Source organism: Staphylococcus sp. SA22 (assembly GCF_054165785.1).
Genome location: NZ_JBSZQY010000005.1, coordinates 115,343 through 167,440, shown reverse-complemented (window position 1 = coordinate 167,440; position 52,098 = coordinate 115,343). Strand labels below are relative to the sequence as shown.

General features: G+C 32.2%; 52 protein-coding genes, 3 pseudogenes and 1 riboswitch (1 of these 56 running past the window's edge). Of the genes and pseudogenes, 31 read left to right on the top strand and 24 right to left on the bottom strand.

What is annotated here, in order from left to right; genetic code table 11:
• The 7 genes and pseudogenes from ACXQH5_RS06720 to ACXQH5_RS06690 form a co-directional block, all read left to right on the top strand.
• Positions 1 to 169 (top strand): annotated as a pseudogene (locus tag ACXQH5_RS06720) (IS5/IS1182 family transposase); the annotation flags it as partial.
• 283 nt (positions 170 to 452) lie between these two features.
• A complete protein-coding gene (locus ACXQH5_RS06715) occupies positions 453 to 530 on the top strand; it encodes a putative holin-like toxin (protein WP_099112139.1) in 78 nt (25 codons plus the stop codon).
• A 538-nt stretch (positions 531 to 1,068) separates the two neighbouring features.
• A pseudogene (locus ACXQH5_RS06710) lies at positions 1,069 to 1,167 on the top strand (hypothetical protein); the annotation flags it as partial.
• Entirely contained in the window at positions 1,159 to 1,446 is a 288-nt protein-coding gene (locus tag ACXQH5_RS06705; protein ID WP_000478237.1) for a lactococcin 972 family bacteriocin, read from the top strand. The pseudogene ACXQH5_RS06710 and the gene ACXQH5_RS06705, both read left to right, overlap by 9 nt.
• A 43-nt stretch (positions 1,447 to 1,489) precedes the next feature.
• Positions 1,490 to 3,454, top strand: a complete 1,965-nt coding sequence (locus ACXQH5_RS06700) for a bacteriocin-associated integral membrane family protein (protein ID WP_000870825.1) — start codon at positions 1,490 to 1,492, stop codon at positions 3,452 to 3,454.
• 2 nt (positions 3,455 to 3,456) lie between these two features.
• Positions 3,457 to 3,777 (top strand): YxeA family protein, encoded by a 321-nt coding sequence (locus tag ACXQH5_RS06695; RefSeq protein ID WP_000668628.1) that lies wholly within the window; start codon positions 3,457 to 3,459, stop codon positions 3,775 to 3,777.
• Positions 3,774 to 4,415, top strand: coding sequence for an ABC transporter ATP-binding protein (locus tag ACXQH5_RS06690; protein ID WP_000571180.1), 642 nt, complete (start codon positions 3,774 to 3,776; stop codon positions 4,413 to 4,415). Before ACXQH5_RS06695 ends, ACXQH5_RS06690 begins: the two co-directional genes overlap by 4 nt.
• 87 nt (positions 4,416 to 4,502) lie before the next feature.
• Here ACXQH5_RS06690 and ACXQH5_RS06685 read toward each other — a convergent pair whose 3' ends face one another.
• The gene (locus tag ACXQH5_RS06685; RefSeq protein WP_001795266.1) at positions 4,503 to 4,793 is read right to left on the bottom strand and encodes a hypothetical protein; all 291 of its coding nucleotides are present in this window, start codon (positions 4,791 to 4,793) and stop codon (positions 4,503 to 4,505) included.
• An 89-nt stretch (positions 4,794 to 4,882) separates the two neighbouring features.
• On the opposite strand from ACXQH5_RS06685, the gene ACXQH5_RS06680 reads away from it, so the two are divergent.
• On the top strand, positions 4,883 to 5,071 hold the full coding sequence (locus ACXQH5_RS06680; RefSeq protein WP_323670550.1) for a poly(glycerol-phosphate) alpha-glucosyltransferase: 189 nt from the start codon (positions 4,883 to 4,885) through the stop codon (positions 5,069 to 5,071).
• An 88-nt stretch (positions 5,072 to 5,159) separates the two neighbouring features.
• Here the strand turns inward: ACXQH5_RS06680 and ACXQH5_RS06675 are convergent, their stop codons facing one another.
• A complete protein-coding gene (locus tag ACXQH5_RS06675) occupies positions 5,160 to 5,516 on the bottom strand; it encodes a DoxX family protein (protein WP_000766009.1) in 357 nt (118 codons plus the stop codon).
• Between the two features lie 487 nt (positions 5,517 to 6,003).
• On the opposite strand from ACXQH5_RS06675, the gene ACXQH5_RS06670 reads away from it, so the two are divergent.
• A complete protein-coding gene (locus tag ACXQH5_RS06670; RefSeq protein WP_001081331.1) occupies positions 6,004 to 6,963 on the top strand; it encodes an ABC transporter substrate-binding protein in 960 nt (319 codons plus the stop codon).
• A 45-nt stretch (positions 6,964 to 7,008) separates the two neighbouring features.
• On the opposite strand, the gene ACXQH5_RS06665 is transcribed toward ACXQH5_RS06670, so the two are convergent.
• The gene (locus ACXQH5_RS06665; RefSeq protein WP_020978112.1) at positions 7,009 to 7,140 is read right to left on the bottom strand and encodes an SAR1012 family small protein; all 132 of its coding nucleotides are present in this window, start codon (positions 7,138 to 7,140) and stop codon (positions 7,009 to 7,011) included.
• A 63-nt stretch (positions 7,141 to 7,203) separates the two neighbouring features.
• Positions 7,204 to 7,419 carry a TM2 domain-containing protein gene (locus tag ACXQH5_RS06660; RefSeq protein ID WP_000867357.1) on the bottom strand — a complete coding sequence of 72 codons (216 nt, stop codon included), beginning with the start codon at positions 7,417 to 7,419 and terminating at the stop codon, positions 7,204 to 7,206.
• Positions 7,420 to 7,583: 164 nt separating this feature from the next.
• Here ACXQH5_RS06660 and ACXQH5_RS06655 point away from each other — a divergent pair, with 164 nt between their 5' ends.
• Positions 7,584 to 8,135 (top strand): GNAT family N-acetyltransferase, encoded by a 552-nt coding sequence (locus tag ACXQH5_RS06655; protein ID WP_000620942.1) that lies wholly within the window; start codon positions 7,584 to 7,586, stop codon positions 8,133 to 8,135.
• Positions 8,136 to 8,185: 50 nt separating this feature from the next.
• Here the strand turns inward: ACXQH5_RS06655 and ACXQH5_RS06650 are convergent, their stop codons facing one another.
• Entirely contained in the window at positions 8,186 to 9,124 is a 939-nt protein-coding gene (locus ACXQH5_RS06650) for a 1,4-dihydroxy-2-naphthoate polyprenyltransferase (protein ID WP_000070968.1), read from the bottom strand.
• 150 nt (positions 9,125 to 9,274) lie between these two features.
• On the opposite strand from ACXQH5_RS06650, the gene ACXQH5_RS06645 reads away from it, so the two are divergent.
• From ACXQH5_RS06645 to menB, 5 genes are read left to right on the top strand one after another with little or no spacing between them, the layout of a single operon-like run.
• On the top strand, positions 9,275 to 9,352 hold the full coding sequence (locus ACXQH5_RS06645; protein ID WP_072357920.1) for a hypothetical protein: 78 nt from the start codon (positions 9,275 to 9,277) through the stop codon (positions 9,350 to 9,352).
• A complete protein-coding gene (locus tag ACXQH5_RS06640; protein ID WP_223200555.1) occupies positions 9,333 to 10,667 on the top strand; it encodes an isochorismate synthase in 1,335 nt (444 codons plus the stop codon). The genes ACXQH5_RS06645 and ACXQH5_RS06640 overlap by 20 nt, the downstream gene beginning before the upstream one ends.
• Positions 10,654 to 12,327, top strand: coding sequence for a 2-succinyl-5-enolpyruvyl-6-hydroxy-3-cyclohexene-1-carboxylic-acid synthase (gene menD / locus ACXQH5_RS06635; RefSeq protein ID WP_000526687.1), 1,674 nt, complete (start codon positions 10,654 to 10,656; stop codon positions 12,325 to 12,327). The genes ACXQH5_RS06640 and menD overlap by 14 nt, the downstream gene beginning before the upstream one ends.
• Positions 12,314 to 13,117, top strand: a complete 804-nt coding sequence (gene menH, locus ACXQH5_RS06630; RefSeq protein ID WP_000150220.1) for a 2-succinyl-6-hydroxy-2,4-cyclohexadiene-1-carboxylate synthase — start codon at positions 12,314 to 12,316, stop codon at positions 13,115 to 13,117. Before menD ends, menH begins: the two co-directional genes overlap by 14 nt.
• Positions 13,110 to 13,931: a 1,4-dihydroxy-2-naphthoyl-CoA synthase gene (gene menB / locus ACXQH5_RS06625; protein WP_000184947.1), complete on the top strand. Its 822-nt coding sequence runs from the start codon at positions 13,110 to 13,112 to the stop codon at positions 13,929 to 13,931. The genes menH and menB overlap by 8 nt, the downstream gene beginning before the upstream one ends.
• 238 nt (positions 13,932 to 14,169) lie before the next feature.
• On the opposite strand, the gene sspC is transcribed toward menB, so the two are convergent.
• The 5 genes from sspC to ACXQH5_RS06600 all read right to left on the bottom strand — a co-directional run bounded on the left by sspC (position 14,170) and on the right by ACXQH5_RS06600 (position 19,734).
• Positions 14,170 to 14,499 (bottom strand): staphostatin B, encoded by a 330-nt coding sequence (gene sspC, locus ACXQH5_RS06620; RefSeq protein ID WP_000284457.1) that lies wholly within the window; start codon positions 14,497 to 14,499, stop codon positions 14,170 to 14,172.
• A 37-nt stretch (positions 14,500 to 14,536) separates the two neighbouring features.
• Positions 14,537 to 15,718: a cysteine protease staphopain B gene (gene sspB, locus ACXQH5_RS06615; RefSeq protein ID WP_001088784.1), complete on the bottom strand. Its 1,182-nt coding sequence runs from the start codon at positions 15,716 to 15,718 to the stop codon at positions 14,537 to 14,539.
• 81 nt (positions 15,719 to 15,799) lie between these two features.
• Entirely contained in the window at positions 15,800 to 16,846 is a 1,047-nt protein-coding gene (sspA, locus tag ACXQH5_RS06610; protein ID WP_000676555.1) for a Glu-specific serine endopeptidase SspA, read from the bottom strand.
• A 527-nt stretch (positions 16,847 to 17,373) separates the two neighbouring features.
• Positions 17,374 to 18,528: an aminotransferase class I/II-fold pyridoxal phosphate-dependent enzyme gene (locus ACXQH5_RS06605; protein WP_000777567.1), complete on the bottom strand. Its 1,155-nt coding sequence runs from the start codon at positions 18,526 to 18,528 to the stop codon at positions 17,374 to 17,376.
• Between the two features lie 195 nt (positions 18,529 to 18,723).
• A complete protein-coding gene (locus ACXQH5_RS06600; RefSeq protein ID WP_000202434.1) occupies positions 18,724 to 19,734 on the bottom strand; it encodes an acyltransferase family protein in 1,011 nt (336 codons plus the stop codon).
• A gap of 152 nt (positions 19,735 to 19,886) precedes the next feature.
• Between ACXQH5_RS06600 and ACXQH5_RS06595 the strand changes: the two genes are divergently transcribed.
• Positions 19,887 to 20,306 carry a MarR family transcriptional regulator gene (locus ACXQH5_RS06595; RefSeq protein WP_000278015.1) on the top strand — a complete coding sequence of 140 codons (420 nt, stop codon included), beginning with the start codon at positions 19,887 to 19,889 and terminating at the stop codon, positions 20,304 to 20,306.
• Positions 20,307 to 20,332: 26 nt separating this feature from the next.
• Positions 20,333 to 20,443, top strand: coding sequence for a hypothetical protein (locus tag ACXQH5_RS06590; RefSeq protein ID WP_001788579.1), 111 nt, complete (start codon positions 20,333 to 20,335; stop codon positions 20,441 to 20,443).
• Positions 20,444 to 20,513: 70 nt separating this feature from the next.
• Here the strand turns inward: ACXQH5_RS06590 and atl are convergent, their stop codons facing one another.
• The 4 genes from atl to ACXQH5_RS06570 all read right to left on the bottom strand — a co-directional run bounded on the left by atl (position 20,514) and on the right by ACXQH5_RS06570 (position 26,839).
• Entirely contained in the window at positions 20,514 to 24,278 is a 3,765-nt protein-coding gene (gene atl, locus ACXQH5_RS06585; RefSeq protein WP_001074527.1) for a bifunctional autolysin, read from the bottom strand.
• Positions 24,279 to 24,505: 227 nt separating this feature from the next.
• The gene (locus ACXQH5_RS06580) at positions 24,506 to 24,940 is read right to left on the bottom strand and encodes a GNAT family N-acetyltransferase (RefSeq protein WP_000491980.1); all 435 of its coding nucleotides are present in this window, start codon (positions 24,938 to 24,940) and stop codon (positions 24,506 to 24,508) included.
• A 154-nt stretch (positions 24,941 to 25,094) separates the two neighbouring features.
• Positions 25,095 to 25,565, bottom strand: a complete 471-nt coding sequence (locus tag ACXQH5_RS06575; RefSeq protein WP_000088437.1) for an osmotic stress response protein — start codon at positions 25,563 to 25,565, stop codon at positions 25,095 to 25,097.
• Positions 25,566 to 25,612: 47 nt separating this feature from the next.
• Positions 25,613 to 26,839, bottom strand: a complete 1,227-nt coding sequence (locus tag ACXQH5_RS06570; protein WP_001031982.1) for a polyisoprenyl-teichoic acid--peptidoglycan teichoic acid transferase — start codon at positions 26,837 to 26,839, stop codon at positions 25,613 to 25,615.
• Between the two features lie 448 nt (positions 26,840 to 27,287).
• Here ACXQH5_RS06570 and fmtA point away from each other — a divergent pair, with 448 nt between their 5' ends.
• On the top strand, positions 27,288 to 28,481 hold the full coding sequence (gene fmtA / locus ACXQH5_RS06565; RefSeq protein WP_000671262.1) for a teichoic acid D-Ala esterase FmtA: 1,194 nt from the start codon (positions 27,288 to 27,290) through the stop codon (positions 28,479 to 28,481).
• A 536-nt stretch (positions 28,482 to 29,017) separates the two neighbouring features.
• On the opposite strand, the gene qoxD is transcribed toward fmtA, so the two are convergent.
• Genes qoxD through qoxA form a run of 4 tightly spaced genes read right to left on the bottom strand, consistent with a single transcriptional unit; the run spans position 29,018 to position 32,988 of the window.
• Positions 29,018 to 29,296, bottom strand: coding sequence for a cytochrome aa3 quinol oxidase subunit IV (qoxD, locus tag ACXQH5_RS06560; RefSeq protein ID WP_001797236.1), 279 nt, complete (start codon positions 29,294 to 29,296; stop codon positions 29,018 to 29,020).
• An 8-nt stretch (positions 29,297 to 29,304) separates the two neighbouring features.
• Complete coding sequence (qoxC, locus tag ACXQH5_RS06555) at positions 29,305 to 29,910, bottom strand: cytochrome aa3 quinol oxidase subunit III (protein ID WP_000017736.1); 606 nt, start codon at positions 29,908 to 29,910, stop codon at positions 29,305 to 29,307.
• The gene (gene qoxB, locus ACXQH5_RS06550) at positions 29,900 to 31,888 is read right to left on the bottom strand and encodes a cytochrome aa3 quinol oxidase subunit I (protein WP_001010762.1); all 1,989 of its coding nucleotides are present in this window, start codon (positions 31,886 to 31,888) and stop codon (positions 29,900 to 29,902) included. Before qoxB ends, qoxC begins: the two co-directional genes overlap by 11 nt.
• A complete protein-coding gene (gene qoxA / locus ACXQH5_RS06545) occupies positions 31,888 to 32,988 on the bottom strand; it encodes a cytochrome aa3 quinol oxidase subunit II (protein ID WP_000032836.1) in 1,101 nt (366 codons plus the stop codon). Before qoxA ends, qoxB begins: the two co-directional genes overlap by 1 nt.
• A 304-nt stretch (positions 32,989 to 33,292) precedes the next feature.
• Between qoxA and ACXQH5_RS06540 the strand changes: the two are divergent.
• Positions 33,293 to 33,413, top strand: a pseudogene (locus ACXQH5_RS06540) (hypothetical protein).
• Between the two features lie 147 nt (positions 33,414 to 33,560).
• On the opposite strand, the gene ACXQH5_RS06535 reads toward ACXQH5_RS06540, so the two are convergent.
• Positions 33,561 to 33,878, bottom strand: coding sequence for a DUF5011 domain-containing protein (locus ACXQH5_RS06535; RefSeq protein ID WP_001037831.1), 318 nt, complete (start codon positions 33,876 to 33,878; stop codon positions 33,561 to 33,563).
• 721 nt (positions 33,879 to 34,599) lie between these two features.
• Complete coding sequence (gene folD / locus ACXQH5_RS06530) at positions 34,600 to 35,460, bottom strand: bifunctional methylenetetrahydrofolate dehydrogenase/methenyltetrahydrofolate cyclohydrolase FolD (RefSeq protein ID WP_000225832.1); 861 nt, start codon at positions 35,458 to 35,460, stop codon at positions 34,600 to 34,602.
• Between the two features lie 200 nt (positions 35,461 to 35,660).
• On the opposite strand from folD, the gene purE reads away from it, so the two are divergent.
• From purE to purD, 11 genes are read left to right on the top strand one after another with little or no spacing between them, the layout of a single operon-like run.
• Positions 35,661 to 36,143, top strand: a complete 483-nt coding sequence (purE, locus tag ACXQH5_RS06525) for a 5-(carboxyamino)imidazole ribonucleotide mutase (protein ID WP_000861570.1) — start codon at positions 35,661 to 35,663, stop codon at positions 36,141 to 36,143.
• Positions 36,130 to 37,254 (top strand): 5-(carboxyamino)imidazole ribonucleotide synthase, encoded by a 1,125-nt coding sequence (purK, locus tag ACXQH5_RS06520; RefSeq protein WP_001010401.1) that lies wholly within the window; start codon positions 36,130 to 36,132, stop codon positions 37,252 to 37,254. The genes purE and purK overlap by 14 nt, the downstream gene beginning before the upstream one ends.
• Positions 37,255 to 37,257: 3 nt before the next feature.
• Positions 37,258 to 37,962 (top strand): phosphoribosylaminoimidazolesuccinocarboxamide synthase, encoded by a 705-nt coding sequence (purC, locus tag ACXQH5_RS06515; RefSeq protein WP_000174047.1) that lies wholly within the window; start codon positions 37,258 to 37,260, stop codon positions 37,960 to 37,962.
• Entirely contained in the window at positions 37,962 to 38,225 is a 264-nt protein-coding gene (gene purS, locus ACXQH5_RS06510; RefSeq protein ID WP_000848350.1) for a phosphoribosylformylglycinamidine synthase subunit PurS, read from the top strand. Before purC ends, purS begins: the two co-directional genes overlap by 1 nt.
• Before the next feature lies 1 nt (position 38,226).
• Positions 38,227 to 38,898, top strand: coding sequence for a phosphoribosylformylglycinamidine synthase I (gene purQ, locus ACXQH5_RS06505; protein WP_000666799.1), 672 nt, complete (start codon positions 38,227 to 38,229; stop codon positions 38,896 to 38,898).
• On the top strand, positions 38,891 to 41,080 hold the full coding sequence (purL, locus tag ACXQH5_RS06500) for a phosphoribosylformylglycinamidine synthase subunit PurL (protein WP_000032747.1): 2,190 nt from the start codon (positions 38,891 to 38,893) through the stop codon (positions 41,078 to 41,080). Before purQ ends, purL begins: the two co-directional genes overlap by 8 nt.
• A complete protein-coding gene (gene purF / locus ACXQH5_RS06495) occupies positions 41,059 to 42,543 on the top strand; it encodes an amidophosphoribosyltransferase (RefSeq protein WP_000483727.1) in 1,485 nt (494 codons plus the stop codon). Before purL ends, purF begins: the two co-directional genes overlap by 22 nt.
• Entirely contained in the window at positions 42,536 to 43,564 is a 1,029-nt protein-coding gene (gene purM, locus ACXQH5_RS06490; protein ID WP_000030810.1) for a phosphoribosylformylglycinamidine cyclo-ligase, read from the top strand. The genes purF and purM overlap by 8 nt, the downstream gene beginning before the upstream one ends.
• 2 nt (positions 43,565 to 43,566) lie before the next feature.
• On the top strand, positions 43,567 to 44,133 hold the full coding sequence (purN, locus tag ACXQH5_RS06485; RefSeq protein ID WP_000238670.1) for a phosphoribosylglycinamide formyltransferase: 567 nt from the start codon (positions 43,567 to 43,569) through the stop codon (positions 44,131 to 44,133).
• Positions 44,134 to 44,147: 14 nt separating this feature from the next.
• Positions 44,148 to 45,626 carry a bifunctional phosphoribosylaminoimidazolecarboxamide formyltransferase/IMP cyclohydrolase gene (gene purH, locus ACXQH5_RS06480; RefSeq protein ID WP_000709285.1) on the top strand — a complete coding sequence of 493 codons (1,479 nt, stop codon included), beginning with the start codon at positions 44,148 to 44,150 and terminating at the stop codon, positions 45,624 to 45,626.
• Between the two features lie 21 nt (positions 45,627 to 45,647).
• Positions 45,648 to 46,895, top strand: a complete 1,248-nt coding sequence (gene purD / locus ACXQH5_RS06475) for a phosphoribosylamine--glycine ligase (RefSeq protein ID WP_001101926.1) — start codon at positions 45,648 to 45,650, stop codon at positions 46,893 to 46,895.
• 265 nt (positions 46,896 to 47,160) lie between these two features.
• Here purD and ACXQH5_RS06470 read toward each other — a convergent pair whose 3' ends face one another.
• The 4 genes from ACXQH5_RS06470 to graF form a co-directional block, all read right to left on the bottom strand.
• On the bottom strand, positions 47,161 to 47,967 hold the full coding sequence (locus ACXQH5_RS06470; protein WP_000273256.1) for an energy-coupling factor transporter transmembrane component T family protein: 807 nt from the start codon (positions 47,965 to 47,967) through the stop codon (positions 47,161 to 47,163).
• Positions 47,960 to 49,360, bottom strand: a complete 1,401-nt coding sequence (locus tag ACXQH5_RS06465; RefSeq protein WP_000921971.1) for an ABC transporter ATP-binding protein — start codon at positions 49,358 to 49,360, stop codon at positions 47,960 to 47,962. The genes ACXQH5_RS06470 and ACXQH5_RS06465 overlap by 8 nt, the downstream gene beginning before the upstream one ends.
• Positions 49,361 to 49,374: 14 nt before the next feature.
• On the bottom strand, positions 49,375 to 49,950 hold the full coding sequence (locus ACXQH5_RS06460) for an ECF transporter S component (protein ID WP_000033477.1): 576 nt from the start codon (positions 49,948 to 49,950) through the stop codon (positions 49,375 to 49,377).
• Between the two features lie 76 nt (positions 49,951 to 50,026).
• A riboswitch (TPP riboswitch) is annotated at positions 50,027 to 50,127 on the bottom strand.
• A gap of 406 nt (positions 50,128 to 50,533) precedes the next feature.
• Positions 50,534 to 50,668, bottom strand: a complete 135-nt coding sequence (gene graF, locus ACXQH5_RS06455) for a glycopeptide resistance-associated protein GraF (RefSeq protein ID WP_000064214.1) — start codon at positions 50,666 to 50,668, stop codon at positions 50,534 to 50,536.
• A 151-nt stretch (positions 50,669 to 50,819) separates the two neighbouring features.
• On the opposite strand from graF, the gene auxA reads away from it, so the two are divergent.
• On the top strand, positions 50,820 to 52,098 hold the 5' portion of the coding sequence (gene auxA, locus ACXQH5_RS06450; protein WP_458066887.1) for a lipoteichoic acid stability factor AuxA. The gene runs 17 nt beyond the window's last position; the window shows 1,279 of its 1,296 coding nt (coding positions 1-1,279); the start codon lies at positions 50,820 to 50,822; its stop codon lies beyond the right edge, outside the window.

Here is a 52,098-nt window from a genome sequence, read left to right as displayed (position 1 = left end):
AATGTCAGTTCGAGGAATAAATAAAGTTAAACGAGAGCTAGGTTTTGTATTAATGGCACTTAATATAAGGAAAATAGCAGCTCGACGAGCTGTATATTATCAAATACATTTAAAAAAAGCTGATTTCTATCAAATAATTAATAGAAATCAGCTTTTTTACATTGCCTAAGAACTTAATGTCCCAGCCTCTTTTTGCTTTAGAATAGCAATACGAAGATTCGAGGCATGCTTTATTATAGTGTATACATTTTAACGGCAAGCAGTTATCATTGAGGTTATATTTTAGTCAGTTTTTTATTACTAAATATTTTATAAAAATGGTATAATATTTTGTGGGCAAGTTGAATTGATGGTGGCTATCTGAGTAAAGGGGGGATGGTGCCTATGGCATTACTTAACACTTTTGAAAGGAAAAGCCTATTGTGATATCTATTGCAAACGCATTACATTTAATGTTAAGTTTCGGTATGTTTATCGTCACTTTCATTGGTATAGTAGTCGCAATAATAAATTTAAGCAATAAAAAATAACCATCATTTCAAAACTTTGACATAGAATGATGGTTAAAGAAAATCTCATTTAGTCACCGTCTTTTTAACGGGCTCATTAGGCGACATGTTCCTCCATGTCGTCTTTTTATATTTTTATAGTAACATATCTTTTATTTAATTGTCTATTTTTATTAGATGTGTAACAAAATTTTGAAGTATTTTCCTTATATTGCTTGCTAAACATGTCAGATTTGAAAGGAAAATCATACTATAGTAGAAATCACTTATGATTCTATGGCAGTACTTATACATAAGTGATTTCTATTGAATATGTAATGAAGTTCATATATTAATATAACTTTCATTGGTATAGTATTCGCAATGATTAATTTAAACAATATAAAACAACCATCATTTCAAAACTTTGACAAAGAATAATGGTTAAAGCAAATCTCATTTAGTCACCGTCTTTTTAACGGGTTCAATAGGCGACATGTTCCTGCATATCGTCTATTTATGCACTGCGCAATTTAATAATAATACAATTATACTTTGATGTCCATTTAACATAAAGTAGTTGAAATTTGCAGCAAATAAATTAATCTTGACTATTTTCAGAAAATTCTGTATAAATAACAAAAAAGAGATATGGATTAAATATGAAGAGGTGTTTTTAGAGAAGAACAAAATTTATGGCGCTATATTATATTTATCTTTAGCACTTGGATTATCAACAGCAGCTTTTGCATCTACAGAATACGCAGAAGGAGGCACTTGGAGTCACGGTGTCGGCAGTAAGTATGTTTGGTCTTATTATTATCATGGTCATAAAGGACATGGTGCAACAGCTAGTGGAAAATACAGATCATTTAGTGGTTATACAAGAGCTGGTGTAAAAGCATCAACTACTAAACATAATTGGTGGGTCAATAGAGCATATTATAACATTTATTAAATACTAAATAATCATACAAAATAAACAACGCAAGAGGTACAACATGAAATGGTTCAAATTAATACTTGATGTTACAATCTTCATTCTGATTGCTATATTGTTATTTGTTTATACATATAAAGAAAACCAAGAAATATTGACTGATACTAAATACCCTATAGCGGTAACTGACTGGAATAAAAAATATAGTAAAAATGAGATTTATAAACGTATAGATCAGTTCGCTAAAAAAGAGAACGTAGCAATCTATAAATCAACTTCAAATTATACAAACAAAAATGTAGATAAAGATATATATGTATTTAATAAATCAAAAGCAACAACTATCACTCCTTTTAATGCTAAATATAACATTCATTATTTAAGTGATGACGAATTATTAAAAAAAGATATCAAAGGGAGTTATTTTGTAAAAGACAAAAATTTTGACGTGTCTAAATTCATAAATTTTTTAAAAGAATATGGTGTTACTGCTGAATCATTCAAAATAGATCATATGATGATTGCCGTTGGTGTCATTAAACAAATGAATATAGTAGTTCCGTTATCCTCACTTTTAATCGTTTATTTTATTTATTATATTTTCGAAAAGAACATTAATTTCAAAGCGTATGCGATTAAGTATTTAAATGGTTTTACATTAAGAAAAATAATTTTTGAAAATTTTTCAAAGAAATGCACGTATTGGGTAACGTTAATCATAACTCAAATTCTTTTAACTACAAGTGTACTTTGGATATTAAATTACACGGGTAATTTAGATTTATTCATATTAAGATTAGTTCTGCTTTCATGTCTTTTTATTTTAACGATTAGTGTTATTAATTTATGGACTTTCTTAATGTTACTAAATTTAAATATTGCCAATATGATTAAAGGTAAGCAGCACTTTAAAACGATTCGTTTTATTAATACAGTTTGTAAAAGTATTCTCTTAGTACTAATAGCTAGTGTAATGATAGAAAATACTAGTGTTATTAAAGATTTGAATAAAATAAAGGAAACTGAGAAGTATTGGAATGTATTAGATGATTATTACACGATTGAATTTGCACCTTATCATGAAACGAAACAAAGTTTGATTGATAATATGCTGCGATCAGAACAATTAGTAAAGGCTAGTGAAGCAGAAAATAATGCGATTTTATTCAAACCAAAGGGTGACTCCGTTGACAATGACAACTTTTCGCCTGATGAGGGGAATGTAATATTAGTAAATAATCAGTTCTGGTCGATTTATCACAAGCAGTTTCAACCTGATATTCCGATAAAAAATCAAAAAAATAATGTCGAAGTAATTATTCCACAAAAGTTTCATGCAATGCGTAATGAAATCAATCAAGCATATCATTCATGGTTTGAATTTGTACAAAATAAAAATAATAAAGAGAATAAGTTATCTATACAGTTTATCAACAAAAATGATTATCGAATTTTTTCATTTGATGCACGAGATAGTCGCCATTTGTCATTTATAGAGGCGCCAATCATTGTGAATGTTCAGGCATCAGATTTATCGAATGATTTTTATTATGCCATGATCAGTCAAGGCGGGTATTTATTCAAAAATTATGACGCGCTAGTAAAAAGTATTGAAAAGTATCATCTTGATGGGGAAATCAGTGGAATAACCAATTATAAAGATAGCGTGATGGAAATGTATCATGAAAACAATTTGAAATTAACAGTACTCAACTTTTCACAAATCATTATCGCAATCATTTTAATAATTATTATTTTATTTGATGTGAAATATTATTTTGAACAACATCGAAAATTACTCGTAATCAAAAAGCTATATGGTTATTCAACATTAAGAGCCAATTACCGATACTTATTAATAAATAATATAGTTGTTGTTTTTATTGGAATATTGACGAATGTAATTTTACATTCTCACTATATAATGATGATATTTGCAACGATCCTTGTCGTTCAAATATTATTGCAGATTTGCAGCCTATACTATCATGGCCGACGTTTTAATGAAGTTATCAAGGAGTTTTAACTATGAAATTTATCATTGCAATATTATTAGGATTAATCGTATCCATTACTATTGCTTTTACAATCATACATCATCCTATACTAGATCGTTTTAATCCTTTCTTAAAAACGGAGTATAGTTATGCCAAAGTGCCAAAAGGTACGCAACAATATGTTAATATTACGGCTTATAGTGAAAGAGGGGAAAAGCTTGATTATAAATTAACATTTAATGGATTTTCACCTAGTAGAACGTATGTCGAAATAAAGCATAAAGGGCAATATGTTATATCCATCACATATGTTGAAAAAGAGGATACACCAAAAGAGGTAAGACAAGAATGATAGAATTAAAAGATTTAACCATACAAAAAGGTAATACACATATTTTGAAGAAACTTAATTTGAAATTTCAATGTGGAAAATCATATGCACTTATTGGTAAAAGTGGATGCGGTAAATCTACACTATTAAATACTATTGCTGGACTTGAAAAAACAGGGAAACAATATGTCTATTTTAATGGTCAATTAGAACAATTTAAATCTAATTTTTACAGAGATAAATTAGGCTATTTATTTCAAAATTATGGATTAATCGATAATCTGACAGTAAATGAAAATTTAGATATTGGATTAGCATATAAAAAAATAAGTAAGAAAGAAAAAGAACAATTAAAGATACGTTATATAGAACAGTTTGGTCTGTCAAACAGTTTAAAAAGAAAAGTTCATACGCTAAGTGGAGGTGAACAACAACATGTCGCTTTAATTAGAATGATGTTAAAAGATCCGATTGTTATGTTAGCTGATGAACCAACGGGTGCGTTAGATCCTAAAACAGGACAGATGATTATTCAATCATTATTTGATTTGGTCAATGAAAATAAAGTGCTAATTTTAGCAACACATGATATGGCTATTGCAAATCAATGTGATGAAATAATAGATTTAGAACAGTATAGAAAAGTAGCATCTATGTAATATCCAAAAGATAAAATTAAAAGCCAATCAATTGGGAATGTTAAGTTCAACACTCCGTTTGATTGGCTTTTATAATGCGTTGCTATGTTATGAAAGTAATAACGGCAAACTGAAAAAAAGCAATATAATAATATTTAATACGATTAGTAATAAATGTAATTGATTTTTCGTTTTAATATAGCAAAAAACAATGACTAAAGATAACAACAATATCATGATTGCACCTGGGAAGAACCATAATGCTGAAGCTGTGTACCAAATCATTGGTAACGCCATAATAATAAAAGATATAAGACAAGAAAGGATACCAATAATATTATAAGTTCTAGTCAAAATTACACCTCCAATTTTCATTTTAAAATGACATGCGTAAAACAATCATTTTAAATACATCATACAATAAAATTAAATTGTATGATAGATGAATTTGAAATTAAATTGAATTGGCTTGATTAAAAGGTGATTTTATAGAGGATAATAAAAATGGTTATTTAATAGAAAACCATAATATTAACGACATGGCTGATAAAATACTTCAGCTTATTAATAATGATGTATTAGCAGCGGAGTTTGGTTCGAAAGCAAGAGAAAACATTATAGAAAAATATTCAACGGAATCAATATTAGAAAAATGGTTAAATCTTTTCAATAGCTAAATGAAAAAATCCTAGGTATTCATGAGTACCTAGGATTTTTACGCATGATATATACAAAAAAAGAGAGGATAGTCCTCTCAAATAATAGTTAATAAAATTGTAGCCATTTCTTCCAGCTATAACTACTAATACAAGCTAAGTTCATTACGATATGTATGATTTCAAATTCATAACCACTTACATATCCTCTTGTAAGTTTAAGTGTGAAGATTGAGCCTAACATAACACAAATATAAAAAACATTAACATAAGGCGTTAAAAAGCCGATAATAAGTGCTAAACCTCCAACAACTTCACCAATTGACATCAATACTGCGATGGTAGGTGGTAAACCTAAAGAGCCTAAGAAGTGAATTGTTCCATCTAAATCAACAAATTTCAAAGTACCATGCACTAAGAATGATGTTGCTAACATCCATCTAATTAAAAGCATACCTAATTTCATCATGTCACCTCCAACATTCGTATTTTTAAAACATAGTCCAAATTATATTTGTAAACATGTGGAAAGTAAAGATTTTTTATAAGATTAATTATTAAATATTTATTAAATATTCTATTGTATTGAACAATTGTTGTAGAAAGATGTTTAAGTCATCAGTTACTTTTTGCATTTATAAATAAAGATTAGTACAGCATAGTGCAAAGATTATAGGGAAATGAATTAACTATTGCATCACTATTTATGAATCGTAATCACTATTATGAAATTGCAAGAGTAGTATGGACAATTAGAATGATGGTTTGAGATAAATGAGTGTTATTGACCAGTGCGTCATCTTCAAAATTGGAGGCCATTTGCTGTTTATAATAAGAAGATTTGATAATCAACTATGATAAGAAAAAATAATAATTCCCTAAATATATCATAAACAAATTAAATGATAAAATAATAATATAGTTTTCTACTAAAGTTGTTTGGAGGTAAATGTGTGAATAGGAATATCGTTAAATTAGTTGTGTTTATGCTAATCTTCGTTGTAGCAGTAGCGGGTTGTGGTCAAAAAGATACTGAAGAGAAAACTGAAATGACGACAATAAAAGATGAATTAGGAACTGAAAAAATTAAGAAAAATCCTAAACGTGTTGTTGTATTAGAATATAGTTTTGCTGATTATTTAGCAGCATTAGATATGAAACCTGTTGGTATTGCAGATGATGGCAGCAGTAAAAATATAACAAAGTCAGTAAGAGATAAGGTTGGGGCATATGAATCGGTTGGATCTAGACCGCAACCGAATATGGAAGTGATAAGTAAATTAAAACCGGATTTGATCATAGCAGATGTTAGCAGACATAAGAAAATCAAATCAGAATTAAGCAAAATTGCTCCGACAATCATGTTAGTTAGCGGTACGGGAGATTATAATGCAAATATTGATGCATTTAAAACAGTCGCTAAAGCAGTAGGCAAAGAGAAAGAAGGCGAGAAACGTCTGGAAAAGCATGATAAAATATTAGCGGAGATTAGAAAGAAAATTGAACAGAGTACGTTAAAAACTGCATTTGCATTCGGTATCTCAAGAGCAGGTATGTTTATTAATAATGAAGATACATTTATGGGACAATTCTTAATTAAAATGGGTATTCAACCTGAAGTCACAAAAGACAAAACTACGCATGTTGGTGAACGCAAGGGTGGTCCTTATATTTATTTAAATAATGAAGAACTTGCCAATATCAATCCAAAAGTTATGATTTTAGCCACTGACGGAAAAACGGACAAAAATAGAACGAAATTCATTGATCCTGCAGTTTGGAAATCATTAAAAGCTGTGAAAGATAACAAAGTTTATGACGTTGACCGAAATAAGTGGTTGAAATCAAGGGGTATTATCGCAAGTGAAAGTATGGCAGAAGATTTAGAAAAAATTGCAGAAAAAGCAAAATAAAAATACAGCGCCACTCGTAAATCATATAAGAGTGGCGCTGTATTTTTAATTATGTTTATTATCTGTCGGATGTGATGATTTACCTGAAAGTTTATTTCGAATAAATTTAATTACATAACCGACAAGGATTGTTTTAACAATTCTTTTAATGAATTGGCGCATCGTTACATACCTCATTTCTCTATATCTTACGAACTATATACCCATTCATATATGCTTTTCAAACGTCATTGTCACAATTTAATTTTTAGGGAATATAATATAACCATCTTTATCTGCTTTTTTAGTAAAAATGACAAAAATGGCATGTATTATTGAGATGATGGTAGGGATACCTGTCCAGAAAAATAATAAGTGAAAAAGACCTTGTCCAAATTTATCAGCATAAAATTTATGAATACCTAAACCTCCAAGAAATAATGCAACAATAACATAAATGGCTTTATTGACTTTCATTTGTAAATCCTCCTTAACTATAATTCTACTTAAATTCGTTGTGAAAACCAATATTTCTAACTTTAGAATTTTCAAACTTTCTAAAATTATAAGTATATCTTTTTAAAATAAGGTAGAATTTCTATATAATAAATGTTAATAACGTAAAAGGGAATGATGACATAGTGATACGTCAAGCACGTCCAGAGGACCGATTTGATATTGCGAAGTTAGTTTATATGGTTTGGGATGATATGGAATTAGAATTGGTAAAGCATCTACCTAAAGACATAGTATTAGATGCAATTGAAAAAAGCTGTGTTGATGCAACATATCGAACTTTTTATCAGCATATTTTAGTTTATGAAGTTGAAAATAAAGTAGCAGGTTGTATTATTAGCTATAGCGGTGAAAATGAATTGAAATATGAAAAAGCATGGGAACTACTTGACTTGCCAGAAGAAATAAAACAATATGGCACGCCATTACCTGTAAAAGAAGCTAAAGACGATGAGTATTATATAGAAACAATTGCGACATTTGAAGCATATAGAGGTAGAGGCATCGCGACAAAGTTATTAACGTCATTACTTGAATCAAATACACATGTTAAATGGAGTTTGAATTGCGATATTAATAATGAAGCAGCATTAAAGTTATATAAAAAAGTAGGCTTTATATCTGATGGACAGATTGAATTATACAAGCACATGTATCATCATTTAATTGTTAAATAAAAAACTCGACAGTTCGATGTAAGTCGATTGCCGAGTAGTATCATTTTCTATTAAATGCCTGCAAATAATGCACTAATATAAATACCTAATGCATATAATAAACCGAAAAATGTATTTGTTTTACCAGCAGCAACCATTGCTGGCATCATTGTAGGCGGTGTATCATTCTTCTTGAAACGTCTGATAACTTTAACAGGCATTGGGAATGATAACAACGCAAGTAAGTAAAATAATGAGCCACCAGGTTTAATAATGATCGTAAGTACAATAAAGGCATAAGCGATAAAGTACATGATTGCCATAAATGTTAAAGAAGCATTTTTACCTAATAGAATGGGTAAAGTTTTACGACCACTTGCTTTATCTTTGACACGGTCGCGAATATTGTTAGCCATATTAATTAAACCGATAGTGATTACTATAGGTACACTTAGCCAAATTACATAGCTTTGAATATTGCCAGTTTGAATAAAGAATGCAATAACGATAATAAACATACCCATAAATACGCCTGAGAATAATTCACCGAAAGGCGTCCATGAAATAGGGAAAGGGCCACCTGTATATAGGTAACCAACAGCCATACATACTAATCCAACTGGTAATAACCAAAATGAAGAGTTAGCAGCTAAAAACAAACCTAATATTGCTGCTAAGATGTAAAATGCAATGGCTAATCGTAGCACAAGCTCTGGGCTCATACCGTTGCGTACAATTGCACCACCAATGCCTACAGATTCATGATCATCAAGGCCTTTTTTATAATCATAGTATTCGTTAAACATATTAGTTGCTGCTTGAATAAGTAAGCATGCTAGTAACATGGCAATGAATAGGCTGATTTTAATATGATCTTCGCTACCAAGAAAATATATTTTAGATGCTGCTGTACCAACTAAAACGGGTACTACGGAAGCAGTTAATGTATGAGGACGCATTAAATGCCAATATTTCTTAACTGTAGAATATTGCTGATATTGATTACTCATTGAATACAAAACCTCTTTAAATCATATTTTTTATAACAAAGATATTTTAATAGAAAGTAGCATAAAGGTCAATTGACGTGAAAAATTGCAAGATAAGTTTAAGCAATTCTTGTAACACAATTATCCAAAAATGATACAATATAATAATGAGTGAAAAAAGACGAAGAAAGAAGTGAAATGGATGGCTACGGGCGTATTAGAGGACGATATTGTCAAAGAGATATATGACAGCTCAAAGGAATGGGTTTCAGTTGAAGTGAAATTATCACAGTCACTAGACCCGAGCACATTATTTCATCTCACTGACAATGAGGCAGGAGATCGCTTTTATATGCGTTTGAATGATAATCGAACGTCATATTTTGGCTACAAAGCAATTCAATTATTCAAAAATAATTCTAAAAATAAACAATCTATTTTTAAAGACTGGGAAAAATTAAAACATAACATCACATTTATACATCCGCAATCTGAGAAACATCATCTTCGAGTTGTTGGAGGATTCCAATTTTCAAGTCATAAATCAGATGATGAATGGCGAGAGTTCGGACTAAATCATTTTGTATTACCTGAAGTTTTAATTTCAACTGATAATAATGGGACATTTTTAACTTATACAGTTAAAAGGGAAAGTTTTACTGTTGAGGCATTGAACGATTTAATGGATTTGTTCAACAATATATCGGATATAGATGTGGACGAGCAAATTGGGGAAATTACTAGAAATGAAGATATTTATAAAGATGACTGGCGTCAACTTGTAGTAGAAGCAATAGAATCTATTAATAATGAAGAAAAAATTGTACTAGCACGTAGACGGTTAATAAAGTTCGATAAAGATATCAGTATTCCATATATTCTAAAGCAAGCATATTCTAAAGAAAAAAACAGTTATATATTCTTGTTAGAATCACAAGATTCTATATTCTTTTCACAAACACCTGAACAATTAATAAAGGTCAATAATAAAATACTATCGACTAAAGCTGTAGCAGGTACAATTAAACGTTCACAAGATGAGGACGAAGATACAAAAAATGTTGAAGCATTTTTAAAAGATAATAAAAACTTAATCGAACATCGATTTGTTGTTGACAGTATTTTACATGATATTAAACCTTATATCACTGAATTACATTATGATAAGACGCCTAAAATTCTAAAAAATGATCATTTATATCACTTGTACACTGAAATAAAGGCGCCACTGAAGGATGATTCGTATATTAGTTTAATTGATAATTTACATCCAACACCTGCTTTAGGTGGCTATCCAAAAGAATTTGCGATGGATTTTATTGAACAGAAAGAATTTGGTACACGAGGATTATATGGTGCGCCGGTTGGCTATATAGATATATATGATGATTGTGAATTTATTGTTGCAATTCGTTCGATGCTTATTAAGAAAGCACAAGCAACTTTATTTGCTGGGTGTGGCATTGTTAAAGATTCTGATCCAGATAGTGAATTGGCAGAAACGAATCTTAAGTTCACACCTATGATGAATGCATTAGGAGTCGATATGAATGGGAAATCATAAAGCAGCTTTAACGAAGCAAGTTTTTACATTTGCATCAGAGTTATATGCGTACGGCGTAAGGGAAGTAGTTATCAGTCCGGGATCACGCTCAACGCCACTTGCACTTGCATTTGAAGCACATCCAAATATTAAAACATGGATACACCCCGATGAGCGAAGTGCAGCGTTTTTTGCAGTTGGGTTAATTAAAGGCAGTGAAAGACCTGTCGCTATATTATGTACGTCAGGTACAGCAGCAGCGAATTATACGCCTGCAATTGCTGAAAGCCAAATTAGTAGAATTCCATTAATCGTTTTAACAAGTGACCGTCCGCATGAATTAAGAAGTGTTGGCGCACCACAAGCGATTAATCAAGTAAATATGTTTAATAATTATGTAAGTTATGAGTTCGATATGCCTATTGCGGATGATAGTAAAGAGACGATTGATGCAATTTATTATCAAATGCAAATTGCTAGTCAATATTTATATGGACCACATAAAGGGCCAATTCATTTTAACTTGCCATTTAGAGATCCGTTAACACCTGATTTGAATGCAACAGAATTGTTAACTTCTGAGATGAAGATTTTACCGCACTATCAAAAAAGTATAGATGCATCGGCATTAAGACACATTTTAAATAAGAAAAAAGGTTTAATTATTGTAGGGGATATGCAGCACCAAGAAGTTGATCAAATACTGACGTATTCAACGATATATGATTTGCCTATTTTAGCTGATCCTTTAAGTCATTTAAGAAAATTTGATCATCCGAATGTTATCTGTACATATGATTTGTTGTTTAGAAGCGGTTTAGACTTAAATGTGGATTTCGTAATTCGTGTTGGGAAACCAGTGATTTCTAAAAAGTTGAATCAATGGTTAAAGAAAACTGATGCATTTCAAATATTAGTGCAAAACAATGATAAGATTGATGTCTTTCCAATAGCACCAGATATTTCATATGAAATATCTGCGAATGATTTCTTTAGGTCATTAATGGAAGACACGACAGTTAATCGCGTAAGTTGGTTAGAAAAATGGCAATGCTTAGAGAAAAAAGGGCGTAAAGAAATTAAATGTTATTTAGAACAAGCTACAGATGAGAGTGCATTCGTTGGTGAATTGATTAAGAAAACATCTGAAAAAGATGCATTATTTATTAGTAATAGTATGCCAATCAGAGATGTAGATAACTTGTTATTGAATAAAAATATAGATGTTTATGCGAATCGTGGTGCGAATGGTATTGATGGTATCGTTTCAACTGCACTGGGTATGGCTGTGCATAAACGAATAACATTATTGATAGGTGATTTGTCATTTTATCATGATATGAATGGACTATTAATGTCAAAATTAAATAATATTCAGATGAATATTGTATTATTGAACAACGATGGTGGCGGTATTTTTTCATATTTACCACAAAAAGAAAGTGCAACCGACTATTTTGAACGGTTGTTTGGCACACCGACGGGATTGGATTTCGAGTATACAGCTAAGTTATATCAATTCGATTTTAAACGTTTTAACAGTGTTTCAGAATTTAAAAATGCCACATTGTTATCTGAAACTTCGACGATTTATGAATTGATAACGAATCGCGAAGATAACTTTAAACAGCATCAAATTTTATATCAGAAATTGAGTGAAATGATTCATGACACATTATAATTACTATGAAGCAAACGTTGAGACCAATCAAGTTTTAGTATTACTGCATGGTTTTCTTAGCGACAGTCGTACTTATCATAATCACATCGATAAATATACTAATATCTGTCATGTCATCACTATAGACTTACCAGGACATGGCGAAGATCAGTCTTCAATGGATGAAACGTGGAATTTTGATTATATTACGACGTTGTTAGACCGAATTTTAGATAAATATAAAGATAAATCAATAACATTGTTTGGATATTCAATGGGGGGGCGTGTTGCATTATATTATGCAATTAATGGTCACATCCCTATATCTAATTTGATATTAGAAAGTACGTCACCAGGTATTAAAGAAGAAGCAAATCAATTGGAACGCCGTCTTGTTGATGATGCACGTGCTAAAGTATTAGACATAGCAGGTATTGAATTATTTGTTAATGATTGGGAAAAGTTGCCATTATTTCAATCGCAACTAGAATTACCAGTTGAAATACAACATCAAATAAGACAACAACGATTGTCTCAATCGCCACAGAAAATGGCCAAAGCATTAAGAGATTATGGTACAGGTCAAATGCCAAACTTATGGCCGCGCCTGAAAGAAATTAAAGTACCAACATTAATATTAGCTGGAGAATATGATGAAAAATTTGTACAGATTGCGAAAAAAATGGCAAATTTAATTCCTAATAGTAAATGTAAATTAATTTCTGCTACAGGTCATACAATTCATGTGGAAGATAGTGATGAATTTGATACAATGATATTAGGATATTTAAAGGAGGAGCAAAATGACTAACAGACAATGGGAAACACTTAGAGAATATGATGAAATCAAATATGAATTTTACGAAGGGATTGCTAAGGTAACAATAAATCGCCCTGAAGTACGCAATGCGTTTACACCTAAAACAGTTGCTGAAATGATTGACGCATTTTCACGTGCACGTGATGATCAAAACGTTTCAGTTATCGTATTAACTGGTGAAGGTGATTTAGCATTCTGTTCTGGTGGTGACCAGAAGAAACGTGGACATGGTGGTTATGTAGGTGAAGACCAAATCCCTCGCTTAAATGTATTAGATTTACAGCGTTTAATTCGTATTATTCCAAAACCGGTTATCGCGATGGTAAAAGGATATGCTGTAGGTGGCGGTAATGTACTAAATGTTGTTTGTGACTTAACGATTGCTGCTGATAATGCTATTTTTGGACAAACTGGTCCTAAAGTAGGTTCATTTGATGCGGGTTATGGTTCAGGATATTTAGCACGTATCGTTGGACATAAGAAAGCACGTGAAATTTGGTACTTATGTCGTCAATACAATGCACAAGAAGCTTTAGATATGGGTCTAGTAAATACAGTGGTACCTTTAGAAAAAGTTGAAGATGAAACTGTGCAATGGTGTAAAGAGATTATGAAACACTCACCAACAGCTTTACGATTCCTTAAAGCAGCTATGAATGCTGACACAGATGGTTTAGCTGGTTTACAACAAATGGCTGGGGATGCAACATTGCTTTATTACACAACTGATGAAGCGAAAGAAGGCCGTGATGCGTTTAAAGAAAAACGTGATCCTGACTTCGATCAATTCCCTAAATTCCCATAAGTTATTTTGAATATGATATTAAGTCACTTGCGTCGTTTATTAGCGACGATAAGTGGCTTTTTTATTTTATAAGAATTTAAAAGGGGCTTTTAATTAATTATCATAAAGATAAGATAGTTTGAGAAAAATTAATAGAGAAAGAATAAATGTTAAAGATTATTATTACAATGAAAAAACGAGCTGGTGAGAAATTGAATTCTCGCCAACCCGCTTTATGAAGTGAAATCATTTAAATTAGTTATACTAAGCGCTCATAAACGATTGGTCGCGAAGTGCCAATACCTTGTTTGGATGACGTTTGCATGAGGATATGCTGAGTATCATCATAATCAAGAATATAAATGATTTCTTCATTATCAATAGATGAAAATTTAATACGTTGATGTGCCGTATCTATAAAAAGAATATGATATTGATTGTGACTTGTATCATCGCCATGACGTATACAAATTGATTTTTGTAATTGATGATTACTCCAATTACCAATAAATAAATTGATATTTGTTTGTTCTAGATGTGTGAGTTTGGTTGTGTCGTAAACTAAATTTATAAATTGTAGTTGATACATAGTTTTACCTGCCTTTAATCAATATCTATATTACTTTTTAGTAACCTATCATTGAACCATACCAGTTATAATCACGATTGAATGATAAATGTAATAGGCTTGAATCTGCATCTTGGATTGATAATTCTGTATCCCAAGGATTCCAGTAGATAAGTTTTTCTTGGTCATTAATTTTAGCATTACCAACAACTGCTAGCGCATGTCCTAAATGTGGGTCATTAGGGTTTTGAGATACACTTTGTGCAAGAATCATAATTCCTACATTATCTTTTGTAAGTTGATCAACTTGTTCATATGATGGTACACCTTCTTGATAATGAATATCTCTGCCTTGTGATTTACCGTATTCAATCATTTGATTAGGGAATGTTGCACAATTAGGAAGGTCTTGCTCACTTACTTCAGGGTATAATGTACGCATAATATCATGTGCATTATAAGTGTCTGTATTTTTAGTTGCATTTAATAATGCTGCCATACTGAATCCTGCACACCATGAGTTATCGAATTGTTGTTCTCTAATTTTGAAGTTTTTTAATGTGTTTTCATATTGAACTTGATCTTCTTGTATCGCTTCGTTTTCTTCAACTTTAGTAGGTGTTACTGTATTTTTTAACTCTTGTTTCAATTTTGCTGAAACTGTTTTAGCACTTTCTTTTTCTTTTACATTACCAGGTAGTGGCGTAGCTTTTACTAATCTAACTTTGCCATCTTCTTCAAAATAAAATCCTTTTTCATCAGTAAGAACAGTGATATTTGAATTTTTATCTTTAATTTGGTCTAAATCTTTAGCAATGAAGTTTGAAATTTTAACACTGTAATTCATGTCTTCTTTTGATTTGTTTAAATCATCTTTATTTTTAGGGCTAAGTGTTAAAGTATAAACAATTTTACCGTCTTTTATAACTGGATAATAGTAACTATTATCTTCTTCACCATTAAATTTATAAATTTTAAAAGCTTCGCCAAGTTCATATTTACCAGTTTTTGCATTACTTTGTTTATCTAATGCTTTAGCATAACCAGCAAATTGTTGTTGTGCTAGATCTTTTACTTTTTGAGGTACTTTGTCACTCTTAACATTAATTTCTAGCTGTTTAGAGTGTGAATCAGCTTTGGCTTTATTGCTATTAGCAAATGCGCCTAGTGATAAAATAAGCATTGAAACCATTATGATGCTTATAATATTGAATACTCTAGATTTACATGAACTATTCATATAATACCCTCCATTTAAGTCAAAATATTTTGCGTTGCTAAGTCTTTGCTTCTATTTACTAAATCCAAATTAAGATGAAGTTTATGCAGCGTCAGGGTTGTCTGAATTATTGTTATCGCCATTGTCTGGATTGTCTGGATTATCAGGGTTATTTGGTTCGTCTGGGTTGTTAGGGTTATCTGGATTATTAGGGTTGTCAGGGTTATTTGGTTCATCTGGGTTGTTAGGGTTGTCAGGATTGTTAGGGTTATCTGGATTATTAGGTTGGTCATCGTTGGCAAAATTGATATCTTCAATATTTTGTTTTAAGAAGTTGCGTACATTTTCATTAATAAATACCGCACCATTAAACTCATTTGGTACACCGCCCCAATGAATTCCAATCACTTCATTTTTCTCATTAAATACTGGTGATCCAGAGTTGCCGCCAGTTGTACTTAAATCATATTGCATTGCTTCACCTTTTAAGTACGTTATTTTTCCTTTACTTTCCCACATTGTTGCGACAGGTTTATCACCTGGATATCCTGTTACAGTAATATTTTGGTTAACTTGTGTTTCAGCATTATTACTCATTGTTGCTGGTTTAACTACTTCGCCAATATGTTTGTTTTGCTCATTAGGGGAGAATTTAACTATTGCTAAATCACCTTCGCCTGAATATTTAGTGATTTGTTCAGCAGTGAAACCACCATTTGGATAATTGTCTTGGTTAATTGCAGAAGGGAAAGCTTTTAAAGCATGAGGATCACCGTGCGTAGCATCTACGACGTGTTTATTTGTTAAAAGTGTATCTTTACCTACAACTACACCAGAAGCAATAAATGTACCAGTAGGTGCTTCAACTTGAATATAAGTTACGGGTGCATAATGACCATTCGTTGTATCTAAAATTTGGTGTCGATCATTATTCGGTAATATAACATTTGCGCGTTCACGTTGTTCTAATGGTTTAAGGTTACCGCCTTTTTGAATCTTAGGTGTTTGCTGTTTGCTTGACTGCGTTTGTTGTGGATGATTGTCCATAGCCTTTGAAGATAACGCGTTTGCTGCAGGAGAACTCACAAGTGTCGCTGTTGTCAAAGTTGCAACGAATAAAGAACTAACTTTTAAAAATTTACCTTTCATCTAAAAACCTCCAAAAAATTTATTTACAAGTTAAATATAACACTAAAAATTTTTAAGTCAATAAGAATATATAAATAAATTAAAAAGTTTTTGTAAAGATTAGAGTTTACAAAAACATTAAGGGAATTAAAATTGAATTGTATTACACTTTATTCGATTGAGTTAAATTGATAAGGTTGTCAATTGTTTGCATTTATCTAAAAGAATAAATAAGAAAGGAATTGAGAGCGAAGGGAAAGTATTTGTTTATAATAATAAATAGTAACTTTTGAATAATAATTGTTTGGCCAAAGGTAGATTAATATGAATGGTGATATATTATTTGAGTGCTTAAGTTTCGAAGAACAATTATAAGTTAGCATATTAAAATCTTTTGATAGAATCATTTTGAGTGAGGTGTTTAAAGGAGAGGAATATAACTCGGTAGTATTTACAGTCTCTTTAGAGTATTATTTAAAACTTATAGAATATAAAAAACTGAACGTACTATGAATTTAGTTCACGACGTCCAGTTCAACATATCATTTTTATTTAGTATTTAAATATTTAGCAAGTCTCTTCATACCTTCTTTTAAAACATCCATTTCATAAGCATAGGAAATCCTCACAAATCCTTTACCGAATTCTGTAAAGGATGAGCCTGGAACGATTGCTAAATGTGTTGATTCAAGTAAATCAACACAAAATTCGAAATCGTCATCGGTAATATGTTTAATACTAGGAAAAATATAAAATGCGCCTTCAGGTTGAGCTGTAATCTCAAAACCTAATTTAGTTAATTCGGAAACTAAATAATTTCTGCGTTCTACATAAGCTTCGTTCATATATTTAGGAGCTTCTAATCCTTCGTTAAGTGCTGTTATACATGCTATTTGAGCTGGAACATTGGCACAAATACAATTATAGGCGTGCATAAATGTTAATTTATCAATCAAATATTGAGGTCCTAATAGAAAACCAATTCTTATTCCGGTTGCTGAGTGTGATTTACTTAAACCACCAATTAATATTAATTGATCACGAATGTCTTCAAATTCAGCGAAGGATACATGTTTACCACTAAATGTATTTTCAGCATAAATCTCATCGCTAATTATAAATATCGGATATTTTTTTAATACATTTACGATATTTAAAACTTCATTTCTTTTTAAAACTACGCCAGTTGGATTAGTCGGATAATTTAACAAGACAGCTTTTGTCTTTGGAGAAATATGACTTTCTAACGCATCAGGTGTAATTTTGAATTGTGTTGCTGTTGTATCAATATAAATTGGTTTACCACCTAGTACTTCGATGAGTGGTATGTAGCCTGCATAAATTGGTCCCGGTATTATAATTTCATCTCCAGGCTCTATGATAGAACGTAACGTTGTGTCTATTGCTTCACTTGCTCCATTTGTCACAATAATTTCTTCAGGATCATAGGAAAAATGATAACGATTTTTGAAGTATTGACTAATTGCTTCGCGAGTTTCTAATAACCCTTTATTGTGAGAGTATGATGTCTTGTCATTGTTAATAGCATCAACATATGCCTTTTTCACAACATCAGGCATCGGGAAGTCTGGTTGGCCAATAGTTAAATTAACACAATCATCAAGTCCTTTCATGCGGTTTGAAAATTGGCGAATACTTGGTGCTCTTAAATATTTAGAATTAGAATTTAAAGAAAGTTTCATTTGTGACACCTCAAATATAAATCAAATATTGTCTAAAAATTTAGAAATTAATAATATCATAACATACTTTTAAAGCAAAAAAGGGTAAATTACTTAAGCTTTATTTGAAAAACGAAAAATGTCTAAATACACTGTAGTAACTACTTTTCAAAATGAATGAAGTGGTTACAGTTAATGTACTTAGACATTATATAATTATGAGTCTTTAAACTGTGATGGTCTTTGTAAATTAATTATTGGATTTGTCCATTTACAAACAAAGTTTGTAGATAATACATATACGATGATTACAGATATACTTATTAAATAAAGATACGTCATTAATGAAATAGGATTATCGAATGGATACCATTCAAATCCTCTAACAATGCCAATAATTAAACCATGTAATAAATATACGTATAGCGTACGACTACCAATATAAGTATATAATTTTTTCTTTGTTGACATTAAATTTAGAAACGCAGTCATTGCGATTAATATAATTCCATATAATATAAGTCGTTTAAAAGGACTGAATACACTCTGTCCTTCATTTTCAAGTGAAGTATATGGTGAACTTCCTAATAACCAATCTGCATTGATAGGATGAATCACGTAAATGATAAAAAACAAAATAAAGGTAATGATAGATACTGGTATTAGTTTTTTATTTTTAAAAATAGCCGTATGTTTTTTGGTAAAAATGTAACCTAGGTAAAATATTGGGAAAAATACGATTGTCCTTGAAATGCTTAAGTAGCTATCGATGTTATCTGAAAAACCTGCTCCAATAGATATAATAATTGAAACTGATAGCACTTTATATGGATTAAATCTTCTAACTATTACTAAAATGACATGAAAGAAAAATAGCGTGATCAAAAACCATAACGCAAATACTGGGTTAAAAGGATCAAGTTGTAATTCGTCACTTTTACCTGTTAAGAAATAATATATTGAAAAGAATGCAAAAAATATCATATAAGGTACTATCAAACGTTTTGAAATTTTTTCTAAATAGTATGGTTTATCAATATTTTTCGCGAAATAACCAGATATAAACAAAAATGTTGGCATATGAAAACTATAAATAACTAAGTATAATGCTGATAAATACTTATCGCCACTAGTGTAGGGTTGTAACATATGTCCAAATACGACTAATAATATTAAAATTGCTCTTGCGTTGTCAAAAAAATAATCTCTCTCTTTTAATGAAGTCATATTTTATCTCCTTTATGTCCATAAGACTCTTACTAATTTATTATATTTTGTATTAGTTATGCAACAAATTTGTCTATTGTGTCGAATAGTATTGTAAAAATTATAAAAAAAGCATATAATATTATAAATAATATGTAGTGGAGTAGAACAACATGTATAAACAACTTGAAAAACTTATTACACTGACTAACAATGACTTAAACTTAGTGAATAGAAGATTTGGACAACGCACGGATATCACATCTGAACAGCTAGAACTTCTCCGTATTTTATTTAATTACGATCGCTTATCACAGTATGATTTGACGATGAAGATTAGCAGGGAACAATCTATAGTTTCAAGGTGGATTAAGAAATTAGTTTTGAAAGGGTACATCACAAGTCAACAATCTAGCGAAGATTTAAGATGTAAAGAATTAATTTTGACTGATCAAGCACGTACATTGATTTCACAAATAAATAATGCACGTTGCGAATTGATTGAAGCAAGGTGTCAATGTTTATCGGAAGTCGAATTAGACAATTTAAATCAATTACTTGATAAGTTAAATCAACGACGCATATCGTTGTAACACGGCAATAGCAAACACATAATTTAGTGTCATTGTGCACACAACAAAAATTGAATCATGAATTACAAGCAAAAGTAGCGGTGATTGTTAAAATTGATGGTAAACAATCACCGCTATTTTTGCTTGTGTATGTATAAAAAAGGGATCAAAGGTCATCCCCCATGATTGATAGTGGGGGGATGACTTTTGATCCTATGTTCATGTTGCTTATTTATATTGTGGGATGTCGAAGTATTTGCCGACTTCGCCAATTTTATCATAGTAGCCTTTGATGATTTTAGCATTGATGTTAGCCCAATCTACATCTGTTGCATATTGGTGTGTTCCTGGATGTGCAGGATTCCATCTCATTTTGTAAAGCGTATTTTGACCAGCTTTTACATATGAGTTGCCGATGAATTTAGCACCACCAACGATTGCTTTTGATACTGTGTCCCAACCAGCTTGTTTAGCATATTTAATACCTTCACGTAAAGGATCGTTATCATATGCAGCAATACCAAATACGTTATGGTATTTCGTGTTAGAGTTAGTTACAACTTTGTTGTTCACAACATCTGCACCTTTTGCTAATTGAGAAGTACCGTTACCTGTTTCTAATAGGGCATGTGAGATAAGATAAACTTCATTAATGCCATACATTTGAGCAGCTTTGTTAAATGCAGCACCTTGGTTTTCTAATACACCTTTACCTTTTAAGAATTGATTAATTTTATCAATAGAAATATTTTGTGGTTGGTCTAAGCGTAAGAATTGATATTTTAATGCTGGATCTTGAGCTAAACGCTTCGTATCCATTGCATGCTTAACATCATTAAAGTTAGCATCAGTCCACTTACCTGGTACACGTTGTACTTGTGGTTTATATTGTAAACCAGCTTGTATTTGAGCAACTTGGTTTAATGTCATACCTGTTTGATTATACTTAATTAATTCTTTAGCTAAATCAGTTGATTTAATCCATGCTAATTTACCGTTAGATAATTTACCATAGTACCAAGTTTGTCCATTAATGACTTGTTCTTTAACAACTGCGAATGGTTGTTCATTAAATGCTTTTAATGAGTATTTAGCTGTATCAGAATTTGGTGTTACATAGTAATAACCATTACCATTTTTAATTACATAAGTGTAGTTATAATCTTTGGCAGCTGATGTAGTTGGTTTAACAGCAGTTGGTGCAGTTAAATCTTTTGCATTTACCCAACCAGTGCGGTTATTAATAGTACCGTATAAATAAACATCTTTGCCTACAGATACTTGTTTCGTTGCATTAAATGTACCTTGAGCAATGTTATTGCCTGTTAAAATGACTTGGTTTTTAGTACCCCAAGGAACCATTGATAAGCCGTTATTTGATTTATTAACAGTATATTTTTGAGTCGTTTTAACTTCTTTGCCTAAGTTTTGAACATTTAAGTCTTTTACATTGAACCAACCTAATGGGATGTTATGGCTTGTATTGTTTAATAATACATACGTTTCATTACCATGAGCACGCTCTTTTGTTACATAGAACGTGCGGTCTGCATATTTCGCACCGTTTTTCGCTGTTTTTTCATAAACAGAAGCACGAATACCAGTGTTGTTTGGTTTAACTTGAGCAATTTTGCTAACTGTTTGAGTCGTTTGTGGTTTAGTAACAGCATAAGCTTTTACAGCTGTTTTTGGTTGTGCTACAGCTTTTTTAGGTGCAACAGGTTCAGCTAAATATGCTTTACTTACCCAACCGGATTTACCATTTACAGTTCCATATAAATAGATAGATTTATCAATTTGTTGTTGCTTAGTCGCTTTAAAAGTTTGGTTACCTGTACCAGATACCGCACCAGCTTCTTGTTTATAAGTACCCCAAGGTACTGAATATAATTTAGTGCCGGGTTTTACTGTATATGTTTGCATTACATTTACAGGTGATTTTGCATTGTTATAAATAACGTCACCTTGTTTAACCCAACCAATTAAAGTTGGACTATTGTAATCTTTAACTAAGTAGAATTTGTTTCCACCTAGACTTGCTTCTTTTGTTACAGCAAATGTTTTTTGAACTTCTTTCGTTGGCTTACCAGTTTTGTCATAAACTGTAGTGAATAAGCCATTGTTTTTAGCATTAATTTGAGCAACACCGTTTAATGATGAAACTGTTAATTTATTATTTGTTGTAGGTGTTGATGGCTTAGGTGTTGGTGTAGGTTTAGCAGTATCAACTAAATATGCTTTACTTACCCAACCAGATTTACCATTCACAGAGCCATATAAATAAATTGATTTATCAATTTGTTGTTGCTTTGAAGCCTTAAATGTTTGGTTACCAGAGCCAGACACGCTACCAGCAACTTGTTTAGATGTACCCCAAGGTACTGTATAAAGTTTCGTACCAGGTTTGATTGAATATGATTGATTTACATTTACAGGTGATTTAGATGTGTTGTAAACCACATCGCCTTCTTTAACCCAACCAAATTTATTACCAGAATTGTAATCTTGAACAAGATAGAATTTTTGATTACCTAATGTAGCTGTTTTAGATACAGCAAATGTTTTTTGAACTTCATTAGTTGCTTTACCAGTTTTGTCGTAAACAGTAGTATATAAGCCACTATTTGTCGGTTTAATTTGAGCAACACCATTGTTTGCAGCAACAGTTAATTTACCAGTTGATGGTGTCGACGGTGTTGATGGTTTTGATGGTGTAGTAGGGGTAGTTGTAGATTGTGTGCCCCAAGGCGCAACTTTCCCCATTTTAATTAAATATTTTTCATTAATTAAGTCATATAGTTGATCATAACTATAATTATGACTTCTTAAATATCCATGTGGATCGGCATGGTCCGTACCACCTAAATATTTACTTACAGCGTAGTGAGTCCATACTGTACCATTTCCATCATATTCAGCACTATCAGGTTTCAAACCATAATATTGCAATTGTGTAGCTGCATAGTCAGCATAGTTATTCATTGAACGTGCAAATGAAGCATAATCGTGTGTATGAACGATTTCAACATTGATGAATCTAGGATTACCGACTGCACCGACACCCCAAGATAAGTAATCCGTTGGTGCTGTTTCGATTATACGATCCCCATCAACAAATGCATGTACGAATGCGTTTTGATAGTTGTTTTTCATATAACTAATTTCACCATTTATCGTCGAACGATCATTAGCTGTATCATGAACTACGATACCTTCAGGACGCCCAACACCGTTACGGTATGCGTATTTAGGGAAGTAAGATGTATAATCTTCTTCAATCTTAGGTGCTTTTAAGTTATTTTTACGAATGTAATCGTTAATTGAAGAGTTTACTTGTGGTTTATATTTTGGCAAACTCGTTTTTGGTGTTGCAGCAACTGATCTTGGTTGTGCTGAAGCGCTAAAAGTAGTTACTTTAGGTGTCGCTTCAGTTTTAGCTTTAGGTGCTGTTGTAGTTGCAGCTTTAGGTGCTGCGGCTTTATATTGCGTTTCAAGAGCTGCAGGTTTAGCAGCTGATTTAATTAATTCTGGATTAATTTGATTTTCTGAATTATCATCTTCATCATCAACTAAACTATAACCAGCATTTGTAACATTAGTGTTAGTTTTAGGTGCTGTAGTGCTTGTTGACTTTGCAACAGGCTTCGTATTATTTGTAGTCGCTGATTGATTAGCACGAGTGTCACCATTTACTTGTGCAGTATCAACTTTTTGACTTACTTGAGCATTGCCTGTTTTGTTATTTGCTGTTTTTGGTTGGACAATAGCAGGGTCTTGATATACTTGAGTGCCAGAAATGTTTTGCGTTGGATTTTTTACCTCAGCTTTTGCTTGTTCAGTAGTTGCTTTAACTTTATTACTATCTAAAACGTTTTTATTAGTAGTTTGATCTTGTGTCGTCTCAGCTGCTTGAACTTGATGTGCAGTGACTGCTGAACCTACAAGCGTTAATGCAACCATTGATGGTAGTTTGTAATTGAATTTTTTCGCCATTCTATTTATTACTCCTAACATTTATTAATTATTACTAACATTATAGTACCTGTTTTGTATACCTGTGCATATTTAACCAATTTGTAATATACTCTTAATTTATATTTTCACTGTAAAAAAATGAAAAAAATTTTGAATCTCAATGGTGACGTGACAAATCAAATAGAATTGATGTCAATTTAAGAATTGGTTTATTACAAATGTTTCTAAAATAGATACAACTTTTTTTAATTAAGCGAGGTTAACTTTTTTGTCATTTCAATATGCTCGATGCCTTCCTCAAGAAATATATTACCTCTCATTTTAAAGTTTAAACTTTCATAAAATGGGATAGCATGACATTGGGCATTCATAGTAGCTACGTAAAAACCTTCATCTTTAGCTAATGATTCTACAGCTTGCATAAGCATTCTACCCATTCCTTGTCCACGATGTGATTTTATCACAGCCACTCGTTCTATTTTGACAGTTGTTTCATTAATAGGGCGTATACGAGCTGTGGCAACTGGCTGTCCATTATCATATCCAATGAGGTGAATAGATTCAGATTCATATTCATCAATTTCACTTTCCTCTGGGACGCCTTGTTCTTCTACAAACACTTTCTTTCTTATATAGAAGCAATCTTCTAACATCTCTTGATTGTTTACTTTTGAAAACATAAAATTCCTCCATATCCTAACAAAATCATTTACATTTAATTTACTAATAATAACATAGAATAACGATTGTTATTTTCCACAAAAATAATTAGACATAAAAAAGCTATAAAGATGATTCACAAGAATCATCTTTATAGCTAATTAATTATTATTGTTATAGTGCTTCTTTTCTAATAATTGCTGTATATTGCCAAAAGATTCGCATTTGAGCAATATTCCAATTATTCATTCCCATTGTAAACCCAGAAGGTTTAAAGATGTTCACATCAGTTACTTCTAAAGCTGCTGCGACTAAATATTGTAATGGAATACTAAGTGATTTCATTGTTTCGGTAATGCCATTTTCATCATATACCCATGAAAATGGTAACTCTGATTCGAAAACATCTACACTATTGAAAATTTCAGGTAGGGCTAAAATATAACATGCACCATCTACAATAGGATTCTCGATACTATTTTTGTAATAAATTAGGAGTGCTTCATAGTTTTCTCGATGCTCATGATTGACGTAAAAAAATTCACTTCTAAAATGAGCCATATCTTGGCTATGAATAATTTGTTGTTCTAACATATTAAACATCCCATTTATATTTGCAATCTTTTCGTATGTTTTTCTACTCATGTATGATGCTCCTTTCATAAATAGTAAATGTTAATCGTCATATAATATTAGTTTACAACACCATTTTGGTTATTTGAAGCTTGTGGCGTTTGTTGAATATTACCTTGATCTTGGTTAGTGTTTTGACCCGTAGTAGGTTGTTGCTGATTATTGACACCATTGTTGTTATTACTATTATTACTGTCGTCAGTATTATTCGAAGATTTATCTTTATCTGTCGTATCGTTTTGTTCTTTTCTCAATAAACTACTATCTAAAGGCGTTAATGGTATTAATGAACCATAATGGTTGATAACACGTTGATCTAAGAAATCATTTTTATCATTGATAGGTGATAATTCTAAATCATTACGAAGTAAGTTAGCATATTTTTGAATGCTTTCAACGCTTGGATGATAATAGTAAATACCATTTAACATATCATCTTTACCTTTTAGTTGTGCAGTTTTAATTTCAACATCATTTGTTAAGTACATTTTAGCTAAAGCTTTAATTTCAGAGTTAGTTAAATTATGCTTAGCATTTTTACCTACAATTTGAATCACATTATCAAGTTTATCAATAGAATCAACTTCCTGTGCTTTTTGGAATAAAATCTTAATTAATTCCATTTGACGTTGTCCGCGTTTCAAGTCTGAATCATGATGTCTAGTTCTAGCAACTGCTAAAGCCTCATCACCATTTAATTTTTGGTACCCTTTTTTAATTTTAATCTTACCAGTATCATCTGTGTTAGGTTCATTTAAGTCGTACGGCACATCATAGTATATGCCACCAAGCTCATTTACAGCCTCGACAAATGCTTTCATATTGACTCTCACATAATAATCAACAGGTACATTCATGGTAGCTTCTACCGAATCCATTGCGGCAATTGGACCACCATATGCATGTGCGTGGGTAATCTTATCGTAATAGCCAACTTTAGGAATGTAGCTGATAGTATCACGTGGAATACTAAGCATTCTAATTTGATGTTTTGATTGATTAAAAGTAGTTAAAATCATAGCGTCTGATCTAGAGTGTTCAGCATCCTGTCCTTTTTTTCTTCTTCCATCGTTATCATCGATACCTAAGAAAAGAATAGAGATAGGTTGTTCTTCGGGATTGACTTTATTATCTCTTAAGTTGGATTGACGATTAGCATTTTTGCTGTCTTGAGAAGATTCGAATGCATCTTGGGACGTTTTAAAAAGTAACGTAGCGAAGACTATTGGAACAACAATGAGAACCAATGCTAGAAGGATCAAAAAGTATTTTAAAAATTTATTCATGATTGATGCTCCTATATTAAATTTTTGTTAAATCATAATCATAATTTTAAAATATAATTAGTTGAACGATATTTATACAACTTCATTACTAATACATTATAGCCTTAAATTGTAGTACTTTATAGTAAAAAATACAAATGTTATGTCAAAGTTCCTTGTAATTTGAATGTTTTGTTAAAATCAAAAAGCATTTTTAAAAATATAATGCGACTTTAGTATGATGTCTTAAAAAATTTAAAGGCGTAATATAAATTCGAGTGATTTATACAAAGTGATAAGGTATAATTAATTTTGTTGTATAGATAACATATTAGAAAAATTTATTACTATGTAGCGTAAAGCATAAATGAATGATAAATTAATTTTTGTAAGTTGTATTATTAGGAAGCTAGGTTCAAAGTTTTAACTATTTAAATATATAATGAATACATTGTGAGGCTATTATCAAATGAAATTTAATAAAGTAAAACTAGTTATACATGTGTGTGTACTATTATTTATCATTATTTCTATAGCGTTAATTTTTCATCGATTACAGACGAAGACACATTCTATAGAACCAATACATAAGGAAACAAAATTATCAGACAATGAAAAATATTTAGTAGATCGTAATAAGGAAAAGGTTGCGCCGTCTAAACTAAAAGAAGTATATAATAGCAAGGATCCTAAATATAAGAAAATTGACAAGTATTTACAAAGTTCATTATTTAACGGTTCAGTAGCTATATATGAAAATGGCAAATTGAAAATGAGTAAAGGTTATGGATATCAAGATTTTGAAAAAGGTATTAAAAACACACCGAATACAATGTTTTTAATAGGTTCAGCTCAAAAATTTTCAACAGGGTTACTGTTAAAACAGTTAGAAGAAGAACATAAAATAAATATCAATGATCCAGTAAGTAAATACCTTCCATGGTTTAAAACATCTAAGCCTATCCCATTGAAAGATTTGATGTTGCATCAAAGTGGATTATATAAATATAAATCCTCAAAAGATTATAAAAACTTAGATCAAGCAGTTAAAGCGATTCAAAAACGTGGTATTGATCCTAAGAAATACAAAAAGCATATGTATAACGATGGGAATTATTTAGTACTTGCTAAAGTTATTGAAGAAGTTACAGGTAAATCTTATGCTGAGAATTATTATACAAAAATAGGGGATCCATTAAAACTTCAGCACACAGCATTTTATGATGAACAACCTTTTAAAAAATATCTAGCAAAAGGTTATGCTTATAATAGTACAGGACTTTCGTTCTTAAGACCTAATATTTTGGACCAATACTATGGTGCAGGTAATTTATATATGACACCAACAGATATGGGTAAATTAATTACTCAAATACAACAATATAAATTATTCAGTCCTAAAATAACCAATCCATTATTACATGAGTTTGGTACGAAACAGTATCCAGATGAATATCGATATGGTTTTTATGTTAAACCAACATTAAATCGTTTAAATGGTGGATTCTTCGGACAAGTCTTTACTGTTTACTATAATGATAAGTATGTAGTTGTACTTGCATTAAATGTAAAAGGAAACAATGAAGTTCGAATCAAACATATTTATAATGATATTTTAAAACAAAATAAACCTTACAATACGAAGGGTGTTATTGTTCAATAATTAATATAGAAGATATAACATGTATATGGCATTAAGGCATCGACCTTATCTGACCAGTATACGAGTTATATCTTCTTTTTTATAGTGGTAAAAAGTTTAAAGTATAAGGTTGAAGAAGGATGAGTTTAAAAATTTGTGTTAACTCATAAAAGTGGAAAACATTTGATGAGCTGGCATCAAACTAAAATGAATGAAGACGAATACGTTGGTCCATGCGTGGTCTGAATGTTTTCTAAATCTAACTGGAAATGATAATTTAATAATCTACATGTTTGATTGTTTAAACATGTACAATTTTTAAAAACCTAGGGATAATTTTATTGAGGTGAACAACATTGAAATTATCTTTAGACATAAATATGGATTTTGAAGTTACTATATTAATTAGTTGTGGCTGTTAATGTATTAATTGAATTGATAATAATGATTGTCTTATAAGATATAGAAGGGGACTTAACCATTTAAAAATTGAAGGATAATAAAAACCAGCTAACAAAAGTGTTAGCTGGTTAAACTTTACATTATTAAAATGTTGTTTATAAGTGTGAAGAGTGACCGCCTTGCATAACCCAATATGTTCCGACAACGAAACAAAGTGTAATTACAAGAGCAAAGATAACTTTGAATGTTTGTAAACGTCCATCTTTACCTTCAGTTAAATGCATGAACATTAATAATTGAAGTCCTGCTTGGACGAATGCAAAGCCAAAGATAATTGTCAACTTCGCGTGGAATGTTAATGACGTGTATAGTGTTACGTAAACTGCTAAAAGCGTTAATACGATAGATGCGATAAATCCTACAGTATGTTTCATTATTGTACTCATCCGCTATACACCATCCCTATCATATATACGGCAGTAAAGATGAAAACCCAAACAACATCTAAGAAGTGCCAGTATAAACTTACTATAAATAATTTTGGCGCATTATATTTGTCTAATCCGCGTCGTTGGATTTGGATTAATAAACAAATGGCCCAAACGATACCTAGCGATACGTGACAACCATGCGTTCCTAATAGGATAAAGAAACTAGACCAGTAAGAGCCAATTGTTGGGTTAACGCCTTCTGATGCATAGTGTGCGAATTCATAAATTTCGAATCCAACAAAGACTAAACCTAAAAGTAACGTAATGATCATCCAAAACATCATTAACTTTTGTTTTTCTTGGCGCATGTAGTAAATAGCAATACCACATGTGTAAGAACTGAATAATAATGCAAACGTCATTATTAAAACAAGAGGCAATTCAAATAACTCAGTAGTCATTTTACCTGCATAATCGCCACCATGTTGCAAAGTTAATAGTGTCGCAAATAGGGTACCGAATAACGCAAATTCGGCTGTAATGAAAATCCAAAAGCCAAGCTTATTTAATTCGCCTTCATGTGTGCGTGAATCAATAGTGTTTGTATCATGACTCATGACTTACAGCCTCCCTTTCTTTAATACGCGCTTCTCTTAATCTAGCTTCAGTTTCAGCAACTTCAGCAGCAGGGATATGATATCCGTGATCGATTTGGAAACTGCGATAAATCATAGTACCAAAAATACCGAATAAACAAATTAATGCTGGAATTACAGTTTCGAAAATTAAGAAGAAACCGCCGATAGTCATAAAGATACCAATCCAGAATCCAACAGGAGTATTGTTTGGCATATGAATGTCTTTGTAATTATGGTTGTCTAAGTAATGACGACCATGTTCTTTCATATCAACAAATGTGTCGTAGTCATTCCAATCTGGTGTAATGGCAAAGTTGTATTTAGGTGGAATTGCTGATGCAGTAGTCCACTCTAGAGTACGACCAAGGCCATCCCAGTTATCTCCTGTTGCTTCACGTGGAGATTTGAAGTGACTGTATACGATACTAACAACAAGGAATAAGAATCCGATTGCCATTAATAATGCACCGATAGTTGAAATTAAGTTTAATAAGAACCAACCATCTGATGGCATATAAGTGTATAAACGACGTGGCATACCATCTAATCCAAGAATGAATTGTGGTAAGAAACAAACGTTAAATCCGATCATGAAGAACCAGAAGCACCATTTGTTTAATGTTTCGTTTAATTTGTAACCCATCATCTTTGGATACCAGAAGATTAAACCAGCTAAGCAGGCAAATACAACACCAGTAACCAATGTATAGTGGAAGTGAGCTACTAAGAAGTACGTATTGTGATATTGATAGTCAGCAGATGCCATTGCTAACATTACACCCGTAACACCACCTAAAAGGAAGTTAGGGATAAATGCTAATGAGAATAGCATTGGTGACTCAAATGTAATACGTCCTTTATATAATGTTAATAACCAGTTAAACAATTTCACACCAGTTGGAATACCAATCAGCATTGTTGAAATTGAGAAGAATGAGTTGATTAACGCACCATTACCCATTGTGAAGAAATGGTGAACCCAAACTAAGAAACTAAGGAACGCGATACCGGCAGTTGCCCATACCATACTTTGATGTCCGAATAAACGCTTACGAGCGAATGTCGGGATAATTTCTGAGTAAATACCAAATGCTGGAAGGATAACGATATAAACTTCAGGGTGCCCCCATACCCAGAAGAAGTTAGCCCAAAGCATTGGCATACCGCCATGTGCAACTGTGAAGAATGCTGTGTCAAATATTCTATCAGTTGTCATTAATGCTAACGCTACTGTTAAAGGAGGGAAAGCAAGAATAACAATTAATGTAGTAATAAATGTTGTTACTGTAAACATTGGCATTTGCATAAACTTCATAGTTGGTGTTTTACATCTTAAAATTGTAACAAAGAAGTTGATACCTGTAGCTAAGGTACCAAGCCCTGAAATTTGTATAGCTATTAAGTAATAGTTAACACCCGGACCAGGACTGAATTCACCTGCTAGTGGCGCATAGTTTGTCCAACCAGCTGCTGGTGAACCACCAATAATAAATGACAGGTTGAATAAAATCATACCTGCAAAGAATAGCCAGAAACTTACGTTGTTTAATACTGGGAATGCAACATCACGTGCTCCAATTTGTAATGGAACAACGATATTCCATAAACCAAAGATAAATGGCATTGCCATGAAGATAATCATGATTACACCATGTGTACTAAAAATTTCGTTATAGTGGTTAGATTCTAAAAATTTGTTATCAGGTACTGTTAATTGCGCACGAATAAGTAACGCATCAATACCACCACGGACGAACATTAATACGGCACAGATTAAATACATAATACCGATTTTCTTATGGTCTACAGATGTGAACCATTCTTTGTAAAGATATTTCCATAATTTAAAGTAAGTAATTACTGCGATTAAACCAATAACTAAGAATGGGGCACCAATTTGTGCCATTGTAATCATCCAGTTACCTTTAACTAGTAATTGATCCCATGGAAAATTCATTAATGTCCACCTCCATGATCATCATTGTCTTGATCTTGCGCATCTTTTGAAATTTTCTTCATTTCTTTCGCATTTTTCGATTCATCTTTCTTGAACTCATTGTTATATGGTTCGTCATTTCCAAGAATCATCAATTTCATACCATGTCGTTTATAGTTCGCATTTGTAATTTGAGCTTTACGAGCAGGTATTAATGGTTTGTCTGATACATCTTTAAACATATTTTCTTCACTAGTGAAGTTTGGATCTTTCAATTCGAAATTGAAACGTTTATATGCATAGAAGATGTATTCTGGATCGGCTGCTGGATCAACAAACGCCATATGTGTACCATTAAATTCTAAAGCTTTATTAGGTGTGCTTGGTAATAATTGTTTATCAAATGTATCTTGATCTAACGTTTTCTTACCTTTAACTTCTTTCACCCATTTGTCGTAGTCTTTTTGACTAACGGCATTTACTTTAAATGTTTGACGTGAGAATCCTTCACCATTGAAGTTAGAGTTACGACCTCTGAACGTACCAGTTTGAGATGCTTCTAACGTCCAATTCATTGTCATGCCAGTCATGGCATATTTTTGACCACCTAATTGTGGAATCCAGAAACTTGTCATTGTATCCATAGCTTGAAGCTTAAATACAACAGGACGATCTTTAGGGATTGTTAATGTATTAACAGTCTCTATATGTTCATCTGGATAAGCAAAGAACCATTTGTATCCTGCACTTACTGCATATACTACCATTGGATCTTTCTCACTCTTCGGTGGTTTTTCGTAATCGTATAAAGTTTTAACTGTAGGAATAGCTAAAGCAGCAACGATTATGATAGGTATTACAAACCATATTGTTTCAATGATGGCATTATGGTGCATCTTACCAGATTCGGCATTCTTATTATAACTATACTTGTAAATAAAAATGGCGAACATGCCAAGTACAACGAAACAAATAACAAGCATGAAGACGATTGAATAAAGAATCAAGAACTTCTGACTACTTGCTACTGGCCCTTTTGCGTTGAAAATTTCTATATTTGAACAACCACTAAGTAAAATTAGTGTGCCAAATAATAGAAGCAAAGACTTAAATTTTGACACTTTTTTGACCTCCTAATACTACAAATGTAGGGCTTAACATTAATTTTAAGTTATTACACAATATTTACAAGGGCTTATGGGAAAAAAATTAATAAAATTGTATCAAAAATGTTGATAAATCAAGGTGTGACGTGGGTTCACACATTTGTTAAAATTATGTGTACATTTTGTGACTAATAGCGTTTTTGAAAAAATTGCTTCATATTTAAAAGGGAAGTTGAGAATAGCTTTCAATTAAAGGTTATTTGAATGAAAATAAAAAAAGTTTGAAATTGTCTAATAAATTGAAAATGATGGCTAGTTCATTGAAAGGAAGCGCAAACATTTTAATAAGGAATTTGCCAAAAGTAATTTATCGTTAAACAATGAAAAGCGGAAATTTGTTTGTTCAAAATCTAAACATTCTTTTTAAAAAGAGCAGTTAAGTTTTAATAATTTGATAGGTAGTCCTTTGGTATACAGAAAAAATACAATATTTGGGTTAAAGTTGCAGATGAAGTTGGAATAACAAATAAAATGGTAGCAAAACATGTTCGTTTGCTACCATTTTATTTGCAGTATAGTGATGAGGGCTATTTAACCTCAATATACCTAGTGGAAATTTTAATTGCACCATCTGAATCAGTGACATGATATTTAATTTGATATTTACCAGATTTAGATGTATCAATTTGGCCATCGACTTTAATTTTATCGGTTAAATCTCCATCTTCTTTATCAAATGCACTTATGCCGTTTAGAAGGTTATAATCTTGACCTTTCTTAATAACGATATCATTAGCGCCTTTAATTTGTGGTGTAGTATTCGTCGTTGCATCTGCATTTAAATTTGGTGTTACTAGTGTAGCAGAAACACCGAGGGCTGATAATGACTGTAATAGTTTATTCATAATGTAACCTCCGAATGATAAGTCATTTCTGAGTTAGCTTTACTATACCTTAATTTATATTATTTACACATCATACTATAGTCCTAATCTTACCCTATAAAGAATGAAATTTAAATATAAATTTATAAATAATGAGGAAATAATTATTATTTTGAAAATCTGCCACAATTGTAAAATTAATAATTCAGGGATAATTTGAAATCAAATATAACTTTATTCGACAGTTTGAACTTAAATTTTTGTGTATCAAAACAATAAGAAAAGGGAGGCGAAAATGATAAAGAACCACTAATGATTAATTATGTAGTAGTACTTTATCATAGTCACAGCTTCTGTGTTGGGGCCTCGCCGACTTGCACATTATTGTAAGCTGACTTTTCGTCAGCTTCTTTGTTGGGGCCACTACCCCAACTCGCATTGCCTGTAGAATTTCTTTTCGAAATTCTCTGTGTTGGGGCCCCGACTAGAATTGAAAACTTGTTACAAGCTTATTTTCATTCAATTAATTACTGTCTATATAAAATTGTTGAGCCTAGAACAATGTGAAATGCTCCCTTCAAAGCCTTCATTTTTTCAATGTCTACTTTGAAGGGAGCATTTGATTGATTAATGTCCCAGATTCTTCTTATTATTCATTGCAATTGCGAAATAATATTTAATGAGGATTAAAAGAGTTCATTAAAACTCAGATATTAATTCTCAGTACATAACTAATGTGAATTTACGAATCAACACCTCGACGCATTTTTTCTGCAAGCAAGGTATTATTTAATACCATTGTAATTGTTAATGGACCAACGCCACCAGGAACAGGTGTAATAGCTCCAGCAATTTCTTTAACCGCATCATAATCAACGTCACCTTTTAATTTGCCATTTTCATCTGGCGTATTGCCAACATCGATAATTACTGCTCCTTCTTTGACAACATCTTTTGTTACTAAACCAGGCTTACCAACTGCACTGACTATGACATCAGCATCTTTTAAATATGATGCCATATCCTTTGAACGAGAATGTAAGATTGTTACTGATGCATTTTTTTGAAGTAGTAACTTAGAAACTGGTTGTCCGACAATATGACTTCGTCCAATTACTACTGCATTTTTACCTTCTAAATCAATATCAGCATGTTTTAATATTTCCATGATGCCAAGCGGTGTGCAAGGTACAAAAGTTTGTTCATCGATATATAATTTCCCTATATTTATTGGATGGAAACCGTCCACATCTTTATCAGGATTGATTGCTTCTAATATTTTCTGTTCACTAACTTGTTTTGGTAATGGTACTTGTACCAAAATACCACTTACAGAATCATCATTATTTAGTCTATTTAGTTCGTTTAATACTTCTTCTTCAGTAGCTGTTTCTTCCAAGTGTACGATTTCTGAAATCATACCAATTTTTTCAGCTGCTTTCTTTTTTGATCTAACATAACTTTGACTAGCGCCATCATTACCAACTAATATAACGGATAATTTAGGTGTAAAACCCTTTTCTTTTAGCGCTTCAACTTGATTTTTTAACCCCTGTCTGTAGTCTTTGGCAATTTGTTTACCATCTAAAATTTTAGCAACCATAAAAACTTCTCCTCCTATTGTCAATATCCTAACTTTGTTAGTTCATAAAACTAATTTACATAGCAAAAGACGTAAATTCAAACAAAAAATCAAAATAAAGTTCGATTTTTGATTGAAAAAGCAGAAATTGCTTGTTATGCTATATCTATAATATACAACTAAAGTAATTCACAATTCAAACTTTTGAAAGGGTGTACAAAGTGAAAGTAGCAGTCATTATGGGCAGTTCTTCCGATTGGAAAATTATGCAAGAGAGTTGTAACATGTTGGATTATTTTGAAATTCCGTACGAAAAACAAGTAGTATCCGCACATCGTACGCCAAAAATGATGGTTCAATTTGCTTCTGAAGCGAGAGAAAGAGGTATAGACATTATCATTGCAGGCGCTGGCGGTGCGGCACATTTACCAGGTATGGTTGCATCATTAACGACGCTACCAGTTATTGGAGTGCCGATTGAAACAAAAAGTTTAAAGGGTATAGATTCTTTATTATCAATTGTTCAAATGCCAGGAGGTATTCCGGTTGCAACGACTGCAATTGGTGCAGCAGGTGCTAAAAACGCAGGTATACTTGCAGCAAGAATGTTAAGTATTCAAAATCCTTCTTTAGTTGAAAAACTAAATCAGTATGAATCTTCGTTAATTCAAAAAGTGGAGGACATGCAAAATGAACTTCAATAAATTAAAGTTTGGTGCGACTATTGGCATTATTGGTGGTGGTCAGCTTGGAAAGATGATGGCACAATCAGCTCAAAAAATGGGTTATAAAGTGGCTGTATTGGATCCTGCTGAAGATTGTCCATGTAGATACGTTGCACACGAATTTATACAAGCCAAGTATGACGATGAAAAGGCACTCAATCAATTAGGACAAAAATGTGATGTGATTACTTATGAATTTGAAAACATTTCATCCCAACAATTAAAACTATTATGTGAAAAGTACAATATTCCGCAAGGTTACCAAGCTATACAGTTATTACAAGACCGCTTAACTGAAAAAGAAACATTAAAAAGTGCTGGTACCAAGGTTGTCCCATTCATTTCAGTAAAAGAATCTACAGATATTGACAAAGCAATTGAAACATTAGGATATCCTTTTATTGTAAAAACTAGATTTGGTGGCTACGATGGCAAAGGTCAAGTTTTAATTAACAACGAAAAAGACTTACAAGAAGGTTTTAAATTAATTGAAACTTGTGAATGCGTAGCTGAAAAATATTTGAATATCAAGAAAGAAGTATCACTTACTGTTACAAGAGGAAACAACAATCAAATCACTTATTTCCCATTACAAGAAAATGAGCATAGAAATCAAATACTTTTCAAAACAATTGTTCCAGCGAGAATAGATAAAACAGCTGAGGCGAAAGAGCAAGTTAATAAAATTATCCAATCGATTCATTTCATTGGAACATTTACAGTTGAATTTTTTATAGATAGTAACAACCAATTGTATGTGAACGAGATTGCACCAAGGCCTCACAATTCCGGACATTATTCAATTGAAGCATGTGATTATTCACAATTTGATACTCATATTTTAGCAGTTACCGGACAATCATTACCAAATTCAATTGAATTATTAAAGCCTGCAGTCATGATGAACTTACTAGGTAAAGACTTAGATTTATTGGAAAATGAATTTAATGAACATCCAGAGTGGCACTTACATATTTATGGTAAGTCTGAGCGTAAAGATAGCAGAAAAATGGGGCATATGACTGTACTAACGAATGATGTTAACCAAACTGAACAAGATATGTACGCTAAATTTGAGGGGAGTAATTAAAGCATGACATTATTATATGAAGGAAAAGCGAAGCGCATTTTCTCAACAAATCAAGAAAATGAATTAAGAGTTGAATATAAAGATGAAGTTACTGCTGGAAACGGGGCTAAGAAAGACACGATGGCAGGTAAGGGGCGATTAAATAATCAAATTACTTCTATTATATTTAAATATTTACAAGAAAATGGAATAGAAAGTCACTTTATTAAGCAATTATCTGAAACAGAACAATTAGTTAAGCCTGTGAAAATAATTCCATTAGAAGTAGTTGTTCGTAATATTGCTAGTGGATCTATTACAAAGCGTTTAGGTTTTGAAAATGGTGAAGTTTTTAGAGAACCACTTGTGGAATTTTTCTATAAAAATGATGCATTAAATGATCCGTTGATTACAGATGATCACATCAAATTACTGAATATTGCGACAGATAAAGATATTGAAACATTAAAAACGAAAGCGCTAGAAATTAATCAAGTATTAAAAAATTTAATGGATGCTATGAATTTAAAATTAGTAGATTTTAAAATCGAATTTGGAAAGACTGAGACTGGTCAAATTTTGTTAGCGGATGAAATATCTCCAGATACATGTCGAATTTGGGATAAAGCTACCAGTGCAAACTTTGATAAAGATGTATATAGAAATAACACTGGATCACTGATTGAAACATATCAAATATTTTTAAACAAATTGGAGGATTTAAAATAATGAAAACAATTGAACTACATATCACATTACAACCACAAGTATTAGATACGCAAGGACAAACGCTTACTCGAGCTGTACATGATTTAGGTTATGCACAAGTGAATGATATTCGTGTAGGAAAAGTATTATATATGACAGTGGATGAGGTTAGTGATGAAAAGGTACACAACATTATTACAACTCTAAGTGAAAAATTGTTTGCAAATACAGTGATTGAAGAATATAGCTATAAAGTGTTAGATGATGAAAAGGAGAATGCATAAAATGAAATTTGCGGTTCTTGTTTTTCCAGGTTCGAATTGTGATAGAGACATGTTTAATGCTGCTATTAAAAGTGGTGTTGAAGCGGAATATGTAGATTATAGAGAAACATCACTAAGTGGATTTGATGGCGTACTTATTCCTGGTGGATTTTCATTCGGGGATTACTTAAGATCTGGGGCAATGGCTAGTGTAGCGCCGATTATTTCTGAAGTTAAACGTCTTGCAGCTGAAGGTAAGCCAGTATTAGGTGTTTGTAATGGATTTCAAATTTTAACTGAAATAGGTTTATTACCTGGTGCATTATTGCATAACGATTCACATTTATTTATTAGTAGAAATGAAGAGTTAGAAATAGTGAATAATCAAACAGCATTTACAAATCTTTATGAACAAGGTGAAAAAGTTATATATCCTGTAGCTCACGGCGAAGGTCATTATTATTGTACTGATGAAATATATCAACAATTAAAAGCTAACAATCAAATTATTCTGAAATATGTGAATAATCCGAACGGTTCATATGATGATATTGCAGGAATTGTTAACGAAAAAGGTAATGTATGTGGCATGATGCCACATCCTGAAAGAGCTTTAGAAACGTTGTTAGGTACTGATAGTGGTGTGAAATTATTTGAAGCGATGGTAAAAAGTTGGAGGGAACAACATGTCTAAATTTATCGAACCAAGCGTTGAAGAAATTAAACTTGAAAAAGTATATCAAGATATGGGATTAAGTGATCAAGAATATGAAAAAGTTTGCGATATTTTAGGCAGACAACCTAACTTTACAGAAACAGGTATCTTTTCTGTTATGTGGAGTGAACATTGCTCTTATAAACATTCTAAACCGTTTTTAAAGCAATTTCCTACGTCAGGTGAGCATGTGCTTATGGGGCCAGGTGAAGGTGCAGGGGTAGTCGATATAGGTGATAATCAAGCCGTAGTATTTAAAGTAGAGTCTCACAATCATCCATCAGCAATTGAACCATATCAAGGGGCTGCTACAGGCGTTGGCGGAATCATTCGTGACATTGTCTCTATTGGGGCTAGACCTATTAATTTGTTAAACAGTCTTAGATTTGGAGAATTAGATAATAAACAAAACCAAAGATTACTTAAAGGGGTTGTAAAGGGTATCGGAGGTTATGGTAACTGCATTGGTATTCCAACAACTGCCGGTGAAATCGAATTTGATGAACGTTATGATGGCAATCCACTTGTTAATGCAATGTGTGTTGGTGTTATCAATCACGACATGATTCAAAAAGGCACAGCAAAAGGTGTAGGTAATTCGGTCATTTATGTTGGTTTGAAAACTGGTCGAGATGGTATTCATGGTGCTACTTTTGCATCTGAAGAATTGACGGAAGAAAGCGAAAGTAAACGACCTTCTGTACAAATCGGTGATCCATTTGTAGGTAAAAAATTAATGGAAGCAACACTTGAAGCAATTACATTTGATGAATTAGTTGGTATTCAAGATATGGGTGCTGCTGGTTTAACATCTTCATCTTCTGAAATGGCGGCAAAAGGTGGTAGTGGTTTACATTTGAGATTAGAACAAGTGCCAACACGTGAGCCAGGTATTTCTCCTTATGAAATGATGCTTTCAGAAACTCAAGAACGTATGTTACTAGTTGTTGAAAAAGGTACTGAACAAAAATTCTTAGATTTATTTGATAAGCACGAATTGGATAGTGCTGTTATAGGTGAAGTTACAGATACAAATCGTTTTGTTTTAACATATGATGACGAAGTTTATGCTGACATTCCAGTTGAACCACTAGCTGATGAAGCACCTGTATATATTTTAGAAGGAGAAGAAAAAAATTATAATACTTCTAAAAATGATTATACACACATCGATGTTAAAGATACTTTCTTTAAATTACTTAAACATCCGACTATAGCATCTAAACACTATTTATATGATCAATACGACCAACAAGTTGGTGCCAATACGATAATTAAGCCAGGACTTCAAGCATCGGTAGTACGTGTGGAAGGCACAAATAAGGCAATTGCTTCAACAATTGATGGTGAAGCGCGTTATGTATATAACAATCCATATGAAGGTGGAAAGATGGTAGTAGCTGAAGCTTATCGAAATTTAATTGCCGTGGGTGCAACACCATTAGCAATGACAGATTGTTTAAATTATGGTTCTCCTGAAAAGAAAGAAATCTATCAACAGTTGATAGATTCAACGAAAGGTATGGCAGAAGCATGCGACATTCTTAAGACACCAGTAGTTTCTGGTAATGTATCTTTATATAACGAAACGAAAGGTACTTCTATTTTCCCAACACCAGTTGTTGGAATGGTAGGTTTAATTGAAAATGTAAATTATTTAAATGATTTTGAACCTCAAGTTGGAGATAAATTATATTTAATCGGTGATACTAAGGACGACTTTGGTGGTAGTCAACTTGAAAAGTTAATTTATGGCAAAGTTAATCATGAATTTGAGTCATTAGATTTGAGTTCAGAAGTTGAAAAAGGTGAATCAATCAAGACTGCTATTCGTGAAGGGGTATTATCACATGTTCAAACGGTTGGTAAAGGTGGCTTACTGATTACCTTAGCTAAACTAAGTGCGCATTACGGTTTAGGATTAAAGTCTTCAATAGATATAACAAATGCACAATTGTTTAGTGAGACACAAGGCCGATATGTTGTTTCTGTTAAATCAGGTAAAACTTTAAATATTGATAATGCAATAGAAATTGGACTTTTAACAGATAGTGATAATTTCAAAGTAACAACACCATATACAGAGATTAGTGAAAATGTTTCAGATATTAAACAAATATGGGAAGGGGCAATTGCTCAATGTTTAACTACTCAGGATTAAACGAAGAATGTGGCGTGTTTGGTATTTGGAATCATCCTGAAGCAGCGCAACTAACATATATGGGACTTCATAGTTTGCAACATCGTGGTCAAGAAGGTGCAGGTATAGTTGTTTCTAATCAAAATGAATTAAAAGGCGAGCGAGGATTAGGCTTACTAACTGAAGCGATTAAAGATGACCAAATGGAACGATTAAAAGGATATCAACATGCAATTGGTCACGTCCGTTATGCTACTTCAGGTAATAAAGGTATTGAAAATATTCAACCGTTTCTGTATCACTTTTATGATATGAGTGTAGGTATTTGTCATAATGGTAACCTCATTAATGCTAAATCATTGCGTCAGAATTTAGAAAAACAAGGTGCTATCTTCCATTCGTCTTCTGATACTGAAGTCATTATGCATTTGATACGTCGAAGTAAAGCTCCTACTTTTGAGGAAGCGTTGAAAGAAAGTTTGCGAAAAGTTAAAGGCGGTTTTACATTTGCGATTTTAACTAAAGATGCGTTATATGGCGCAGTAGATCCAAATGCTATCAGACCTCTTGTTGTAGGTAAAATGAAAGATGGTACATACATCCTTGCAAGTGAAACATGTGCAATAGATGTGTTAGGTGCAGAATTTGTTCAAGATATTCATGCAGGTGAATATGTCGTGATTAACGATAAAGGTATTACAGTTAAATCTTATACACATCATACGACAACTGCAATTTCTGCGATGGAATATATTTATTTTGCTAGACCAGATTCAACAATAGCTGGTAAAAATGTCCATGCAGTACGTAAAGCTTCTGGTAAAAAATTAGCCCAAGAAAGCCCTGTAAATGCTGATATGGTCATCGGTGTACCCAATTCATCGCTATCAGCTGCGAGTGGTTATGCTGAAGAAATAGGTTTGCCATATGAAATGGGACTAGTTAAAAATCAATATGTTGCAAGAACATTTATTCAACCAACTCAAGAATTACGTGAGCAAGGTGTGAGAGTGAAGTTATCTGCGGTAAAAGATATAGTAGATGGGAAAAATATCATTCTTGTTGATGATTCCATTGTTCGCGGTACGACAATTAGACGCATTGTGAAAATGTTAAAAGATTCTGGTGCAAATAAAGTGCATGTGCGTATAGCATCACCGGAATTTATGTTCCCAAGTTTTTATGGAATCGATGTTTCAACTACGGCAGAATTAATTTCTGCAAGCAAATCACCTGAAGAAATTAAAGATTATATTGGCGCTGATTCATTAGCATATCTATCTGTAGATGGGTTAATTGAATCAATTGGTTTAGATTATGACGCGCCATATAGTGGCTTATGTGTAGAAAGTTTCACTGGAGATTATCCTGCAGGGTTATATGATTATGAAGCAAATTATAAAGCACATTTAAGTCATCGACAAAAGCAATATATTTCTAAAAACAAACACTTTTTTGATAGCGAGGGAAATTTAAATGTCTAAAGCATATGAACAATCTGGTGTAAATATTCATGCTGGTTATGAAGCTGTAGAAAGAATGTCTAGTCATGTTAAACGTACGATGCGTAAAGAAGTTATCGGTGGTTTAGGTGGATTCGGTGCTACATTTGATTTATCACAATTAAATATGACAGCACCAGTTTTAGTTTCTGGAACAGACGGAGTAGGAACGAAATTAAAACTAGCTATCGACTATGGTAAACATGATTCGATAGGTATCGATGCAGTTGCAATGTGTGTTAATGATATTTTAACGACAGGTGCAGAACCATTATATTTTTTAGATTACATCGCTACAAACAAAGTTGTTCCTGAAGTTATTGAACAAATTGTTAAAGGTATTAGTGATGCATGTGTTGAAACGAATACTGCACTTATCGGTGGAGAGACTGCTGAAATGGGTGAAATGTATCACGAAGGCGAATATGATGTAGCCGGATTTGCTGTTGGAGCAGTTGAAAAGGATGACTATGTAGATGGTTCAGAAGTGAAAGAGGGACAAGTTGTTATAGGGCTTGCGTCAAGTGGCATTCATTCAAATGGATACAGTTTAGTGCGCAAATTAATTAATGAATCAGGCATTGATTTGGCATCAAACTTCGATAATCGTCCATTTATAGATCTCTTTTTAGAACCAACTAAATTGTATGTCAAACCTGTACTTACTTTGAAAAAAGAAGTTTCTATTAAGGCAATGAATCATATTACTGGTGGAGGTTTTTATGAAAATATTCCACGTGCATTGCCAGCCGGATATGCTGCTAGAATTGATACAACATCATTTCCAACGCCAAAAATATTTGATTGGTTACAACAACAAGGCGATATAGACACAAATGAAATGTATAACATTTTTAATATGGGTATTGGCTATACGGTTATCGTTGATGAAAAAGATGCATCACGCGCTTTGAAGATTTTAGCAGAACAAAATGTGGAAGCCTATCAAATTGGTCATATTGTGAAAAATGAGTCAACTGCAATCGAATTGTTGGGGGTATAACAATGGTTAAAATTGCGATTTTTGCATCAGGTTCAGGAAGTAACTTTGAAAATATAGTTGAGCATGTTGAATCAGGAAAACTTGAAAATATTGAAGTTACGGCGCTATATACGGATCATCAAAATGCGTTTTGTATAGATAGAGCAAAAAAGCACGATATTCCTGTTTATATTAATGAACCAAAACAATTTGATTCAAAAGCAGCGTATGAACAACATTTAGTAACATTATTAAATAAAGATAAGGTAGAGTGGATTATTTTAGCTGGCTACATGCGTCTAATTGGTCCAGACTTATTAGCTTCATTTGAAGGTAAAATATTGAATATACATCCATCTCTATTGCCGAAATATAAGGGGATTGACGCAATAGGCCAAGCATATCATAGTGGCGATACTATTACTGGTTCGACAGTACATTATGTTGATAGTGGTATGGATACGGGAGAAATTATTGAACAGAGACAATGTGATATTAGACCGGACGATTCAAAAGAACAATTAGAAGAGAAAGTAAAAAAATTGGAATATGAGTTATATCCAAGTGTTATTGCTAAAATTGTAAAATAAGGAGTATGTATGTGATGAAGAAAGCTATTTTGAGCGTATCAAATAAAACAGGTATTGTAGAGTTTGCTAAAGCGTTAACGCAATTAAATTATGAATTATATTCAACAGGTGGAACTAAACGTATATTAGATGAAGCAAATGTACCAGTTCGTTCTGTTTCAGACTTAACACATTTTCCAGAAATAATGGATGGCCGTGTTAAAACATTACATCCGGCTGTTCATGGTGGCATTTTAGCTGATCGAAATAAACCGCAGCATTTAAATGAATTATCAGAACAACATATAGATTTAATTGATATGGTAGTAGTTAATTTATATCCATTCCAACAAACTGTTGCAAACCCTGATGTGACGATGGACGAAGCAATTGAAAATATTGATATTGGTGGTCCAACAATGTTACGTGCTGCAGCTAAAAACTATAAACATGTAACAACAATTGTACATCCTGCAGATTATCAAGAAGTATTGACGCGATTAAGAAACGATTCGTTAGATGAGTCATATAGACAATCATTAATGATCAAAGTTTTTGAGCATACTGCAGAATATGATGAAGCGATTGTACGTTTCTTTAAAGGGGATAAAGAAACTTTAAGATATGGAGAAAATCCACAACAATCAGCGTATTTTGTGAGAACTTCGAATGCTAAGCACACGATTGCAGGCGCTAAACAATTACATGGGAAACAATTAAGCTATAACAATATTAAAGATGCAGATGCTACACTAGCTTTAGTTAAAAAGTTTGATACACCTGCTGCAGTTGCGGTTAAACACATGAATCCATGTGGTGTTGGTATCGGTGACACGATAGAACAAGCATTTCAACATGCGTATGAAGCGGATAGTCAATCAATATTTGGTGGAATTGTTGCATTAAACCGAGCTGTAACACCTGAGTTAGCAGAGCAATTGCATAGTATCTTTTTGGAAGTTATTATTGCACCAAAATTTACAGGTGAAGCATTAGATATTTTAAAACAAAAGAAGAATGTAAGATTATTAGAAATTGATATGATTATAGACAGTAACGAAGAAGAGTTTGTTTCAGTATCTGGCGGATATTTAGTTCAAGATAAAGACAATTATGTCGTGCCAAAAGAAGAAATGAAAGTTGTTACAGAAGTTGCACCTACTGATGAACAATGGGAAGCAATGTTATTAGGATGGAAAGTTGTACCATCAGTAAAAAGTAATGCAATTATTTTAAGTAATAATAAACAAACTGTAGGTATAGGTGCTGGACAAATGAATCGTGTCGGTGCTGCTAAAATTGCGTTAGAGAGAGCTATTGAAATCAATGATCATGTAGCGTTAGTATCTGATGGATTTTTCCCTATGGGAGATACAGTTGAACTTGCAGCACAACATGGTATAAAGGCAATTATCCAACCGGGTGGTTCGATTAAAGATCAAGATTCAATTGATATGGCTAATAAACATGGTATTGCAATGGTAGTCACAGGCACTCGACATTTTAAACACTAATTTTAAAGGGGCGTAACATAAATGAATGTATTAGTAATTGGTGCTGGTGGACGAGAACATGCACTTGCATATAAACTTAATCAATCGAGTCTAGTTAAACAAGTGTTTGTCATTCCAGGTAATGAGGCAATGACACCTATAGCTGAAGTACACACTGAAATTTCAGAATCTGATCATCAAGGGATACTAGATTTTGCTAAACAGCAAAATGTTGATTGGGTAGTTATAGGTCCAGAACAACCGCTAATTGATGGATTAGCAGACATTTTACGAGCGAATGGTTTCAAAGTGTTTGGTCCAAATAAGCAAGCAGCTCAAATCGAAGGCTCAAAATTATTTGCTAAAAAGATAATGGAAAAATATAATATTCCAACTGCTGATTATAAAGAAGTTGAGCGAAAAAAGGATGCTTTAACATATATTGAGAACTGTGAATTGCCCGTTGTTGTCAAGAAAGATGGGTTAGCTGCTGGGAAAGGCGTTATTATTGCAGATACTATTGAAGCAGCCAGAAGTGCTATTGAGATTATGTATGGTGATGAAGAAGAAGGTACTGTTGTATTTGAAACGTTTTTAGAAGGTGAAGAGTTCTCGCTAATGACATTTGTTAATGGTGATTTAGCAGTTCCTTTCGACTGTATTGCACAAGATCATAAACGCGCATTTGATCATGATGAAGGACCAAATACTGGTGGTATGGGGGCTTATTGTCCAGTACCACATATTAGTGACGATGTTTTAAAACTTACAAATGAAACGATTGCACAACCCATTGCAAAGGCAATGCTTAATGAAGGTTATCAATTCTTCGGTGTATTATACATTGGTGCTATTTTAACTAAAGATGGTCCAAAAGTAATTGAATTTAATGCCCGTTTTGGTGATCCTGAAGCTCAAGTATTATTAAGTCGCATGGAAAGTGATTTAATGCAGCATATTATTGATTTAGATGAAGGAAACCGTACTGAATTCAAATGGAAAAATGAATCTATTGTAGGGGTCATGTTGGCTTCAAAAGGATATCCTGATGCATATGAAAAAGGGCATAAAGTAAGTGGCTTTGATTTAAATGAAAACTATTTTGTTAGTGGATTAAAGAAGCAAGGTGATACCTTTGTTACTTCAGGTGGTAGAGTTATACTTGCCATCGGAAAAGGTGACAATGTACATGATGCACAGCGAGACGCATACGAAAAAGTATCTCAAATACAAAGTGACCATTTATTCTATCGTCATGACATTGCGAATAAAGCACTACAACTTAAATAAGTATATTTAAAAATACTAAGATTAGCTATGAACGAATCTATAACGATAGATTTTTTCATAGCTTTTTTAGTTGTAGAGTCTAGGACATTGATTTCTGTACCAAATTTGTGATTATGTATATGTAATAAAAAAGAGGCGCCACAACATGTTTGGATGAACAAAATAACATGTTTGTGGCACCTCTTTTGTTTAGTATGGAATAAATGGTTTTCTTTTTCTATACAATGAATTTCTAATTTAGTATCTATACAATTATGGATAAAATTTAACCTACACGACCAAGACGAACATCATCTATGCCCGTGATGGGTAAGGTGATTGAACAATAATATGCCAAAGTAATAATGGCAATTAAAACTATAATAAAGATTACATCTTTATATGAGAAAGGTACGTTGTAATAGTAAGTACGAGGACCATCTCTAAATCCTTTCGACTCCATCGCAACTGATAATTGATGAGCCTTTCTAATGTTTTGGCTTAATAGAGGTATGATTAAATGCTTAAATCGCTTTAATCCTCTATAATTTGCTGCGTCTATCATCTGATAGCGCATTTTTAAAGATCTGCGAAGCTGTATTAAAGAACTAATCATTAAAGGTATCATACGAATGGCAGCCATGAATGCATAAGCAACTTTTGATTTAACCTTTAAATGTTGCATTAAACTATAAAAAATCATGACAACCTGAGATGTGAGTGCGATTAAGATACCGAAAAATGAAATAGCAATGGTTCTTAATGAAACATGTAAACCACGAACTAAACTTTCTGTTGTAATATGGATAAATCCGAATTTCAAAATTGTATGGCTACCGTTCCCGTATAAAATCATGAACAGGGAAGAGAGTAATGCAAAGCCAATACTTATAGTTATAAAAATTGCTGTAATTTTAAACTGAGTACCATTAAACATCAATAAGAAAACTAACATTAAGATAGTGATATAAAGCATAAAATCGAAATTATGCACAAATATAATAAAGAAAAATAGTATAATTCCAAGAAATAGTTTCGTTATAATGTTGACATCATCAACAAATGATTGCCGAACTTTCCATTGCTCATACATTCGTATCACCATCACAATCTAGTAACGCACCATCTGAAATTTTAAGTCTTCTTGATGGATAACGTTCAATTATTTCATCGTCATGTGTAACCATGACAATACTTTGTCCCAAATTAATTCGTTTTTGGAAAAGTTTGATCAACTGGAATGTATTATGGCTATCAAGTCCAAATGTCGGTTCATCTAAAAAGATGATATCAGCTTTAGAACTTAGTGCGGTAGCTACGCTAAGGCGTCGTTTTTGACCAATAGACAACTCATAAGGATGTTGATCTTTTACATTTTCTAAATCTAAAAGTTTTAAAAGTTGTATCGTTTCATCATCACTTTGATCTTTAGAAAGGTGATTAAAATGAATGTTAATTTCATCATAAACCGAATTTGTTATAAATTGTAATTCTGGGTTTTGATAAACTAGATACATGTGTTTTGCTGCATGTTTAATTTTTGTTAAACGCTGATTTTCAAAATAAACATCACCTTGATATTTAATCAATTGCATAATTGATTCAAGCAAGGTTGTTTTACCACTACCATTTGCCCCTGTAATTGTAATCCACTCACCTAGACCAATTTCTAAATCTGAGAATGAGAGCAACGTTGATTTACCGCGAATAATACGTCCATTTTTAAATTGTAATAAGTGTGAGTTTGTTGTTGGAAAGTCAACACGACTTGGTGCGAATTCCCATGCACGTGGATGCCACACACCATATTCACTGAGTAAATGAACATACTTCTGTAATATGATTTCAGGACATTCATCGGCAATGATATTTCCGTTATAATCCATCAAAATGACGCGGTCGACATGATTCCAGATGTGTTTAACTTTATGTTCAACGATTACAACAGTTTGATCTTCCCAAAGTTCAATTAGTTTAGTCCATAAATCTTCCGTTGCTTGAACATCTAACATTGCTGTCGGTTCATCTAAAAACAATGTTTTTGATTGTTGAAGAATGGTTTCAACAATTGCCAATTTCTGTTTCATCCCGCCACTTAAATCTTTGATATACGTTTCAGGGGTAACATTTAAATTGACCATATTTAAAGCATTGATAATTAACGCATCCATGTCTTCACGTGGTACTTGTCTATTTTCTAAAACGAATGCAAGTTCTTCGTATACTTTTGGCATACAAAACTGGCTATCAGGGTCTTGGAAAATAACGCCACTTAATGGGTCAACGATTAGTTCATCATATTTCATAGGTAATTCAATTAAATTAGGAACAATACCACTTAATACATTCAGAAGTGTACTTTTACCGCAACCAGAAGGACCGAGTAAAAGTACTTTTTCTTTGTCTTGAATAGTGATATTTAAATGATCGAAAATTTTACGCTGACCACTTGGATATTTTAATCGTAAATCACTTACTTTTAACACTCTGAATGCTCCTCTTATAAGTTGTCGTAATCTTCTTTAGCAGCTGGTCTAAATAATTTTGTTACGCCTGTCTTATCTAAAGCTTTTACTAAAAGGTAAGATAGGACGCCGGCGACTACTGCACCACTAATTAATCTAAATACGATGAATAATGTTAAGTTCCAACCTGCAACTTCATTTAAATAACCATAGAAATAATCTATCGGGAAAGCCGCGATTGCTGTACAAAAACCTGCTAACATAGCTACCATAACTGAACGAGATTGATATTTAAAAATTGCAAAGACAAGTTCACACGCTAAACCTTGTATAAAAGCGTAAACGATTGTCGGAATATCGAAACGACCCATAATGATAGTTTCGCCGGCACCTGCAGCAAATTCAGCCAGTAAAGCAATACCTGGTTTTGGAATAATTAGATAGCAGACAATCGCTGCCATGAACCAAACCCCGTTTGTTAATTGTTCGAGGTGAAGGCCTGTAGCTTGCACACCATTGTAAACAAACCACCATAAATTGTAAATAACTGCGAATACTACTGAAATAAGTACGGTTACTAGTATTTCAGATAGCTTTAAACCTTTTGACATTTTTACATCCTCCTAATAAAAAAACGCACAACCATCCATAGGAAAGTTATGCGTTCACAATATATATTAGTAAAACATATGTATAGTAACACTTTCCTACGCTAGTTCAAGCTAGATCAGGTTCAAAGGGTTTGAGGGCAAGCCTCATCTCAGTATAAAACACCCCTAGTGTGTGCGATTTATTTAATTAATTATACTGTAAGACGTTTATAAACTTATGTCAATAGGTTGTCTTCATGAAATGTCGTTTAATTCGATTTAAAATTTATAATATTAGTATTGGATTTAAATTGAAGATGTAGTAGGAATGTTAGTAATTAAAGATATAAAAATATGTGACATGTAATAATATTGAGCTGATAAATGAAGAGGGGTACTTATCAATCATACCTATTTAACAACAGTGAAGAATCCGTGCATAATGGCTTATGAATTATAGTTTGTAAGGTAAAAGAGGGATACTTGCGTCGAGCGCAAGCAAAAAAGCCCCTAACAACTAAAGGTTGTAAGGTAAAAGAGGGATACTTGCGTCGAGCGCAAGCATAAAAGCCCCTAACAACTAAAAGTTGTAAGGGGCTCTAAATTAATTTAGTGTATCTTGGATATCTTGTTTTGTTTGATTAATATCTTCTGTTTTTTCTTCTTTTTTATCTTTTAATTTTTCTTCAACTTCTTTAGCTTTTTCTGCTGCTTTTTTATTTTGATTTTCATTAGACATGATTAATTCCTCCCAAATTGGATAATTATTTATATATAAATCTTACCCGGTTGTACTTTCGTTAAACTTTTCTAAGTCTATAGCACTATTTATTCATTTATCTAAAGACAACAACATTAGATTAATATATAATGATTTTGAGGTGAACATAATGTCTTTTCTTAGGAAACACGCCGAAATTATTTTTAGCTATTTAATCGGTATCGTTTCACTCTTCACTGGTCTCATTATTTTAATTAACTTGCCATTAATTAAACAATTAAATGGTGGTAAAAAAGTTGATACACATGTTCATAATGTGTGGGAATTTCTGAATGCATTTTTCAGTGAAATTATTAAAGTAATGAGTCGTTTTATAGGTAATTTCCCTATAGTTAGTGCAATTGTGATAATTATATTCGGTATTTTAGTTATGTTGATTGGTCATACATTACTTAGAACTATTAAGTATGACTATGATATTTCTATCTTTTTCTTAGTTATCGGTATCATGTACTTTATTATTACTCTTATATTAATGACACAAGTTTATGGATTCTTTGCAGTGATTTTCATTATTCCATTTACAATTCATATAGGATATATCGTCTATAAAGATGAATTGAATCAGGAAAATGTAAAAAATCATTACATGTGGATAATTGTGAGTTATGGTATAAGTTACTTAATTACACAAATTGCATTGTATGGCAGAATTGATGCTAATGAAATAGAGTCAATTGATATCTTAAGTGTCAATGCTTTCTTTATAATTATGTGGTTACTTGGTCAAATGGCTATTTGGAATTTCTTGTTCTTGCGCCGAGCTTTACCTTTAACAAAGCAAGAATTAGGTGAAGAGGAGCCAGAATTATCAAGAACAAGTAAAGGGAATGTCACGAATCAAACTAAAATTCACTTGAAACAACTCCAAGATAAGACTACAGAATATGCACGTAAGACAAGAAGAAGTGTCGATTTAGATAAAATTAGAGCTAAAAGAGATAAATTCAAAAAGAAAGTTAATGATATTATCGATATTCAAGAAGACGATATTCCTGATTGGATGAGAAAACCGAAATGGGTTAAACCAATGTATGTCGAACTATTTTGTGGTGTCGTCATCTTTTTATTCACATTTTTAGAATTTAATAATCGTAATGCATTATTTGTATCTGGTGATTGGAAATTATCAGAGACACAATATGTTATTGAATGGGTTACATTACTAATTCTGTTATTCATTATTATCGCATATATCGCTACCACGTTAACTTTCCACTTGAAAGGTAAGTTTTATTATTTACAACTATTTATGGGGAGCATTTTATTCTTTAAATTGTTAACGGAATTTATAAATATAATGATTCATGGACTACTACTTTCAGTGTTCATTACGCCAACATTACTATTAATGTTATTGGCAATCATCATTTCTTATTCGTTACAAT

Bases quoted from the DNA above. Each gene is read 5' to 3' on its own strand.
- fmtA (WP_000671262.1), top strand. From the start codon at position 27,288: ATGAAATTTAATAAAGTAAAACTAGTTATACATGTGTGTGTACTATTA.
- qoxB (WP_001010762.1), bottom strand. From the start codon at position 31,888: ATGAATTTTCCATGGGATCAATTACTAGTTAAAGGTAACTGGATGATT.
- ACXQH5_RS06595 (WP_000278015.1), top strand. From the start codon at position 19,887: ATGTATAAACAACTTGAAAAACTTATTACACTGACTAACAATGACTTA.
- ACXQH5_RS06675 (WP_000766009.1), bottom strand. From the start codon at position 5,516: ATGAAATTAGGTATGCTTTTAATTAGATGGATGTTAGCAACATCATTC.
- ACXQH5_RS06570 (WP_001031982.1), bottom strand. From the start codon at position 26,839: ATGAATAAATTTTTAAAATACTTTTTGATCCTTCTAGCATTGGTTCTC.
- purC (WP_000174047.1), top strand. From the start codon at position 37,258: ATGACATTATTATATGAAGGAAAAGCGAAGCGCATTTTCTCAACAAAT.
- ACXQH5_RS06690 (WP_000571180.1), top strand. From the start codon at position 3,774: ATGATAGAATTAAAAGATTTAACCATACAAAAAGGTAATACACATATT.
- ACXQH5_RS06535 (WP_001037831.1), bottom strand. From the start codon at position 33,878: ATGAATAAACTATTACAGTCATTATCAGCCCTCGGTGTTTCTGCTACA.
- ACXQH5_RS06715 (WP_099112139.1), top strand. From the start codon at position 453: ATGTTAAGTTTCGGTATGTTTATCGTCACTTTCATTGGTATAGTAGTC.
- sspC (WP_000284457.1), bottom strand. From the start codon at position 14,499: ATGTATCAACTACAATTTATAAATTTAGTTTACGACACAACCAAACTC.
- qoxD (WP_001797236.1), bottom strand. From the start codon at position 29,296: ATGAAACATACTGTAGGATTTATCGCATCTATCGTATTAACGCTTTTA.
- menH (WP_000150220.1), top strand. From the start codon at position 12,314: ATGACACATTATAATTACTATGAAGCAAACGTTGAGACCAATCAAGTT.
- qoxC (WP_000017736.1), bottom strand. From the start codon at position 29,910: ATGAGTCATGATACAAACACTATTGATTCACGCACACATGAAGGCGAA.
- ACXQH5_RS06600 (WP_000202434.1), bottom strand. From the start codon at position 19,734: ATGACTTCATTAAAAGAGAGAGATTATTTTTTTGACAACGCAAGAGCA.
- atl (WP_001074527.1), bottom strand. From the start codon at position 24,278: ATGGCGAAAAAATTCAATTACAAACTACCATCAATGGTTGCATTAACG.
- ACXQH5_RS06665 (WP_020978112.1), bottom strand. From the start codon at position 7,140: ATGAGGTATGTAACGATGCGCCAATTCATTAAAAGAATTGTTAAAACA.
- menD (WP_000526687.1), top strand. From the start codon at position 10,654: ATGGGAAATCATAAAGCAGCTTTAACGAAGCAAGTTTTTACATTTGCA.
- purK (WP_001010401.1), top strand. From the start codon at position 36,130: ATGAACTTCAATAAATTAAAGTTTGGTGCGACTATTGGCATTATTGGT.
- purL (WP_000032747.1), top strand. From the start codon at position 38,891: ATGTCTAAATTTATCGAACCAAGCGTTGAAGAAATTAAACTTGAAAAA.
- purD (WP_001101926.1), top strand. From the start codon at position 45,648: ATGAATGTATTAGTAATTGGTGCTGGTGGACGAGAACATGCACTTGCA.
- purF (WP_000483727.1), top strand. From the start codon at position 41,059: ATGTTTAACTACTCAGGATTAAACGAAGAATGTGGCGTGTTTGGTATT.
- ACXQH5_RS06660 (WP_000867357.1), bottom strand. From the start codon at position 7,419: ATGAAAGTCAATAAAGCCATTTATGTTATTGTTGCATTATTTCTTGGA.
- ACXQH5_RS06605 (WP_000777567.1), bottom strand. From the start codon at position 18,528: ATGAAACTTTCTTTAAATTCTAATTCTAAATATTTAAGAGCACCAAGT.
- purS (WP_000848350.1), top strand. From the start codon at position 37,962: ATGAAAACAATTGAACTACATATCACATTACAACCACAAGTATTAGAT.
- ACXQH5_RS06580 (WP_000491980.1), bottom strand. From the start codon at position 24,940: ATGTTTTCAAAAGTAAACAATCAAGAGATGTTAGAAGATTGCTTCTAT.
- purH (WP_000709285.1), top strand. From the start codon at position 44,148: ATGAAGAAAGCTATTTTGAGCGTATCAAATAAAACAGGTATTGTAGAG.
- ACXQH5_RS06650 (WP_000070968.1), bottom strand. From the start codon at position 9,124: ATGAGTAATCAATATCAGCAATATTCTACAGTTAAGAAATATTGGCAT.
- ACXQH5_RS06575 (WP_000088437.1), bottom strand. From the start codon at position 25,565: ATGAGTAGAAAAACATACGAAAAGATTGCAAATATAAATGGGATGTTT.
- ACXQH5_RS06460 (WP_000033477.1), bottom strand. From the start codon at position 49,950: ATGTCAAAAGGTTTAAAGCTATCTGAAATACTAGTAACCGTACTTATT.
- ACXQH5_RS06695 (WP_000668628.1), top strand. From the start codon at position 3,457: ATGAAATTTATCATTGCAATATTATTAGGATTAATCGTATCCATTACT.
- purN (WP_000238670.1), top strand. From the start codon at position 43,567: ATGGTTAAAATTGCGATTTTTGCATCAGGTTCAGGAAGTAACTTTGAA.
- graF (WP_000064214.1), bottom strand. From the start codon at position 50,668: ATGTCTAATGAAAATCAAAATAAAAAAGCAGCAGAAAAAGCTAAAGAA.
- purQ (WP_000666799.1), top strand. From the start codon at position 38,227: ATGAAATTTGCGGTTCTTGTTTTTCCAGGTTCGAATTGTGATAGAGAC.
- purM (WP_000030810.1), top strand. From the start codon at position 42,536: ATGTCTAAAGCATATGAACAATCTGGTGTAAATATTCATGCTGGTTAT.
- ACXQH5_RS06470 (WP_000273256.1), bottom strand. From the start codon at position 47,967: ATGTATGAGCAATGGAAAGTTCGGCAATCATTTGTTGATGATGTCAAC.
- sspB (WP_001088784.1), bottom strand. From the start codon at position 15,718: ATGAATAGTTCATGTAAATCTAGAGTATTCAATATTATAAGCATCATA.
- folD (WP_000225832.1), bottom strand. From the start codon at position 35,460: ATGGTTGCTAAAATTTTAGATGGTAAACAAATTGCCAAAGACTACAGA.
- sspA (WP_000676555.1), bottom strand. From the start codon at position 16,846: ATGAAAGGTAAATTTTTAAAAGTTAGTTCTTTATTCGTTGCAACTTTG.
- menB (WP_000184947.1), top strand. From the start codon at position 13,110: ATGACTAACAGACAATGGGAAACACTTAGAGAATATGATGAAATCAAA.
- ACXQH5_RS06700 (WP_000870825.1), top strand. From the start codon at position 1,490: ATGAAATGGTTCAAATTAATACTTGATGTTACAATCTTCATTCTGATT.